The sequence below is a fragment of the Pseudomonas jilinensis genome, assembly GCF_003586265.1.
In the GTDB taxonomy this organism is placed as follows: Bacteria; Pseudomonadota; Gammaproteobacteria; order Pseudomonadales; family Pseudomonadaceae; genus Halopseudomonas; species Halopseudomonas phragmitis.
The window spans coordinates 53,265-94,583 of record NZ_QJSA01000016.1; the positions used below are offsets into that span (position 1 = coordinate 53,265).

Annotated in this window: 37 protein-coding genes, 3 pseudogenes and 1 riboswitch (1 of these 41 cut by a window edge); of the genes and pseudogenes, 27 read left to right on the forward strand and 13 right to left on the reverse strand. The window is 61.0% G+C overall.

Going from position 1 to position 41,319, the window contains the following annotated elements; genetic code table 11:
• A protein-coding gene (locus tag C2846_RS16225; protein WP_119701953.1) for a TonB-dependent receptor domain-containing protein crosses the window boundary here: on the reverse strand, positions 1-1,765 show its 5' portion. Its footprint begins 95 nt before the window's first position; only the first 1,765 of its 1,860 coding nucleotides appear in the window; it begins with the start codon at positions 1,763-1,765; its stop codon lies off the left edge, out of view.
• A 224-nt stretch (positions 1,766-1,989) separates the two neighbouring features.
• Positions 1,990-2,201: riboswitch (cobalamin riboswitch) on the reverse strand.
• Positions 2,202-2,208: 7 nt separating this feature from the next.
• Positions 2,209-4,140, reverse strand: a complete 1,932-nt coding sequence (dxs, locus tag C2846_RS16230) for a 1-deoxy-D-xylulose-5-phosphate synthase (RefSeq protein WP_080048659.1) — start codon at positions 4,138-4,140, stop codon at positions 2,209-2,211.
• Between the two features lie 677 nt (positions 4,141-4,817).
• Between dxs and C2846_RS16235 the strand changes: the two genes are divergently transcribed.
• From C2846_RS16235 to C2846_RS16280, 10 genes are all read left to right on the forward strand, one after another.
• Positions 4,818-5,252 (forward strand): hypothetical protein, encoded by a 435-nt coding sequence (locus C2846_RS16235; protein WP_119701954.1) that lies wholly within the window; start codon positions 4,818-4,820, stop codon positions 5,250-5,252.
• 72 nt (positions 5,253-5,324) lie between these two features.
• Positions 5,325-7,619 carry a heavy metal translocating P-type ATPase gene (locus tag C2846_RS16240; protein WP_119701955.1) on the forward strand — a complete coding sequence of 765 codons (2,295 nt, stop codon included), beginning with the start codon at positions 5,325-5,327 and terminating at the stop codon, positions 7,617-7,619.
• Positions 7,609-7,863, forward strand: coding sequence for a DUF2933 domain-containing protein (locus C2846_RS16245; RefSeq protein WP_080048656.1), 255 nt, complete (start codon positions 7,609-7,611; stop codon positions 7,861-7,863). Before C2846_RS16240 ends, C2846_RS16245 begins: the two co-directional genes overlap by 11 nt.
• A 1-nt stretch (position 7,864) precedes the next feature.
• Positions 7,865-8,524 (forward strand): methyltransferase family protein, encoded by a 660-nt coding sequence (locus C2846_RS16250; protein WP_080048655.1) that lies wholly within the window; start codon positions 7,865-7,867, stop codon positions 8,522-8,524.
• Positions 8,525-8,583: 59 nt separating this feature from the next.
• Positions 8,584-9,243 carry a class I SAM-dependent methyltransferase gene (locus tag C2846_RS16255; protein ID WP_080048654.1) on the forward strand — a complete coding sequence of 220 codons (660 nt, stop codon included), beginning with the start codon at positions 8,584-8,586 and terminating at the stop codon, positions 9,241-9,243.
• A 10-nt stretch (positions 9,244-9,253) separates the two neighbouring features.
• A complete protein-coding gene (gene cls, locus C2846_RS16260) occupies positions 9,254-10,714 on the forward strand; it encodes a cardiolipin synthase (protein WP_119701956.1) in 1,461 nt (486 codons plus the stop codon).
• Between the two features lie 91 nt (positions 10,715-10,805).
• Positions 10,806-11,150, forward strand: a complete 345-nt coding sequence (locus C2846_RS16265; RefSeq protein WP_131038232.1) for a hypothetical protein — start codon at positions 10,806-10,808, stop codon at positions 11,148-11,150.
• Between the two features lie 83 nt (positions 11,151-11,233).
• Positions 11,234-12,478, forward strand: coding sequence for a TolC family protein (locus C2846_RS16270; protein ID WP_080048651.1), 1,245 nt, complete (start codon positions 11,234-11,236; stop codon positions 12,476-12,478).
• Position 12,479: 1 nt separating this feature from the next.
• Positions 12,480-13,916, forward strand: coding sequence for an efflux RND transporter periplasmic adaptor subunit (locus tag C2846_RS16275; protein ID WP_119701957.1), 1,437 nt, complete (start codon positions 12,480-12,482; stop codon positions 13,914-13,916).
• Positions 13,913-17,044 carry an efflux RND transporter permease subunit gene (locus C2846_RS16280; RefSeq protein WP_119701958.1) on the forward strand — a complete coding sequence of 1,044 codons (3,132 nt, stop codon included), beginning with the start codon at positions 13,913-13,915 and terminating at the stop codon, positions 17,042-17,044. Before C2846_RS16275 ends, C2846_RS16280 begins: the two co-directional genes overlap by 4 nt.
• A gap of 8 nt (positions 17,045-17,052) precedes the next feature.
• Here the strand turns inward: C2846_RS16280 and ispA are convergent, their stop codons facing one another.
• From ispA to C2846_RS16295, 3 genes are all read right to left on the reverse strand, one after another.
• Positions 17,053-17,940, reverse strand: a complete 888-nt coding sequence (gene ispA / locus C2846_RS16285; protein WP_119701959.1) for a (2E,6E)-farnesyl diphosphate synthase — start codon at positions 17,938-17,940, stop codon at positions 17,053-17,055.
• Complete coding sequence (locus tag C2846_RS16290) at positions 17,937-18,188, reverse strand: exodeoxyribonuclease VII small subunit (protein WP_095626699.1); 252 nt, start codon at positions 18,186-18,188, stop codon at positions 17,937-17,939. The genes ispA and C2846_RS16290 overlap by 4 nt, the downstream gene beginning before the upstream one ends.
• A 68-nt stretch (positions 18,189-18,256) precedes the next feature.
• Complete coding sequence (locus C2846_RS16295; protein ID WP_080048646.1) at positions 18,257-19,033, reverse strand: sulfite exporter TauE/SafE family protein; 777 nt, start codon at positions 19,031-19,033, stop codon at positions 18,257-18,259.
• A gap of 164 nt (positions 19,034-19,197) precedes the next feature.
• Between C2846_RS16295 and C2846_RS18580 the strand changes: the two genes are divergently transcribed.
• The 10 genes and pseudogenes from C2846_RS18580 to C2846_RS19210 form a co-directional block, all read left to right on the forward strand.
• Positions 19,198-19,551 carry a hypothetical protein gene (locus C2846_RS18580; RefSeq protein ID WP_131038233.1) on the forward strand — a complete coding sequence of 118 codons (354 nt, stop codon included), beginning with the start codon at positions 19,198-19,200 and terminating at the stop codon, positions 19,549-19,551.
• Between the two features lie 388 nt (positions 19,552-19,939).
• Positions 19,940-21,361, forward strand: coding sequence for a TolC family protein (locus tag C2846_RS16305; RefSeq protein WP_240638221.1), 1,422 nt, complete (start codon positions 19,940-19,942; stop codon positions 21,359-21,361).
• A 2-nt stretch (positions 21,362-21,363) separates the two neighbouring features.
• Positions 21,364-22,749: a copper oxidase gene (locus C2846_RS16310; protein WP_080048643.1), complete on the forward strand. Its 1,386-nt coding sequence runs from the start codon at positions 21,364-21,366 to the stop codon at positions 22,747-22,749.
• Between the two features lie 18 nt (positions 22,750-22,767).
• Positions 22,768-23,283, forward strand: coding sequence for a cupredoxin domain-containing protein (locus C2846_RS16315; protein WP_080048642.1), 516 nt, complete (start codon positions 22,768-22,770; stop codon positions 23,281-23,283).
• 20 nt (positions 23,284-23,303) lie between these two features.
• Complete coding sequence (locus C2846_RS16320; protein ID WP_080048641.1) at positions 23,304-23,597, forward strand: copper-binding protein; 294 nt, start codon at positions 23,304-23,306, stop codon at positions 23,595-23,597.
• Between the two features lie 97 nt (positions 23,598-23,694).
• Positions 23,695-24,000 (forward strand): hypothetical protein, encoded by a 306-nt coding sequence (locus C2846_RS16325; protein WP_080048640.1) that lies wholly within the window; start codon positions 23,695-23,697, stop codon positions 23,998-24,000.
• A gap of 178 nt (positions 24,001-24,178) precedes the next feature.
• The gene (locus tag C2846_RS16330) at positions 24,179-26,398 is read left to right on the forward strand and encodes a putative bifunctional diguanylate cyclase/phosphodiesterase (RefSeq protein WP_119701961.1); all 2,220 of its coding nucleotides are present in this window, start codon (positions 24,179-24,181) and stop codon (positions 26,396-26,398) included.
• A 25-nt stretch (positions 26,399-26,423) separates the two neighbouring features.
• Positions 26,424-27,068: pseudogene (locus C2846_RS19200) on the forward strand (PAS domain-containing protein); the annotation flags it as partial.
• 339 nt (positions 27,069-27,407) lie between these two features.
• Positions 27,408-27,627, forward strand: a pseudogene (locus C2846_RS19205) (methyl-accepting chemotaxis protein); the annotation flags it as partial.
• Positions 27,601-27,882: pseudogene (locus C2846_RS19210) on the forward strand (hypothetical protein); the annotation flags it as partial. The pseudogenes C2846_RS19205 and C2846_RS19210, both read left to right, overlap by 27 nt.
• A gap of 180 nt (positions 27,883-28,062) precedes the next feature.
• Here the strand turns inward: C2846_RS19210 and C2846_RS16340 are convergent.
• The 3 genes from C2846_RS16340 to crp form a co-directional block, all read right to left on the reverse strand.
• A complete protein-coding gene (locus C2846_RS16340; RefSeq protein ID WP_080048638.1) occupies positions 28,063-28,785 on the reverse strand; it encodes a 16S rRNA (uracil(1498)-N(3))-methyltransferase in 723 nt (240 codons plus the stop codon).
• 3 nt (positions 28,786-28,788) lie between these two features.
• Positions 28,789-30,141 carry an adenosylmethionine--8-amino-7-oxononanoate transaminase gene (locus C2846_RS16345; RefSeq protein WP_119701968.1) on the reverse strand — a complete coding sequence of 451 codons (1,353 nt, stop codon included), beginning with the start codon at positions 30,139-30,141 and terminating at the stop codon, positions 28,789-28,791.
• Between the two features lie 87 nt (positions 30,142-30,228).
• Positions 30,229-30,873 carry a cAMP-activated global transcriptional regulator CRP gene (crp, locus tag C2846_RS16350; RefSeq protein WP_080048637.1) on the reverse strand — a complete coding sequence of 215 codons (645 nt, stop codon included), beginning with the start codon at positions 30,871-30,873 and terminating at the stop codon, positions 30,229-30,231.
• Positions 30,874-31,060: 187 nt separating this feature from the next.
• On the opposite strand from crp, the gene C2846_RS16355 reads away from it, so the two are divergent.
• The gene (locus tag C2846_RS16355; RefSeq protein WP_080048636.1) at positions 31,061-31,483 is read left to right on the forward strand and encodes an OsmC family protein; all 423 of its coding nucleotides are present in this window, start codon (positions 31,061-31,063) and stop codon (positions 31,481-31,483) included.
• A gap of 15 nt (positions 31,484-31,498) precedes the next feature.
• Here C2846_RS16355 and coq7 read toward each other — a convergent pair whose 3' ends face one another.
• Positions 31,499-32,143 (reverse strand): 2-polyprenyl-3-methyl-6-methoxy-1,4-benzoquinone monooxygenase, encoded by a 645-nt coding sequence (coq7, locus tag C2846_RS16360; protein ID WP_095626693.1) that lies wholly within the window; start codon positions 32,141-32,143, stop codon positions 31,499-31,501.
• Between the two features lie 64 nt (positions 32,144-32,207).
• Positions 32,208-32,546, reverse strand: a complete 339-nt coding sequence (locus tag C2846_RS16365) for a histidine triad nucleotide-binding protein (RefSeq protein WP_080051600.1) — start codon at positions 32,544-32,546, stop codon at positions 32,208-32,210.
• An 87-nt stretch (positions 32,547-32,633) separates the two neighbouring features.
• Between C2846_RS16365 and C2846_RS16370 the strand changes: the two genes are divergently transcribed.
• Positions 32,634-34,115: an AAA family ATPase gene (locus C2846_RS16370; RefSeq protein ID WP_119701962.1), complete on the forward strand. Its 1,482-nt coding sequence runs from the start codon at positions 32,634-32,636 to the stop codon at positions 34,113-34,115.
• On the opposite strand, the gene hemJ is transcribed toward C2846_RS16370, so the two are convergent.
• Positions 34,112-34,534, reverse strand: a complete 423-nt coding sequence (gene hemJ, locus C2846_RS16375; RefSeq protein WP_119701963.1) for a protoporphyrinogen oxidase HemJ — start codon at positions 34,532-34,534, stop codon at positions 34,112-34,114. The two genes, C2846_RS16370 and hemJ, sit on opposite strands and share 4 nt — an antisense overlap.
• A 112-nt stretch (positions 34,535-34,646) precedes the next feature.
• Here hemJ and argC point away from each other — a divergent pair, with 112 nt between their 5' ends.
• The 4 genes from argC (at position 34,647) to erpA (ending at position 37,305) form a co-directional block, all read left to right on the forward strand.
• Entirely contained in the window at positions 34,647-35,681 is a 1,035-nt protein-coding gene (gene argC, locus C2846_RS16380) for an N-acetyl-gamma-glutamyl-phosphate reductase (protein ID WP_080048632.1), read from the forward strand.
• Positions 35,681-36,445, forward strand: coding sequence for a DUF6776 family protein (locus tag C2846_RS16385; RefSeq protein ID WP_080048631.1), 765 nt, complete (start codon positions 35,681-35,683; stop codon positions 36,443-36,445). Before argC ends, C2846_RS16385 begins: the two co-directional genes overlap by 1 nt.
• On the forward strand, positions 36,445-36,885 hold the full coding sequence (locus C2846_RS16390) for a bactofilin family protein (protein ID WP_080048630.1): 441 nt from the start codon (positions 36,445-36,447) through the stop codon (positions 36,883-36,885). Before C2846_RS16385 ends, C2846_RS16390 begins: the two co-directional genes overlap by 1 nt.
• 66 nt (positions 36,886-36,951) lie before the next feature.
• Positions 36,952-37,305 carry an iron-sulfur cluster insertion protein ErpA gene (gene erpA / locus C2846_RS16395; RefSeq protein WP_080048629.1) on the forward strand — a complete coding sequence of 118 codons (354 nt, stop codon included), beginning with the start codon at positions 36,952-36,954 and terminating at the stop codon, positions 37,303-37,305.
• Positions 37,306-37,318: 13 nt separating this feature from the next.
• On the opposite strand, the gene C2846_RS16400 is transcribed toward erpA, so the two are convergent.
• Positions 37,319-38,422, reverse strand: a complete 1,104-nt coding sequence (locus tag C2846_RS16400; protein ID WP_080048628.1) for an anhydro-N-acetylmuramic acid kinase — start codon at positions 38,420-38,422, stop codon at positions 37,319-37,321.
• On the reverse strand, positions 38,422-39,876 hold the full coding sequence (locus tag C2846_RS16405; RefSeq protein WP_080048627.1) for an OapA family protein: 1,455 nt from the start codon (positions 39,874-39,876) through the stop codon (positions 38,422-38,424). Before C2846_RS16405 ends, C2846_RS16400 begins: the two co-directional genes overlap by 1 nt.
• A gap of 233 nt (positions 39,877-40,109) precedes the next feature.
• Here C2846_RS16405 and tyrS point away from each other — a divergent pair, with 233 nt between their 5' ends.
• Entirely contained in the window at positions 40,110-41,309 is a 1,200-nt protein-coding gene (gene tyrS, locus C2846_RS16410; protein ID WP_080048626.1) for a tyrosine--tRNA ligase, read from the forward strand.
• Positions 41,310-41,319: the final 10 nt, after the last annotated feature.

Below are 41,319 nucleotides of genomic sequence, written 5' to 3' on the forward strand. Positions count from 1 at the left end.
GACGTGAGTAGGTGCCCAGGTGGTAGTCGCGGTCCAGCACATTGCTCAGCTTCAGGTCCCAGCGCAGCGCCGGGCTGGCTCGCCAACTGGCGCGCAGGTCCAGGGTGCCGTAACCGGCCAGGGTGTCGCTGTTGGCCGGATCGGTGTAGCGCTGGCTGAACAGCTGCCAGGTGCCGCCAAAGGACAGGTCGCCAAAGCTGCGATCCAGATCCAGGCTCAGGTGTCGGCGGGCGCGCAGTTGCAAGGTTTTGCCAGTGGCCCGGTTGCGTGGATCGATGAAGCTGATGGCGGTGCGGCTCGACCAGCCGAACAGGTCGCGGCTGATGGCGGCCTCGAAGCCGTTGACGCGGGCCTTGTTGATGTTGTCCATCTGGAAGGTGCTGCTATTCCAGTTGATCAGGTCCTTGATGTCGTTGCGATACAGCGAGGCTTCGAGCTGGCTGTCGAGCACTTCGGCGCGCCATTGCAGTTCCCAGCTTTTTGACCGCTCGGGATCAAGGTCCGGGTTGCCGCCCCAGCCCGGAGGCGCATACAGGTCATTGAAGGTGGGGGCGCGGAAGCCTTCGGCGTAGCTTAGAATCCATTGCTGGCGGTCGCCAGCCGGTACGGCCAGCGCGGCGTTCCAGCTGTTGTGATTGCCGAAGTGCTGGTTGTCGTCGTGGCGCACACCCAATTCGGTGGCAAAGTTCTGCTGGGTCCAGCTGTGCTGGATGAAGCCGGCCAGATTCTCCCGGCGCGTCTTGCTGTAGGCGTTGGTCGAGGACAGGCGGTCGCGGTGCCAGTCGCTGCCAACGCTCAGGCGCTGTTCCGGGCTGAGTTGCAGGTGGTTGAGCCAACTGGCTGAATCCCGGGTGGTTTCGATGCGGCCATCGTTCCAGGGACTGCCGGAGCCAACCGTCTTGTTGCGGTCATAGCTTTGGCCGAGCTCCAGGCGGCTTTGCCAGATCTCGGTCAACTGACCTTGCAGGTGGCCGTTATAGCTGCTGACCCGGAACTGGTCTTCGGGGAAGCCGGGGAACAATTCATAGGCATCGTCGAATTCGTTCTTGCCACGCTGGTCGTTGAGGCTGAGCCCGGCTTGCCAGTCAGCATTGAAACTGTGGTCCAGACGCAGCATCAGCGCCTTGTTGCGTTGGCCGTCGCGGTCACGGTCATTGCCCTGCTTGTCGGTGGTGCGGTCGAAGCCACGGCTTTCATCCAGGGTGGCGCCAAGCATGTAGCGGGTCTGCTGGTCACCGCCGCTGAGGGTCAGGTTGCGCTCAACTGTATGGTTGCTGCCAAAGCCCAGGCGCACGCTGGGGTTGAGGCCGGGCTCGCCCTGGCGGGTGAAGATCTGAATAACGCCGCCGATGGCGTCGGCACCATACAGCGAGGAGCGTGGGCCACGAATGACCTCGACCCGCTCGATATTATCGATATTCAGGTAGTCCAGGCGAGCAATGCCGCTGGTCGTGGAGGCAATGCGCTGACCGTCGACCAGAACCAGCGTTTGCGCGGTGTTGCTGCCGCGCAGGAAGTAGGCCGGAATCCCGCCATTGTTGTTCTGCTGCAGGCCCGGTACCCGGCTGAGCAATTCCGGAACGCTGCGGGCCTGCAGGCGCTCGATATCGGTACGGGTAAACACGCTGTTGGCCGCCAGGGCGGCTTCGCGAGGCTGCTCAATCCGCGAAGCAGTGATCACGGTATCCGGCAGGTCGATGGCGGTATTGGCCTGGACGATGCTGGCGGCCAGCAGGGCAGGAGTCAGGGGCAGAAATTTTTTCATTATCGGTCCTCAAAAGGTCAGGCTTTTGAGGAGGGCGGGAAGTCAGGAGGGCGGTCGGCGCAATGCACCGGGGGCGGCCGCACGCTGACCAGTGCCGCCCTCCGCGGCACCTCAGCAGGTGAGCCCCTGAAAACTAGCTGCGTTGGCAATACGGCGTTAAAAATGGCCTTGTCTTGCCTGCCTCGCTGACGTTTTCAGCAGCTCCCCTGGGAACGCCATAAGGGCGTTCCCTGGAATACTGGGCCGGTCTCCGGGCTCAGGATGTGAAGAAACCGCCTTCCCATGCCGTAAAAGCACAGTGGCGTTGTGGTTTCCCTGCAGGTGTTAGCCTGCGATCCTTTACCGTTGCGGGGGCAGCGTCGGGGTTGCACCGACTTCCCGTTTCACCCGGTGGCTTGATCAAGCCAGGCCGGGCACCCAGTACTTCTGGAAGCGGGGGGACTCTATGACTTTGCGCTGACCGGGTCAAGCGCAGCCGATGGCTGGTCGTCGCTGGTCAGGCTGCTCAGGCGTTGGCGGATGCGCTGTTCCAGAGCGGCGGCGTCCAGTCCGCACTCGGCCAGCATTTGCCGAGGTTTGGCATGCTCGACATAACTGTCCGGCAGGCCCAGGTTGAGCACCGGAATGTTGAGGCCTTCAGCGTGCAGCCACTCGTTGACGGCACTGCCGGCGCCACCCATCACGGCGTTCTCTTCAACCGTAACCAGCAGTTCATGGCTGCTGGCGAGTTGGCGGATCAGTTCGCCGTCCAGCGGTTTGACGAAGCGCATGTTGGCGACGCTGGCATCCAGTGATTCGGCGGCCAGCAGCGCGTTGGCGTGCAGGGTGCCAAAGCACAGAATGGCGACCCGGCTGCCCTGGCGGGTGATAACGCCCTTGCCGATTGGCAGGGGTTTGAGCTCGGGATCGATCGCCACGCCGGGGCCAGTGCCGCGCGGGTAACGTACCGCCGCCGGGCCGTTGTGCAGATAACCGGTGGTCAGCATCTGCCGGGTTTCATTCTCGTCGGCCGGGGCCATGACCAGCATGTTGGGCAGGCAGCGCAGATATGACAGGTCGAAGCTGCCGGCGTGGGTGGGGCCGTCTTCGCCAACCAGACCGGCGCGGTCGATGGCGAACAGTACGTCCAGATCCTGCACTGCGACATCATGGATCAACTGATCGTAGGCCCGTTGCAGGAAGGTCGAATAAATCGCTACCACCGGCTTGGCGCCTTCACAGGCCATGCCGGCGGCCAGAGTCACGGCATGCTGTTCGGCAATCGCTACATCGAAGTAACGCTCGGGGAAGCGCTCGCTGAAGGCAATCAGGTCCGAGCCTTCCTTCATGGCAGGCGTGATGCCAATCAGCCGTGAGTCCTCGGCGGCCATGTCGCACAGCCACTGGCCGAACACGTTGGAGAACTTTGGCTTGCTCATGCCGTTACTGGCCGGTTTGGGCTCGAGCTTGGTGATGGCGTGGTAACCGATCGGGTCGGCTTCGGCCGGTGAGAAGCCCTTGCCTTTCTTGGTGATCACATGCAGGAACTGCGGACCCTTGAGGCTGCGCATGTTGCGCAGGGTGGTGATCAGGGTCGGCAGATCATGGCCATCGATCGGGCCAATGTAGTTCCAGCCCAGTTCCTCAAACAGGGTGCCGGGCACCAGCATGCCCTTGGCGTGTTCCTCGGTGCGTCGCGCCAGCTCCCAGGCCTTGGGAATCTTCGACAGGACCTTCTTGCTGCCTTCGCGCATGTGCGCGTAGGTGCTGCTGGACAGGATCTTGGCCAGGTAGTTGGACATGCCTCCGACATTGCGCGAGATCGACATGTCGTTGTCGTTGAGCACGACCAGCATGTCGGGCTCGACGTCGGAGGCATGGTTGAGCGCCTCGAAGGCCATGCCGGCGGTCAGTGCGCCATCGCCGATGACTGCGACCGTGCGGCGCTCGAGCCCTTGAAGGCGGGCGGCAAGGGCCATGCCCAGCCCGGCGCTGATCGAGGTACTGGAGTGACCGACGCCGAAGGTGTCGTAAGGGCTTTCGCAGCGGCGCGGGAAGGCCGCCAGGCCGTCTTTCTGGCGCAGGGTCGCCATCTGCTCGCGCCGACCGGTCAGGATCTTGTGTGGATAGGCCTGATGGCCAACGTCCCAGATCAGCCGGTCTTCCGGGGTCTGGTAGACATAATGCAGAGCAACGGTGAGTTCGACCACGCCAAGCCCCGCGCCGAAATGACCGCCAGTCTGGCCCACTGTCCAGAGCAGGAACGCCCGCAGTTCATCGGCCAGTACCGGCAGCAGTTCTTCGTCCAGCTCACGCAGGCGTGCGGTGTCGTCAATGCTGTCCAGCAAGGGCGTGCTGGGGCGTTCACGGGGTATTTCGTGGAAGGTGCTAGGCATTAAACAGTGCTCTGGGTGCCACTCGGCATGGCGGGAAATCAAGCGCACAGTTTAACCGATTGGCTGGCGATGCCCAACTGCCCGACAGAATCGGCGGGCTGGGCGATGTACAGCTATCTTGATCTGTATCAAGGGTCCGACAGTTCAAGGGTGTAGAGTAAATCTGTACTAAGCCGAGAGACGCCTATGTCCATGCCTTTGGATGTCTTCAGCACTACGCGTTCACCCTGCCCGCCATGGGTTGGGAGGGTGCTGCTGTGGTTGATGTTGCTGCTGGCGTCGCCGATGGCCTTGGCTCATGTCGGGTCCCACGCCGATGTGCCTCGTTTGTCCGAGACCGCCGGGCTCGAGTCCGGAGCTGCGCTGTGGCTGAGCGATGAGAGGCCAGACTGCCACCATCAAGACACGGAACATCTAGCTCCTGCGCTCTTGCCGCGTGCCGAACGTACCGAGCCTGGCGCGGGGCACTACTTCCCAGTGGCTAACCCGGTCTGTCAATGGTCGGTGATGCCCGTACTGCCAACTGCGCGCCAATCCCCTCACGCCGTCAAGCGGCCCCTTTACCTGTTGACCCAGCGCCTGCGGCCTTGAGTGGCGTAGCGGGACCGGCTGGCCCCGTCCGGGGCATTTTCACACATAGGTAATTGAGCAGGCGTGAGCCTGCGGGGAGCGCGATCATGATGAGTTTGCAACGTAAGCATATGGTTGGCCTGAGCTTGGCTGTCGGGCTGGCGGGCGCGTCGTTCATGGCCTTGGCCCAGGGCATGATGAACCAGATGCACGACAAGCACGGCGGGATGATGAAGCAGGGTATGGGGCCCTGCATGATGATGGGCGAGATGCCGATGGAAGGCGGGATGGCTGGTGCGGGCATGCCGGAACAGCATCAGGCCCGGATGCAGGAGATGCGGGAGCTCAAGGGCCAGATGCAGGCCTTGCTGGCGCAGGATAGTCCTGATCCAGAGCAGGTCGGGGCGCTGCATGACCGGATGGCGGCAGCGCATCGCGACATGTTGGTCAATTGTGTGCGCGAGCGTGGCGGCAGCCCGGTAACGGCTGTTGAGCCTGCGGCTGAGGCGTCAGAAGACGACGAGCACGCCGGGCATCACTGACCGTACAGCGTATGGCAGGGCCTGTTGGGCTCTGCCTGTCGGTGTTCCCTACCCGTGTCTGGAGTGCCCGTCATGAGCACCATTGAAAGTGATATCAGCGAGTATGAGTTGACAGTACCTGGCATGGGTAGCGACCACTGTGCCGGGATCGTCAGGCAAACCCTGCAGCGGCTTGAGGGGGTTGCTGAGGTTAGGACCAATATAGCCAGCCACCACGTTAGCGTCAGTGTCCGCTCGGGGACTGACGACTCACAGCGGCTGCGGCAGGCGGTGGAGCGCGCCGGCTATGATGTGGCTGCCGTGCGCCGAGGCTCTGCGGCCGATGAGGCGGATGCGGCTGAGGTTGAGGCGCAATATCTGGCGCAGGCGCGTCGGCGGCTGTGGATTGCCGGGGTTCCCGCCACCCTGATCATGTTGCTGATGGTGCCGCACATGTTCTGGCAGCCAGTACCGGGCTATTTGGCCATGGTGGCCGTGCTGGCCTTTCCGGTGGTGTTTCTGTTCGGTGGCGCGGCTACGCACAAGGCGGCGTGGCGCTCGCTGACCAACCGTACCCTGAACATGGATGTTCTGATTTCGCTGGGTAGCCTGCCGCCCTACTTCATCGGGTTGGTGGGGTTCATCTTTCCCATGACCTCGTTCATGGAAATGGCGGCGACCATCATGACCTTCCACCTGCTCGGGCGTTATCTGGAGGCCAAGGCCAAAGGCCGGGCCTCGCAGGCGATTCGCCGGCTGCTGACCCTGGGCGCCAAGACTGCCCGGGTCGAGCGCGATGGCGCCGAGCTGGAACTGCCGGTTGGAGAGCTGCAGCCTGGCGACATCATGGTGATCCGGCCGGGCGACAAAGTCCCCACCGACGGTGAGGTGGTCGAAGGCGAAAGCCATGTCGATGAATCGATTGCCACTGGCGAGTCGGTTCCGGTCTACAAGGAAGTTGGTAGCCCGGTAATTGGGGCCACCATCAACAAAGAGGGGCGCTTGCGGGTCCGGGCTACCCGGGTCGGGCGCGATACCTTCCTGGCTCAGGTGATTCGTCTGGTAGATCAGGCCCAGGGCTCGCGCGTGCCGATCCAGGAGTTCGCCGACCGCATGACCGGGCGTTTTGTGCCTCTGGTGGTGCTGATCTCGTTGCTCAGCCTGGCCGCCTGGCTACTGTTTCCCGAAACTCTGCGGCCGATCCTGTACTGGGGTGCCCAATTCCTGCCCTGGGTCAACCCGCAAGCCGACGGCCCGGTGCTGGCCGTCCTCGCCGCCGTTGCGGTGCTGGTCATTGCCTGCCCCTGTGCGCTTGGCCTGGCTACGCCGACTGCACTGATGGTCGGTTCCGGGATCGGGGCCGAGCGCGGCATCCTGATTCGCTCCGGTGAAGCGATCCAGACCTTCAAGGACATCAAGGTCATGGTGCTGGACAAGACCGGCACCATTACCCGTGGTGAGCCTCGTCTGACCGAGGTTGTGGCGGCGGCAGGGGTTTCCGAACAGCATCTTTTGCACTTGGCCGCCAGTGTGGAAAACGCCTCTGAACATCCGATTGCCCGGGCCATCGTCGATGGCGCCAGTGAGCGTGGAGTGGCGGCCGCTGAGGTGACCGGGTTTCGCTCCATTGGTGCACGGGGCGTAGCAGGCCGGGTCGGGGACGAACAGATTCTGATCGGCAACCGTCGGCTGCTCGTGGAGCAGGGCATAACCGCGCTTGAGAGCCTGGATGAGTCGCTACAACGGCTGGAGGCGCGAGGTTGCACGGTGGTGATCGTGGCCGGTGATGGCCGGGCCCTGGGGTTGGTGGCAGTGGCCGATACCGTCAAAGGCGAGTCGGCTGAAGCGGTCAGGGGCATGCACAAGCTGGGATTGCATGTGGTGATGATCACTGGCGATAACGAACGTGCCGCCCGGGCGGTAGCCGAGGAGGTAGGAATCGATGAGGTGCAGGCCGGTGTGCTGCCCGAGGGCAAGGTCGATGCCATCCGCCAGTTGCAGGCCCGCTACGGTAACCATGTCGCGATGGTTGGAGATGGCATCAATGATGCGCCGGCGCTCAAACAGGCCAATGTCGGTATTGCCATTGGGGCCGGCGCGGACGTGGCCATCGAGGCCGCCGATGTAACCCTGGTGCGTGGTGAGCTGACCGGCGTGGTTGAAGCCATGCAGTTGTCCCGTTCGACCTTCGACAAGATCGTACAGAACCTGATCTGGGCCAGTGCCTACAACGTCGCAGCCATTCCGATGGCCGCGGTCGGATTGTTGCACCCAATGATCGGGGTGATTGCGATGACCGCCAGCTCGTTGTCGGTCATCGGTAACTCGTTGCTGCTCAAGCGGCGCTTTGCACGCATCGGGCAGGCCGGAGGTGTTCATGAAGCATAAGCCTGTTAGTCGTCAGCAGTCCGAGCTCGGAGCGCTGTCCGGCCTTCCTCGTCCCAGGCGTTACTGGCTGGCGTTTGCCGGATTTGCACTGATCGCCGGGTTTTTTTTATGGCAGGAACATCGCGCCCACCTATTGGGTGCGCTGCCTTGGCTGATTCTGTTGGCCTGTCCGCTGATGCATATTTTCATGCATCGCGGCCACGGCCACTCGGGTCATGATACCCACAAGCCCAGGGAGAAGTGACATGCACTCTGATGCGTCTGGATATGGGTTGTGGGGGCTGGTGATTATCAACTCGGCAATCTTTATCTTTTTTGCCTTCAGTTTCTTCAAGCCGAAAACGCGGCGTGACTGGCGATCCTTTGGCGCGTTCAGTGCGTTCCTAGTCGCGCTGTTTGCAGAGATGTATGGTTTTCCCCTGACTCTGTTCTTCCTGGCGGGTTGGTTGCAAAGCCGCTATCCGGGGATCGACTGGTTCGCCCATGACAGCGGGCATTTGCTGGAAATGCTGTTCGGGTTGCAAAGCGCTCCCCATTTCGGCCCATTTCATCTGCTCAGTCTGCTCTTGATTGGCCTGGGCTTCTACCTGATTGCCCAGGGATGGCGGACTCTTTATGCCGCTCAACAGCAGCAGGCGTTGGCCACCAGTGGGCTGTATGCCCATGTTCGCCACCCCCAGTACCTGGGGTTTATGCTGATCATGTTGGGCTTCCTGCTGCAGTGGCCAACACTGCTTACTTTGGCGATGTTCCCGGTCCTGGCCTGGATGTATGCCCGTTTGGCCGTGGCTGAAGAAGCGGAAATAGCGGCCCAGTTCGGGGATGAATGGCGTGACTACGCGGCGCGTACGCCCCGCTTCCTGCCGCGTTGGCAGCTCGGTCGGCGTGGGGAGGGCAAGCCCTGAAGCGATGACGAGGATTTCGGCTAAGCTCAGGACATGCTCTTGTGTCGCCAGGAGGGTAGATGAAACGCGCTGACTCGACGTTTGTCCCGGCTTTGGGGTTTCATCGCTTGACGCCACTTTATGATGCTGTGGTGGGACTTACAACGCGTGAGAAGCGCGTCAAACAGGCGCTGATCGCACAAGCCGGTCTGGCTCCCGGATTGGAGGTGCTGGACCTGGCCTGTGGCACCGGAACCTTGGCGGTCTGGGTCAAGCGGCAGTATCCGAGGCTCAGCATGAGCGCAGTGGATGCCGACCCGGCGATTCTAACCTTGGCCAGACGCAAGGCCGACAAGGCGGGGATCAGTGTCGACTTTGCTCAGGCCATGTCCCAGGCCTTGCCCTATGCCGATGCCCGGTTTGATCGGGTGCTCTCCAGTCTGTTCTTTCATCACTTGAGCTGGGAGGTAAAACAGCGCACTGCGCGGGAGCTGTTTCGGATCATCAAGCCGGGCGGCCAGTTGCATGTCGCGGACTGGGGCAAGCCCGAAAACCCGCTGATGCGTAGCCTGTTCCTGTTCATCCAGTTGCTTGATGGTTTTGCCAATACCGGGGACAACCTGGCCGGCCGGCTGGTACCACTGTTTGAAGCAGCGGGCTTTGTCGAGGTAACCCAGGCCAGGACCTTCAATACCCTGTTCGGCACCATGGCGCTTTATAGCGCCGTCAAGCCTGGCTGACTGAGTAGCGATGGCTGAGAATCTTGTGACAGCACCAGCCAAACGTCGGCGCTGGCGCCGCTGGCTGATGGTTGCGGCGCTGTTTCAGATTATGGGCTTGGTTTCATCGGTGGATGCGATGATGTCGACCCGCACGGCGCCGGGGGCGGTGGCCTGGATTGTCTCGCTTAATGCGATGCCTTATGTCGCGGTCCCGGCCTACTGGGTGTTTGGCCGGACCAAATTTCAGGGGTACGTCAACGCCCGGCGCGATGAGGATTCTGAGCTGAGCCAGGCCTTGATGGCGAAAATGACCGAGTTGCGAAGTCAGCGGGCGACGCTGGCCTACGACAATAAACATCTGGCGGGTGTTGAGCGGTTGGCCAAACTGCCGTTTCTTGAAGCCAATCAGGTGTCATTGCTGGTTGACGGCGAAGCCACGTTCGCCAGTCTGTTTGCCGGCATCGAGGCGGCCGAGCGCTACCTTCTGGTGCAGTTTTACATCGTGCGCGCCGATGACCTGGGTATGGCCCTGCAGGCCCGCCTGATTGACAAGGCCCGGCAAGGGGTTGAGGTGTTTTTTCTCTATGATGAAATCGGCAGTTATGCGTTGCCGGCCGACTACCTGCAGGCGTTGCGTGAGGCCGGGGTGCAGGTGCATCACTTTCACTCGACCCGAGGACGTGGCAACCGTCTGCAGTTGAACTTTCGCAACCACCGCAAGATTGTCGTCGCCGACGGTGCACGGGCCTGGGTTGGCGGCCTCAATGTCGGAGATGAGTATTTGCAAGGGCATGCCCGGCTCGGCCCTTGGCGGGATACCCATTTGTTGATCGAGGGTCCGGCCGCGCTGGCGTTGCAACTGGTTTTCTGTGAGGACTGGCACTGGGCAACCGAGGATATTCTCGATTTGCCCTGGGAGCCGAGCATACCCAGTCATCATGCGGCGCCGGTGCTGATTCTGCCATCGGGTCCGGCGGACAGTTTTGAAACGGCCAGTCTGATGGTTCAGCAGGCGATTCACTCGGCCCATCAGCGGATCTGGATTTCCAGCCCCTATTTCGTACCCGATGAGAGCGTCCAGTCGATGCTCAAGCTGGCGGCGATCAATGGGGTGGATGTCCGTATTCTTATCCCCCAGCGTCCGGACAATCCCTTGCTGTATTTTGCCGCCTACGCTTTCCTTGGCCCCTTGCTGGAGGCCGGCGTCAAGGTTTATCGCTATGAGGGCGGCTTTTTGCACGGCAAGAGCTTTTTGGTCGATAACGTCGGCGCCGGGGTGGGCACGGTCAATCTGGACAATCGCTCGTTCCGGCTTAACTTCGAGGTCACCGCGCTGGTTATTGATGCGGCTTTTGCCCGCGAGGTCGAGCTGATGTTCGAGCAGGACTTTGCTCGCTCCCGCTTGATGCACCGCGACGATCTGGATTCGCTGTCGTTGTGGTACCGGGTAGCGGCCCGGGCGGCCTATCTGTTTGCGCCAGTGTTGTGAGCGCCTTGGCGTTGATCTTGATCAAACCATTGATTGGTGAAGATGCTAGTCTTTACCGTATGAAACTCAATCCCGAATGGTCGGACTGCTGATGCCTGCCTTGCGTGCTTGCTTGGGTGCTCTGCTGGTGACTTTGCTGCTGTCGTTCAATACGCTGGCGGCGACGTTGCTTGCGGCCCAGGCGTGCCTGGTTGATGAGCCGGTCATGATGCACGGCCTGCATGAAGACTGTGCCGACATGGGCACTGCTGACTGGCTGAGCAGTACCGCCGAGTTGCTGTGTGACAGCGGGCTGGACTGCCAGTTGAGTGCCGCTGCCCTGGTGGGCGGAGGCCAGTTGTCCGGCATCCTGCCCAAGAACACACTTGTTCCCGCTACCCATGCCGGCGCCAGCCCGGCCATGAACTACCCGCTCTGGCGTCCCCCGCGCCACTGACTCCTGTGTGAGCCCCGGACCAACGGCTTGACCGTTGAGGTTCTGCCGTGCCTTGTCACGGCGATCACCAGAGAGTTGCGATCATGTTGAATCCCTCTTTTTGTCGCCGGAGTCTGCTTGTTGGCAGTGCCCTGGCGTTCTGTCTGAGCCTGCCGCTGCAGGCCATGACCCTGGAACAGGCCCTGAGCCTGGCTGAACAGCAGGCCCCCAGTCTGCAGGCCTGGCGCCTGAACGAATTGGCCGTGCGTAGCGAGGCCCAGGCCGCCGGCCAGTTACCGGATCCGAAGCTGGCGTTGGGTCTGCAGAATGTGCCGATCGAAGGCGATCGGCGCGGTCGTCTCAACGCCGACGGCATGACCATGCAGATGATTGGCTTGATGCAGGAGGTGCCCAATAGCGCTCGCCGCCAGGCCCAGCGTGAACTGGCTGGCGCCGCCGTGGAAAGAGTGCAGGCCGAGTATGAAGTGGAGCGCCTGAATGTCCGTCTGGAGGTGGCTGAAGCCTGGCTGCGCTTGCACGCCTTGCAGCGCCAACTGGCGCTATTTGACGAGTTTTATGCTCAGAACGATGTGCTCGCGGCATCCATCGCCGCACGCCTGGCGGGCGGTCTCGGCCCATTGGCCGTACAACCCCTGGCGGCTCTGGAACGGGCTCGGTTGGACCAGCGGCGAGACCTGTTGTTGAGCGAACAGGAGGTGTGGCGTGCGCAGTTGCGGCGCTGGCTGGGGGCGCAGGCGCCGGCACAGACACTGGGCAATTGGCCGCAGTGGCCGCTCGACCTCAATGGTTATCGGGCGCGTCTGGCCCTGCAGCCGGAACTGGCACAGTACCGGCCGCTGGCGCGTGAGCGCGAGGCGGCCGTGCGGCTGGCTGAGGCGGATCGGCGACCGGACTGGGGTTGGGAGTTGGCGTACCAGCGACGTGGCATGGGGCTGGATGACATGTTCAGTGTTCAGGTCAGCGTTGGCTTGCCACTCTTTTCCGGTCGGCGGCAACAGCCTCGTATTGCCGCTCGCGAAGCAGAGTTGGCGGCGTTGGATCGCGAACGTGACAGCGCTAGGTTGCGCCTGGAAAACGAGCTGGAGGTCGAGCTGAGCCAATACCGGCGGCTTGAACTGGCCCAAGTGCGTAGCACGCAGCAGATGCTGCCGTTGGCTGAACAGCGCGCTGAGCTGGCGCTGGCGGACTATCGCGGAGGACGTGCGGAGCTGGACAGTCTGATTGAAGCGCGTCGTGAACTTATTGAAACCCGTTTGCAGCATGTCGAGCTGGAGGCCGCACGAGCCATCAGTCACACCCGCCTGCACCTGACCTGGGGAGAGCGCTGACATGTCTGGTCGTCATCTGATGATTGTTCAACTACTGATTCTGCTGGTGCCGGGCTTGGTGCTGGCATCTGCCGAACGGCATGGCGAGCATGCCACGGCCGCTGTCGAGTCCGAGCGGCGGATTCTCTACTGGTATGACCCGATGTATCCGCAGCAGCACTTCGATGCGCCGGGTCGCTCTCCGTTCATGGACATGGATCTGGTGCCGCGTTATGCCGATGCCGGCGATGATGGCAGCAGCATTCGTATCGACCCCTCACTGACCCGCAATCTTGGGATGCGCCTGACCCAAGTCGAGCGAGGCCGGCTTGAGCCGGTCCTGCAGGCTAGCGCGGTACTGGGTTATGACCAGCGCCAGGTCAGCGTGCTGCAAACCCGGGCTGAGGCCTGGGTTGAGTCGGTCGCGGCGCTGGCGCCGGAAGATGTGCTGGTGGCTGGGGCGCCATTGGCCGAACTGCTGGTGCCGGACTGGGTAGCTGCCCAGGAAGAATATCTGGCCTTACGGCGGCTTGGGGATGCCCAGCTAAGCGAGGCGGCCTGGCAGCGTCTGCGTCTGAGCGGTATGCCCGAAGACCTGATGCGGGCCGTGCGCACGACCGGACGGGTGCAGATGCGCTGGACGCTGCGCAGCCCCGTGGCAGGGGTGCTGACTGAGTGGCCGGTGCGTGCCGGGATGAGCCTGCCAGCCGGCAGTACGGTGGCGCGGATCAACGGGATCGAGCGCATCTGGCTGGAAGCCGCGGTGCCAGAGGCGCAGGCCGCCAGCTTGCGGGCCGGGCAACCGCTTGAGGTGCATCTGCCGGCCTGGCCAGGGGAAGTCTGGCAAGCCAAGGTCGAGCAGCTATTGCCTGAAGCTGATGAGCGTGCCCGGGTGGTGCGGGTGCGTGCGGTGCTGGATAACGCCGATGCCCGTTTACGCCCAGGCATGAGTGCACGGGTGCAGTTGCTGGATGGGGTTGCCAGCGAGCAGTTGCTGGTCGCGGCCAGTGCGGTGATCCGGGGTGGTCAGGAGGATCTGGTCATGCTGGCCGAGGGCGATGGCCGGTTTCGACCACAACGGGTCCGGCTCGGGCGGGAAAGTGGTGAGCGAGTCGAGGTGCTGGATGGACTTGAGGAAGGGCAGCAGGTGGTCATCGCCGCCCAGTTCCTTATCGACTCCGAAGCCAGTTTGCGGGGTATTGTCGCCCGTGGCAGCGCTGAGGCTGAGGTCTTGCACCCGGCGGATGCGGTGGTGCTGTACTTTGACGAGGACGGGCTGATGCTTGAACACGGCCCGTTCGAGACTCTGGGTATGGCTGGCATGAGCATGCAGTTTGCGGTTGATCCGGCCCTGGATCTGAGTGATATCGCCGAGGGCGATGCGGTACGGGTCTGGGTCCGCGAGGACCCGGACGGCCTGCCGATCGTGCGGATCGAGAAGCGTGAGGTGCAGCCATGATTGCCGCCATTATTCGCTGGGCTGTGGATAACCGCCTGCTGGTGCTGCTGGCCACCCTGTTCGGTCTGGCCTGGGGTATCTGGTCCATGCAGCGGATGCCGATCGACGCCCTGCCTGACCTGTCTGACACTCAGGTGATCATTCGTACCAGTTGGCCAGGACAGGCCCCGCAGATCGTCGAGAACCAGATCACCTATCCGCTGGCCACGACCATGATGGCTGTGCCTGGGGCCAGCACGGTACGCGGCTTCTCGTTCTTTGGCGACAGCTTCCTGTACGTACTGTTCGAGGATGGCACTGATCTGTATTGGGCCCGCTCACGGGTACTGGAGTACCTCAACCAGGTTCAGGGGCGGCTGCCGGAAGAGGTTGCGCCGGCGCTTGGCCCAGACGCTACGGGGGTTGGCTGGATCTACCAGTATGCCCTGGTGGATCGCAGTGGCCGGCATGATCTGGCTGAGCTGCGCAGCCTGCAGGACTGGTTCTTGAAATTTGAGCTGCAGGCCCTGGCGGAAGTGGCGGAAGTGGCCACCGTTGGCGGTATGGTCAAACAGTATCAGGTCATTCTTGATCCTGTGCGCATGGCGACCCTGGGGGTAACTCAGCAGCAGGTGCAGGCGGCCATCGGGCGTGCCAACCAGGAAGCCGGCGGCAGTGTGCTGGAGTTAGCCGAAGCGGAATACATGGTGCGCGCCAGCGGCTATCTGCAGACGCTGGAGGACTTCCGGCAGATTCCGTTGCGTCTGGATAATGCCCGGGTTCCAGTCTTGCTGGGCGATGTGGCGCGTATCCAGTTGGGGCCGGAGATGCGCAGAGGGATCGCCGAGCTGGATGGTCAGGGCGAGGTCGTGGGTGGCGTGGTGGTGCTGCGCAGCGGCGGCAATGCCCGGGCAGCCATCGACCGGGTGCGCCAACGCCTTGCTGAACTGGGTGCCAGCCTGCCGGAAGGGGTGGAGATTGTAACCACCTACGACCGGGCCGAGCTGATCGACAGTGCCATTGCCAATCTCAGCCGCAAGCTGATCGAGGAGTTCCTTGTTGTCGCTCTGGTGTGCGCGGCCTTCCTCTGGCATCTGCGTTCATCGCTAGTGGCGATCATTTCCCTGCCGCTGGGGGTGCTGCTGGCCTTTATCATCATGCAGGCCCAGGGTATCAACGCCAACATCATGTCGCTCGGCGGGATTGCCATTGCGGTTGGTGCCATGGTCGATGCCGCCGTGGTGATGATCGAGAATGCGCACAAAAAGCTCGAAGCCTGGCAACAGGCCCACGGCGGACGTGAACCAGACCAGGGCGAGCACCGGCGCCTGATTCTCGAGGCTACCACTGAAGTGGGCCCGGCACTGTTCTTCAGTCTGTTGATCATTACCCTGTCGTTCATCCCGGTATTTACCCTGCAAGCGCAGGAAGGGCGGCTGTTCAGCCCGCTGGCCTGGACCAAAACCTGGGCCATGGCCGCCGCGGCAGGGCTCTCGATTACCCTGATCCCGGTGCTGATGCTGTATGCCGTGCGTGGACGCATTCGTCCCGAACAGCATAACCCGCTCAATCGTGGGCTGATCTGGTTGTATCGACCCTGGTTGCAGGCGGTGTTGCGCTGGCCGAAAACCACCCTGCTGGTTGCTCTACTGGTGTTTCTGACCAGCCTGTGGCCCTTGTCGCGCCTGGGTGGGGAGTTCCTGCCGCCGCTGGATGAGGGTGATCTGCTCTACATGCCGACCGCTCTGCCGGGCTTGTCGGCCCAGCGCGCAGCAGAACTACTGCAGCAGACTGATCGGATGATCATGACTGTGCCCGAGGTCAAACGGGTCTTTGGCAAGGCTGGGCGGGCTGACACTGCTACCGACCCGGCGCCGTTGGAAATGTTCGAGACGACCATCAGGCTCAAACCGCGCTCCGAATGGCGAGCGGGGATGACCACGGAAAAGCTTATTGAGGAGCTTGACCGGGCGGTGCAGGTACCGGGGCTGGCCAATCTCTGGATTCCACCGATCCGCAATCGTATCGATATGCTGGCCACCGGGGTCAAAAGCCCGATCGGCATCAAACTGGCCGGCTCTGATTTGGCTCGCATCGACGCGTTGACCCGCGAAATCGAACAGGTGGCCAGAACGGTGCCCGGCGTCACCTCGGCGATTGCCGAGCGGCTTACCGGTGGGCGCTATCTGGATGTTGAGATTGATCGCTTTGCCGCCGCGCGCTATGGCCTGAATATCGCCGATGTGCAGGATCTGGTGGCCGGCGCGGTGGGTGGGATGAACATCGGTGAGACGGTTGAAGGGTTGGCTCGCTACCCAATCAGTCTGCGTTATGGCCGCGATTGGCGTGACTCGCCACAAGCCCTCCAACAACTCCCGATCCTGACGCCGGATGGTGCGCAGATCACCCTGGGTAGTGTTGCACGGATCGGTATCAGTGAAGGTCCACCGATGCTGCGCAGTGAAAATGCACGTCCCTCGGGCTGGGTCTATATTGATGCACGCGGACGCGACATGGGCTCGCTGGTACGCGACTTGCGCCAGCGGATTGCGACCGAGGTTACGCTGGACCCCGGCATGAGCCTGAGCTACTCGGGCCAGTTCGAATTCATGCAGCGTGCCAATCAGCGCTTGATGCTGGTGGTGCCTGCCACCCTGATGATTATCTTCGTGCTGCTGTATCTGACCTTTTCCCGGGTTGATGAGGCTTTGCTGATCATGGTGACCATGCCGTTCGCGCTGACTGGCGGGCTCTGGTTCATGTACCTGCTGGGTTACAACCTGTCCGTGGCTTCGGCGGTTGGCTTCATTGCTCTGGCCGGAGTAGCTGCCGAGTTTGGAGTGATCATGCTGCTGTATCTGCGCAATGCCTGGCAGCAACGGCTGGTACAGGGCGAGCACGGGGAAACCGCGCTGCTGGTGGCGATCCACGAGGGCGCTTTGCAGCGGGTTCGGCCCAAGGCCATGACGGTTCTGGTCCTGGTCATCGGTTTATTGCCGATTCTGCTGGGCTCCGGGACCGGCAGTGAGATCATGAGTCGTATCGCCGCGCCGATGATCGGCGGCATGGTAACCGCACCGTTACTGTCGATGCTGGTATTGCCGCCAGCCTGGTGGTTGTTGCGGCGTCGGCAGCTGAAGGCGAGCTGACAGCTGATTCAGAAGCGGCGCTGGACGATATAGTCAGCCAACTGGCGCAGGCGCTCTGCGCCAGTGCCAAACCCGCTCAGGCTGTCCAGGGCCTGATCGCGTAGCTGGCTGGCCAGGTCGCGGGCGCCCTGCAGTCCAAGCAATGCTGGGTAGGTGGGTTTGTCGCGGGCCAGATCGGCGCCCTGGCGCTTGCCCAGCACGCTGGTATCGCTTTCGATATCGAGAATGTCGTCCTGAACCTGGAAGGCCAGGCCTATGGACTCGGCATATTGGGCCAGGGCCTTGAGCTGAGGTTCGCTGGCTTGGCCGCTGGCCAGTGCGCCGAGCTGGACGCTGGCGCTGATCAACGCTCCAGTCTTGTGCCGGTGCATGCTTTCCAGGGTGGCCAGATCGAGCTTTTCCCCGACAGCGCCCAGGTCAATGGCCTGACCGCCGACCATGCCCAGTGGGCCGGCGGCGCGTGCCAGTATCTGCACCATGTGCAGCCGGGTGGCTGGGGCATACTCGCCCAAGCTGGCCAGCCAGTCGAACGCCAGGGCTTGCAGGGCGTCACCGGCGAGAATGGCGGTGGCCTCGTCAAAGGCTTTGTGACAAGTCGGCTGGCCACGGCGCAGATCGTCATCGTCCATGGCCGGCAGGTCATCATGAATCAGTGAGTAGGCATGAATCAGCTCAACCGCGCCAGCTACTGCATCGGCCTGGGCCGGCTGACCGTTCAGCGCTTCACAGGCGGCATAGACCAATAGCGGGCGTACCCGTTTGCCGCCGATGGTGACGCTGTAACGCATGGCGCTGAACAGCCGCTCCAGACGCGCCTGGTCATTGTTCAACTGGTCGGTCAGGAAGCTGTTGATGCGTTGCTGGCAGGCGCTCAGATACTGGTTGAAATCGCTCATTCGGGTTGGTCGTCACGCTCTGCGTCAAAAGGTACGGTGTCGGCCTGGCCATTACGTTCGATCAGTTGCTGGACCTTTTGCTCGGCCTGGGTCAGTGCCTGCTGGCAGTCGCGGGTCAGGGCTACGCCTTGCTCAAAGGCGGTCAAGGACTCTTCCAGGCTCAGTTCGCCACTTTCCAGGCGCTCGACCAGCGCTTGCAGGTCGGTCAGCGACTGCTCGAAATCAATGGTGGTCTTTTTCCGGGCCATGTGGCTACCTCGGTCGGGGGCGGAACGGGAATCGGCTGAACATTACCCAAGGGCCTGGGCAGGGTCAATCAATGATACACCTCGTAGAAGTAGAACAGCGTCAGCCCCCAGCCAATCAGAATCACCAGCGCGCGTAGCCAAGCGTCCGGCAGGGCGCGGGCGAACAGCCCGCCGCAGTAACCGCCCAGCAGGGTGCCGCCGAGCATAATCGCCAGCGCTGGCCAGTGCACCGCGCCGGCAATGATGAAGGTCAGGGCCGCCACACTGTAGATCACCGACGACATCAGACTCTTGATCGCGTTGATTTCGACCACCTGGGTGCGCCCGGCAATCGCCAGGCTGGCAATCATCATGATGCCCATGCCGGCACCAAAGAAACCGCCGTACACAGAGACCAGCCACTGACAGATAAAGCCGACCGGCCCCAGCCGGCCTGGCTCGCGCGGGCGCCGGGCCAGACGCTCAACGGCCTGACCGATGACACGACTGAAGGTGAACAGCAGGGTGGCGATCAGCAGTAGCCAGGGAATCAGGGTAAAGAAGGCCTGATCACTGGTCAGCAGCAACAGCAGCCCACCAAGCAAGCCGCCGACGGCGGCAGCGATCAGTAGCGGGCGCAGGTAATCGCGCCAGGGCAGGCGTCGCAGTTCCGGACGCAGGGCCCAGGCCGTGGCCAGACTGGCGGGCCAAAGAGCCACCGCGTTGGTGGCGTTGGCGCTGACCGGAGTGACCCCGGCGGCCAGCAGTGCGGGAAAGGAAAAGAAAGTGCCGCCACCGGCCAGGGCGTTCATCGCGCCACCGGCGAAGCCGCCCAGGGCGATCAGGGCGATGTGCCAGAGTTCCATATCATTACCGGGCTGCTTGAGTCGGCCGTCGAGTATACGACAATCGCTTCGGTTATCCGGGTTTGCTCTGTGGCGCTGGCAGTCAGGCTGAGTGATGTGTAGGATAATTGATCATTATCAATATTTCGGACCGGCCAATGCCGTTACCCCAGACGCGCACAATCATGTTGTGGTTGCTGATGCTGCTCCTGCCAACGCAGGCGCTGGCCAATGCGCTGCTGCCGCTGTGTCTGGCCAGTCAGGCCCATGAACAAAGCCTGGATCGGGCTGATCATGCGGCTGCTCATGCTGCAGGGCATGGCATGCATTCCGGGCATGACGCTGATGATGCGCCACCGGCGCTGCATCTTGACTGCCCGCTATGTGCCGGTAGTTGCCATGCCACCGGGGCTTTGACCTCACCTTCTGAACTGGGTGTGTCCCTGTCTCCGGCAGCGCCCGCTGCGCTGCTGTACTCCTACTTCGCCGGTCATGTCGGCGATACTCCGCGACGACCTCCCCGTAACCACCTGCTTTGATGGTGCCGGCCCGTTGGTGGCCGAGCTGTTGCCCGTAGAACGGGCGTTCAACCATTGAGAGGTGACCATGTTCACTCGTTATTTGTTGACCACAGCCTTAGGCTGCGGCGGGCTTGTGCTTTCAGCCCAGTCGCTCGCCCAGGCTGAGCCCTGGGCCGATATATCGGTCCCGGTGCAGAACTACCATTCCCCCTTGGGTCAGTATCACGGCTGGAAGCCCCAGGCTCCGGGCGACTGGCGCCAAGCTAATGATGAGGTGGGCCGCATTGGCGGTTGGCAGAGCTATGCCGCTGAAGTCTGGGAGGCGAGTCAATCCCAGTCTGAGGATGCTGCCGCCCCTGCGCCCCACCCCAGTCACCAGCATCACGCCCATTGAGGAGTCGAGATCATGTCTATACGCATGTCTGGCTCCGCGCTACGCGTGGGGTCACTGCTGGTTGGGCTGCTGATGCTGGCTGGCTGTGCCAGTCTGGCGCCACAGCAGGCGTTGCAGGCGGTCGAGCAGAACAGTGTCGAGGTGACTGGACAGGCGCAACTGCACTGGGCCAGGAGCGAGCAAGCTGACCCTGCGATTCGTCAGCGGGTCGATGAATTGCTGGCCGAGCCGCTGAGTCTGGAGGCGGCTGTGGAAGTGGCTTTGCTGAATAACCCAGGCTTGCAGGCTCGACTGTTCGATCTGGGCATTGCCGATGCTGAGCGGGTTCAGGCCAGTCGCGTGCCCAATCCCGGGTTTTCAATCGGCCGGGTTAGTCGGGGCAGTGAGGTGGAATGGGAGCGGGGTCTGCATCTGAACCTGGCCCGGTTGATTGCTCTGCCGATGACTCGACGGATTGCCGAAGGCCAGTCCGAACAGGTGCAGCAGGAGGTCAGCCTGGAGGTGATCCGGCTGGCGACCCAGACCCGCATTGCCTGGTATCGGGCGGTAGCAGCCGAGCAGAGTCTGGCCTATAGCAAGCAGGTCATGGAGGCTGCCGAAGCCGCCGCCGAACTGGCCCGGCGCATGGCTGTTGTCGGCAACTACAACACCTTGCAGCAGGCCCGCGAGCAGAGCTTCTATGCCGAGGCAGCGCTGGGCCAGCTGCAGGCCGAGCGGGAACGGATGGCCAGTCGCGAAGCCTTGATCCGCCAGCTCGGCGTATGGGGTGAACAGCTGGCGTTCAGCTTGCCCGAGCGGATGCCGGAGTTGCCAACTGCCCCACTCGATCAACCTCAGATCGAACGCCAGGCCATGTTCAGCCGACTGGATGTGCAGGCGGCCAGGCTGGCAGCCGAGCGTATGGCCGACAACCTCAAGCTGGGCCGCGCGACCCGCTTTATCAATGTGCTGGAACTGGGGCTGGAACATAACAGCTCGAACCAGGACCCGGTCCAGCGTGGGGTCGAGATCAGCGTTGAACTGCCCCTGTTTGACTGGAGTGGTGCGCGCATGGCCCGCAACGAGGCGTTGTACATGCAGACCGTACAGCGTACCGCCGAGGTGGCGGTCAATGCCCGCTCGCAGGTGCGTGAAAGCTACCTGAGCTACCGCAATGCCTGGGATGTCGCAGCGCACTATCGTGACGAAATCGTACCGCTGCGCCAGCGCATCAGCGAAGAACAGCTGCTGCGTTACAACGGCATGTTCATCGGGGTCTTCGATCTGTTGGCCGATGCCCGTGAGCAGATCGCCACGGTCAACCGCTATCTCCAGGCCCAGCGTGATTTCTGGGTGGCCCAGGCCGAGCTGGATCTGGTGCACTTTGGGCCGGTCAGCCCCAGTGCCCCCGGTCTTGCCGCCGCTCCTGTTAGTACGCCTGCCAAAGGACACTGAATATGGTCTCACGACGTGATTTTTTTCTGGGTGCCGGGGCGCTGACCGCCGCCGTCGCCAGCTCGGCCGTCAGCCGGGTCGCCCTGGCCGGTTTGCCGGAACCTGTGATTCAAACCCGCCCGGATACCGCGCCACCGCTTGAACCGGCTAATGGTCGGCCGTACCGCCCAGTGGTCACCCTCAATGGCTGGACGCTGCCTTGGCGGATGAACAATGGGGTCAAAGAGTTCCATCTGGTAGCCGAGCCGGTGGTCCGTGAACTGGCGCCCGGTATGCAGGCGCACCTGTGGGGTTACAACGGCCAGTCGCCAGGGCCAACCATTGAGGTTGTGGAGGGAGACCGGGTGCGGATCTTCGTCACCAACAAGCTGCCGGAGCACACCAGTATCCACTGGCACGGTCAGCGCCTGCCCAATGGTATGGACGGGGTTGCCGGCCTCAACCAGCCAGCGATTCCGGCCGGCAAGACGTTCGTTTACGAATTCGAGGCCAAGCGGCCCGGCACCTTCATGTATCACCCGCATGCCGACGAAATGGTACAGATGGCCATGGGCATGATGGGCTTCTGGATTACTCATCCACGCCAGCCGCACCCGGATATCGACGAGGCTGACCGGGATTACTGCTTTTTGCTCAACGCCTATGAAATCGAGCCGGGCAGCTATACCCCGAAGATCATGGAAATGCTCGACTTCAATTTGTGGACCTTCAACAGCCGGGTATTCCCCGGCATTGACCCGTTGGTGGCACGCAAGGGTGACAGGGTTCGGGTGCGAATCGGCAACCTGACCATGACCAATCACCCGATCCATCTGCATGGTCATGAGTTCGAGGTAGCCGGTACCGACGGTGGCCCGGTGCCAAAGTCGGCGCGTTGGCCGGAAGTGACCACCGATATCGCCGTCGGGCAGATGCGTCAGATCGAGTTCATCGCCGATGAGCCGGGCGACTGGGCGTTCCATTGCCACAAGAGTCACCACGTGATGAACCCCATGGGGCATGACGTGCCGACGATGATCGGCGTTGACCACCGCAAGGTGGTTACCCAGATCAGCCGGCTGATTCCGGATTACATGGTCATGGGTGAGCGCGGTATGGCCGATATGACCGAAATGGAAATGCCGCTACCGGACAACACCTTGCCGATGATGAGCGGCGATGGCCCCTATGGTTCGGTGGAAATGGGCGGCATGTTCACCATGCTCAAGGTGCGTGAGGGGCTGGCCGCCGACGATTATCGCGATCCGGGCTGGTATCGCCAGCCAGCGGGCACCCAGGCCTATGAATGGACCGGGCCGCTCCCGGAGCCTGCACGTTTCAAGGCTGAAACTGCCGCCCCGGCGGTCGATGTGCAAGTGCGTAAACCTTCCGGCCATGCTGGCCATTGAACCGAACAGGAGACTTATATGCACAATTCTCTGCTGAGCACTGGTCTGGCCATGGCGATCAGTCTGGCCAGTCTGAACGTCTTGGCTCACGGCCCGGCCCACCATGGCGAGCGACCGCAGTTGCCGCCCGAACAAACCGCCTGGGGTATCGCTGGAGATGAGTCTGCAGTTGATCGTGAAGTGGTGATACGCATGGATGATCGCATGCGTTTTTATCCCGACCACCTGGAGGTCCGTGAAGGTGAAACCCTGCGCTTGGTCATTCGCAATGAGGGCCAGTTGCTACATGAGTTGGTGCTGGGGAGCGCCGAGGAACTGGCCAAACATGCCGAGATGATGGCCCAGTTCCCGGACATGGAGCATGACGAGCCGTGGATGGCGCATGTCGACCCAGGCCAGAGCCAGACTCTGATCTGGACCTTCAACCGCAGCGGACGCTTTGAATTCGCCTGTCTGCTGCCTGGCCATTACCAGGCCGGCATGCTGGGAGCGCTTCAAGTCAGCGAGCCAAAACTGGCTCGACACAACCATTAACTACAACGAGGAACATTCCCATGAAACTGATCAAAACCATCGTACTTGGCCTGGGTTTGCTGCTGGGCTCCAGCGCATTTGCCACTAGCCACGACTTCAGCGAGGGCGAAGTGCGCCGCATCGATCAGGCCGGTCAGCGCATCACTCTGCGCCACGGCCCGATCGACAACCTCAAGATGCCGCCGATGACCATGGTGTTTCGCGTCACTGTGGCCGAGCAGTTGGAGTCACTGGCCCCAGGTGACAAGGTGCGCTTCAGGGCCGAGCAGCAGGATAGTGGCTATGTAGTGACAGAGTTGGAAAAAGTGGAGTGAATTTCAGGCGGTTGTCTATCTCTGGGAAGACTATAAAGCCATGATAAATGTGTGGTTTAATGTGATATCAAATGAATGCCACATTGGTTCTTTCTTCATGAGCAAACCGCTGAAAGTTGTCGTTAGTGCCGATAACCGGCAACGCCAGGTCATTGCCCGGTTGCTGGATGAGGCGGCGCTCGATTGTGAGCTGCTATGCCAGCCCGAAGACTGTGCCCAGGCGCCGTTGTGCCGGTGGCTGGCGCCTGAGCGGCTGAACGATGTGGGCCGCATCGCCAGTGAGCTGCTTGAGGCTATTCATACCCTTGAGCAGACCCGTCACGCCTTTCGCTCGAAACAGTTGGGTGGTTTGCGCAAGCGCCTTCAGCTATTGCTGGAAAGCTTGCCAGTATCGGCACGCTAGGCTAGCTTAAAGCTCTATGAAATGCTGACGGCTTTGCCGGTCAGGACATAAGGGCCTGAAAGACAAAGCGCCATCCCCGAGGATTTATATTCTCCTCGGGGGTGGCGCTTTTTTTATTGCCTGAAATTCAGCAGTCAACAATAACGACAAGCGGTTATATCCACGAGGTAATACGGACATGGAAGCAGTAGTCGTGCTGACCCAGTTGCTCGACCGCTTGGGGCTCGAGGGTGCCGGACTTCGGCAGCGCTTGGACTACCTTGACTGGAGTGAGCAGGACGGTGAGCGTCTGCGTGCCCTTGCCGGCGCAGCAGAAGTAGTCAGCGCTGGATTCGTCGAGGAACTGTACGAGCGTCTGGGGCGTTATGCTGAGCCGGCAGCGATCTTGCGTGATGCCGAGGTTGTGGGGCGACTCAAGGGGCGGCAGCGGGCCTACTACCGAGGCTTGTTTGAGGGGCGTATCAGCATTGATTACTTGCGCGAACGAGTGCAGATCGGGCAAGTGCATGAGCGGGTCGGGGTCGAGCTGAAGTGGTATCTCGGAGCTTACCGGTTATTCCTTAGCCGGGTGCTTGAAGCCTGGCTGGATGACCCTCGTGAGCCAGTTCGGCAGGAGCTTCTGGCAGCCTTTGACAGTCTGTTGAAGATTGTGTTCTTCGATATGAGCCTGGCCGCCGAGGCCTATATCGCTGCCGAACACCGTGCGCTGGAGTCCAGCGAAGCGCGCTATGCGCATGCACTCAGAGGAGCCAATGACGGCATCTGGGACTGGGATCTTGAGCATGACTTGCTGTACGTATCCGAGCGCTGGGCCAATATGCTCGGCCTTGCCCAGCAACAGGTTGGCCAACGTTCGGCACACTGGTTTGAGCGGGTTCACCCTGATGATCTGCCGGGGTTGCGGCGGGCTATCGATGAACATGTCCAGGGACGTCAGCCCTGGATCCATCATGAATATCGAATTCGTCAGTTCGACGACGATTACCTTTGGGTTCTGACCCGTGGTGTTATGGAGCGCGATGCCGAAGGCAGACGGCGCATTGCCGGGTCGCAGACTGATATCAGCGAACGTCAGCATTTTCAGCGACAGCTGGAATATGCCGCGCGACACGACCCTTTGACCGGGCTGATAAATCGCCAGCAATTGAACCTGCAGTTGCTGGCTGCTGCACGTCGTTTGAGCCGCCCAGGGGCCCGTCATGCGGCTTTGCTGTTCATTGATCTGGACCGCTTCAAGCTGATCAACGATAGTCTCGGCCATGCCGCTGGTGATCGGGTGTTGGTACATGTGGCAGAGCGTCTGCGCGGCTGCCTGCGCGGTGGTGATCATCTGGCCCGGTTTGGTGGTGACGAGTTTGTCATGTTGCTCGATGACCTGGCCTGCATTGAGGATGCCGAGGAGGTTGCCGCACGGGTGCTGGTTGCTCTGCGCCAGCCGCTGTGCCTTGGGGAGCGGAGTCTGGTGGTCAGCGCCAGTATCGGTGTGGCGCCAATACTCCCCGAGCAAGGGCTGGAAGATGCCCTTCAGGCGGCGGACTTGGCTCTATACAGTGCCAAGGAAGCCGGCAAGGCTCGTTTCAAACGCTTTGACCAGAGCATGCAAGATCGTGTGCGTCAGCGCCTGAAGGTTGAAAGCAATGTACTGCAGGCGTTGCAGCGCAATGAGTTCACGCTGCATTTTCAGCCGGTGTTTGACCTGCGGCCTGACCGGAGCGAGCAGCCAGTAGCGGTCGAAGTATTGCTACGCTGGCAGCATGGAGAGGAAGTGGTCGCTCCGGCTGCATTCATTCCAGTGCTGGAAGAGTCGGGTGAAATTATTCCGGTAGGTTATTGGGTGCTTGAGCAGGCCTGCCTCCAGGTCCGTCAGTGGCAGGCGAGTGCGCCCAACCTGTATTGTTCGGTCAACCTGTCTGGTCTGCAGTTACAGGAGCCAGACTTTGTCGAGCGTTTGCGGCAGATCCTGCAAAAGACCGCAATGCCCGCCCGGAAACTGGTGCTGGAAATTACCGAGAGCCTGCTGATCGATCAGGCGGGCAGCACACTGGCCAGTTTGCGCGAGCTGGCTGCCATGGGCGTCAAGATTGCCCTGGATGATTTTGGTACGGGCTACTGTTCCCTGGGTTATCTCAACCGCTTTCCGCTGCACGTGATCAAGCTCGATCGCAGCTTTCTTAACGAAGTCCACAGCAATCCAAAGCAGCAGAGTCTGTGCCGGGCCATTATCGGTCTGAGTCGCAGTCTGGGGCTCAAGGTAGTGGCCGAGGGTATTGAGCGACAGGATCAGATTGAGCTGCTGCTGGGCGAGGGGTGCTGTCTTGGGCAAGGATTTCTGCTCGGACGGCCCATGTCCGGAAAGGCACTGGAGCAGTTGCTGCAGGGATGCCTAGGGGCTGAATAACAATAAACTGCACTCGAGAGACAGCATGAAAATCAACTTGCCGATTACTGATCGTGAAGTGCTGTTGCAGGAAGGGGACAACCTTCTGACCACCACGGATCTGAAAGGCGCTATTACGTATGCCAACCCAACCTTTGTCCATATCAGCGGATATGCCGCCGAGGAATTGATAGGCAAGAACCACAATATCATTCGCCATCCGCATATGCCGCCCGAGGCGTTCCGGCAGATGTGGGAAACCTTGAAGCGCGGAAGCAGTTGGATGGGGCTGGTGAAGAACCGCAGTAAGTCGGGTGATTGCTACTGGGTCAGCGCCTACGTTACCCCGGTCCACGAGAATGGTCAGGTGGTGGAGTATCAGTCGGTACGTACGCGGCCGACACGCCAACAGGTTGCGGCGGCGGAGGATTGCTACGCCGCCCTGCAGGCCGGCAAAGCGCCCAGGGCCATGCGTCTGCCGGTGCTGGGTCTGTTCGGTCGGCTGGCGTTGGGCGGTGCCGGACTGCTGGGCGGAGCCGGACTGGCGGCGCTGGCGCTGGGGCTGGCCTCTGCCGGTCTGCTGGCTATGCTGGGCCTGGTCTACCTGCTGCTGCTGGCGGGTCTGTGGCAACAGCTTGGACCGTTGCGGGCGCTGGTCCAGCGTGCCCGTCAGGTGGGCGACAATCCGCTCAGTCAGTGGCTTTACAGTGGTCGCCGGGATGAGTTCGGGCAGCTGGAGTTTGCCTTCACTATGCAGGAGGCTGAGGCTGCAGCGCTGGTCGGGCGTATCAGTGATGCGGCCCGGCGATTGGCCGAACAGAGCGGCGAGATGGTCGAGGCGGTGCGTCAGTGCAATCAGGTCAATCGCTGTCAGCAGGATGAAACCGATCAGGTGGCTGCCGCCGTTGAGCAAATGGCCACCAGCGTTCAGGAGGTGGCGCACAGCGCCCAGCAGGCTGCCAATGATGCCGAGGGGGTAGAGCGGGCCACCAGTGACGGGCATCGGGTGGTCGAGCAGACCGGCCAGCAAATGCAGCAGCTGACGGTGGCGATCGGAGAGGCCAGTGAACGCCTGCAACGGCTGGCCGCGCAGAGTGAGCGGATCAGCGAAGTGGTCGGGGTGATCAATGCGATTGCCGAACAGACCAATCTGCTGGCGCTCAATGCTGCCATCGAGGCGGCGCGGGCCGGTGAGCTGGGACGCGGCTTTGCCGTGGTTGCCGATGAGGTACGGGCATTGGCCGGGCGCACCCAGCAGTCGACCGCCAGCATTCGCGAGTCAGTNACGGGCATTGGCCGGGCGCACCCAGCAGTCGACCGCCAGCATTCGCGAGTCAGTCGAAACGCTTCAGCAGGGCAGTCGCGAAGCGGTCAGCGCCATGCAGGCCAGTTTGGTTCAGGTCGACCAATGTGTTGAGGGGGTGACCGAGGCAACCCGGGCGCTGGATGGCATCGAGCGGCGCATTGCTGGTATTAGTCAGGCCAGCGTACAGATTGCCGCGGCGGTTGAGCAGCAGAGTCAGGTCAGCGAGCAGATCAGTTGCAGTCTGCAGCGGATTCGCCAGAGTAGCGAGCAGAGTGCTGAGGCGATGCAGCGTAACGATGCCCATGCCGGGCAGTTGGCGGAGCTGGTTTTGCGCCTGGAGTTGTTGGCCAGCGAGTTCTGGCTTGCTCACCGAGGTTCGTCAGAAGTCGCCCCACAGATGCTGACAAACGCTCAGGGCAACCACCGGAGCGGTCTCTGTGCGCAAAACCCTTGGACCAAAGCTGGCCGCAATGAAGCCACGGGTTTCGGCCTGGGCAATTTCGCTGCTGCTGAGCCCGCCTTCAGGGCCGATCAGTAGCGCCAGGCTTGCCGGTTTATCCAGGCTGGTCAGGCTCTGTTCGGTACGATGATGCAGAACCAGCTTGAGCTCGGCGGCAAGCCCGTCGAGCCAGGCCTCCAGCGGCTGCGGGGCGTGTACCACCGGAACCCGGCTGCGTCCGCACTGCTCACAGGCGCTGATTGCCACCTGTTGCCAGTGGCTCTGGCGCTTGTCGGCGCGCTCACCCTGCAGCTTGACCTCGCAGCGCTCGCTGAGTAGCGGAGTGATTTCGTTGACGCCCAGTTCGACCGCTTTCTGGATCGCCCAGTCCATACGCTCGCCGCGCGACATTACCTGACCCAGGTGGGTATGCAGCGGCGATTCAGGCTGGCCGTCCAGCGGTTTGTCCAGGCGCAGGCAAACCTGGCGCTTGCTGGCTTCCAGCACCGTGCCCGGCCACTCCTGGCCGCTGCCATCGAACAGCTGCACTGGCGCTCCCGCCCCGAGACGCAGCACCCGGCTGATATAGTGAGCCAGATCGCCGTCGAGCGTCAGTTCGCCGCTGGCCAGTGGCTGGTTGCAGTAAAAGCGCGAGACCCGCACGGCTCAGTCCCTGGTCGCCAGTTGAATACCTTCCCAGGCAACACTGGCCAGATGGTCAATCTGTTCCGGAGTGATCACGTAGGGCGGCATGAAATACACTACGCTACCGAGCGGGCGCAGCAGCGCTTGGTGCTTCAGCGCATGCTGGTAGACCCGGATGCCGCGGCGCTCCTGCCAGGGGTAGGCTTCGCGACTGGCTTTGTCCTTGACCATCTCGATCGCCAGGACCATGCCGGTCTGGCGCACTTCGGCGACGTGCGGGTGCTCGGCGAAGTGCGCGGTGGCCTTGGCCATGTGTGCCGAGAGCGCGCGGTTGGCCTCGATCACGTTGTTCTGCTCGAACAGTTCCAGGGTAGCCAGTGCGGCAGCACAAGCCAGCGGGTTGCCGGTGTAACTGTGCGAGTGCAGGAATGCGCGCAGGGTTTCGTAGTCGTCGTAGAAGGCCTGGTAGATGCGGTCGTTGGTCAGGCATACGGCCATCGGCAGGTAGCCGCCGGTCAGCGCCTTGGACAGGCACAGAAAGTCCGGAGCAATGCCGGCCTGCTCGCAGGCGAACAGTGAGCCGGTGCGACCGAAGCCGACGGCAATCTCGTCGTGGATCAGGTGTACGCCATAACGATCGCAGGCTTCACGCAGCAGTTTCAGGTAGACCGGGTGATACATGCGCATGCCGCCGGCGCATTGGATCAGCGGCTCGACGATCACTGCTGCGACTTCTTCATGGTGCTCGGCCAGGGTCTGCTCCATATGCGCGAACATGGCGCGGCTGTGGTCTTCCCAGCTTTGCCCTGACTCGCGGAAATAGCAGTCCGGCGATGGGACGGTAATCACATCCATCAGCAGTGGCTGGTAGGTTTCCTTGTACAGCCCGACATCGCCGACCGCCAATGCCGCCAGGGTCTCGCCGTGGTAGCTGTTGCTCAGGGTGATGAAGCGCTTTTTCTGCGGTTTGCCGCTGTTGAGCCAATAATGGAAGCTCATTTTCAGCGCCACTTCGATGCATGAGGAGCCGTTGTCGGCGTAGAAGCAGCGAGTCAGCGGCGCGGGGGTCATGGCCACCAGCTTTTCCGATAACTCGATTACCGGGGTATGGCTGAAGCCAGCCAGGATCACGTGTTCGAGCTGATCGAGCTGATCCTTGACCTTCTGATTGATATAAGGGTTGGCGTGGCCGAAGATGTTGACCCACCAGGAGCTGACCGCGTCGATGTAGCGGTTGCCCTCGAAGTCATGCAGCCACACACCGTCGCCGCGCTGGATCGGGATGATCGGCATGTGTTCATGGTCTTTCATCTGGGTGCAGGGATGCCACAGCACCGACAGGTCACGCTGCATCCACTGGTTGTTCAGGCCCATGTTCACCTCGCAGGCAGGAAAATGTCCGGCGATTGTACCTGAGGCCATGGGCCGCCGTCAGGCGGCCTCATCAATGATAGCCCGATCTCAGCGGGTACCGTAGACCACCATGGTCTTGCCCTTGACCTCAATCAGGCCCTGATCCTCCAGGCCCTTGAGTACCCGTCCGACCATTTCCCGTGAACAGCCGACAATGCGGCCGATTTCCTGGCGGGTGATCTTGATCTGCATCCCGTCGGGATGGGTCATGGCGTCAGGCTGTTTGCACAGGTCCAGCAGGGTGCGGGCAACTCGTCCGGTGACGTCGAGAAAGGCCAGGTCGCCGACCTTGCGGGTCGTGTTACGCAGCCGCTCAGCCATCTGCCGGCCTACCGAGTACAGTAGTTCCGGGTCGTGCTGGGTAATTTCCCGGAATTTGCTGTAACCGATTTCTGCGACTTCGCACTCGGTCTTGGTGCGCACCCAGGCACTGCGGTCCTGCTGGCTTTGCTCAAGATCGAACAGCCCCATTTCCCCAAAGAAGTCACCCTGGTTGAGGTAAGCAATGATCATTTCGCGGCCCTGATCATCTTCAATCAGGATGGTGACTGAGCCCTTAACGATATAGAACAGGCTGTCAGAACTGTCTCCGGCATGGATGATGGTGCTGCGGGCGGCGAAGCGACGGCGGTGGCAGTGGGTCAGGAATGCATCGAGATTTTTTATTTTAGGAGTCAAGGTGATAGGAACCATTAGCTATATCCTGGCCGATTCTTGTGTCGGGTATGTTGTGATGGCAGAGTGGTATTAAAAGCCTCGTGCTGAGACCAATCGCGATTATGTCCAGTTTTGCCGGTGATGGCCAGTATGCCATGGTGGGGTCGACGACTGTGGTATTCTGCGCAACCTCGAACAATGGGTGTCTGGCGGGAGAAACACGATGAAAGCGCATATCAAATGGGTTGACGGAGCCATGTTCCTTGGTGAATCCGGCAGTGGTCATACCGTGGTCATGGACGGGCCGGAAGAAGCCGGTGGCCGCAACATGGGCGTTCGTCCGATGGAGACCGTGCTGATCGGTCTGGGCGGTTGCGCCAGTTACGATGTGGTCAGCATCCTGAAAAAGGCCCGCCAGGACATTCGCGATGTGCATGCCCTGCTCGACGCCGAGCGTGCCGATAGTGAACCCAAGGTGTTCACTCGTATTCACGTGCATTTCGTGGTCCGTGGCAAGGGGCTCAAGGAAGCTCATGTCAAACGCGCGGTCGAGCTGTCGGCGGAAAAGTACTGCTCGGCTTCGATCATGCTCGGGCGTGGAGGCGTCGAGATCAGCCACGACTACGAAATTGTCGAGATCGACTGAGCGCACCTACCGGGCTCAGGTCCGGTAGGTGGCCTTGGTCATGACTTTGGACAGCAGTACCATGGCTGCCTTGACCGGAGGCGGGAACACTACCCCTCCGGCATCCAAGGCCTGATTGCCGTGCTCAATTTCGTCTTCGCGCATTTGTTCGAGGATCGCCCGCGACTTGATGTCTTCTTCCGGCAACTGGGCCAGGTGATCGTCCAGATGACGCTCAACCAGTTGCTCGGTGGCGGCGACAAAGCCGAGGCTGACCCGGTCACTGATCAATCCGGCGGCCGCGCCAATACCGAATGACAGTCCGTAGAACAGTGGGTTGAAGACGCTGGGCTGACTGTTGAGTTCGCGCAGGCGCTGCTCGCACCAGGCCAGGTGGTCGATTTCCTCGGCCGCAGCATGCTCCATCTTTTCCCGAACATCCGGCAATTTGGCCGTCAACGCCTGGCCCTGATAGAGCGCCTGAGCACAGACCTCGCCGGTGTGATTGATGCGCATCAGGCCGGCGATATGGCGGCGCTCTTCATCATCCATGGGTACATTGGCCAGTTGGGCGGCGGGCGATGGCCGCTGAGCCTGGGCAGCACCGGGAACCAGGGTGCGCAGGGACTGATCGGCCTGGGTCAGCAGGCGGTCGAGCAAACTGTAATGGCGGCTGTTCATGGAGTACTCCTGAAAATGCCCGGCCAGTATACCTGCAGCCGGGCCATTCGGGGGTTGATTGAGATCAACCTGGCGGCCAGGTCATCTGGCGCTGACCGAGGACGTGCAGGTGGATATGGTAGACGGTCTGCCCGCCCTGTTCATTGCAGTTGAATACGGTACGAAAGCCCGCTTCACAACCCAGTTCCCGGGCTAGGCGCTGAGCGGTGAAGACCATATGACCCACCAGGGCGTTGTCGGCCTCAGTCAGTTCGGCGAGCGTGGCGATATGCTTTTTCGGAATCACCAGAAAATGTACCGGGGCCTGCGGATTGATGTCGTGAAAGGCCACTACCTGATCATCTTCATGGATTTTTTTCGCCGGGATCTTGCCCTCGACGATCTTGCAGAACAGACAATCCACTGTGTGCTCCTCATCATTGGCTATATAGTGCATCCAGTGTAACCGTCCGCGGCCGGAATGGCATCCGCCGCTCACAGGGAGGCTGTGTTGAAGAACGATATACATGATCTCGGGCTGGTGCTGGATTCGAAGGTCAAGCTGGTGGTGATCGAGTCCTGGGAAGAACGCCGGGTGCTGGAAACCATCGGTTCACTGGCGATCAAGCGGGCGCTGAGTTGGTACACCTGGAATCAGGTCGATGGATTGTCGCGCCTGGGGTTTGGGGCGGATGTCGATCCGGGGCAGAAGACCTGTGACCCGGAGGTTGCGTTGGAGCAGATTCTGCGTGATGCCGCTCCCGGCCTTTACGTATTCTGCGACCTGCATCCGTTTCTGGATTCTTCGCGCCTGGTACGCCAGCTCAAGGCGCTGGCCATGGAGACTGGCGAGCAAGCACCGACCATCATTCTGGTCAGTCATGCATTGAACCTGCCGGCCGAGCTTAGCCGTCTGGCGGCCCGCTTCAGCCTCCGTATGCCGTCCGATGACCAGTTGGCTGCCATCGTGCGGGAAGAGGCGGCGCTCTGGAGTCAGCAGAACCAGGGGCGTAGGGTGCGGACCGATAACCGGACCCTGGAACAGGTCGTGCGTAACCTGCGCGGTACCACCCAGGCTGAGGCGCGGCGGCTGGCGCGTAACCTGATCGTCGACGATGGGGCGATTACCCAGGAAGATCTGCCGGCTCTGAATCAGGCCAAGTTCGAGCTGCTCGACATGCAGGGCGTACTCAGTTTCGAGCAGGATACCGCGCGGTTCGCCGACGTTGGCGGTCTGGGGCGCTTCAAGCAGTGGCTGGCGGACAGGCAGGTAGCCTTCACCCAGTCTGGGGCGCTCAAGGATGTGCCCAAGGGGGTAATGCTGGTTGGTGTGCAGGGTTCCGGTAAGAGCCTTGCGGCCAAGGCGGTAGCCGGGCTCTGGGGGTTGCCGCTGCTGCGTCTGGACTTTGCGGCGCTGTACAACAAGTACATTGGTGAAACCGAGAAGAACCTGCGCGAAGCATTGCAGATGGCCGATGCCATGGAGCCGTGTGTGCTGTGGATCGACGAAATCGAAAAGGGCATTGCTCCGGATTCGGCGGATCAGGGCGTTTCACGGCGCCTGCTTGGCAGTCTGCTGACCTGGATGGCTGAGCGTCAGACCCGGGTATTTCTGGTGGCGACTTCCAACGATGTCAGTCAGTTGCCACCGGAGCTGATTCGCAAGGGCCGGCTGGATGAAATGTTCTTCGTCGACTTGCCCGACTTGGCGGTGCGTGGCGATATTTTCCGCATTCATCTAGCTCGGCGAGAATTGCTGCCCGAGCAGTTCGACCTGCCGGCCCTGGCGGCGGCCAGCGAGGGCTTTTCCGGGGCGGAAATCGAGCAGGCAGTGGTCACAGCCGTCTATGCCGGGGCCGCACGTCAGCAGCCGGTCGGCAATGAGCATGTGCTGGAAGCGCTCGGCCAGACCTCACCGCTATCGGTAGTCATGGCCGAGCGCTTACACGCGCTGCGCGAATGGGCGCGTGAGCGGGCAGTGATGGCCGGTTAGAACGGTTTGACTACCACCAGAATGACGGCTGCAACCAGGACTAGTACCGGCGCTTCATTGAACCAGCGATAGAACACATGGGAGCGGCGATTGGCGTCATTGGCAAAGCGTCGGACCATGGTGCCGCAGGCGTGGTGGTAGCCGATCAGGGCGACCACCAGTGCCAGCTTGGCGTGCATCCAGCCCTGCTGCAGCCAGGCTGGCACCAGGTACAGCATCCAGATACCCAGCCCTACCGCGACCAGCATCGAGGGGATCATGATGCCGCGGTACAGTTTGCGCTCCATGACCTTGAACCGTTCCTGACTGGCGCGGTCTTCACTCATGGCGTGATAAACGAAAAGGCGCGGGAGATAGAACAGCCCGGCGAACCAGGTGACGACGGCGATGATGTGAAAGGCTTTGATCCATAGATACACGGACAGGCTCCATAAGTATTCCCGAGGGCGCGCGCTGGTAATTTTCGCTAGCGCTCTTATCATAAACCATTCACCTTCAACTCAAGTTTCGGAAATAGGCGGGTAAGCAGTCATGATCAAGGTCGGCATTGTCGGAGGTACCGGTTACACCGGAGTGGAGTTGCTGAGACTGTTGGCGCAGCATCCGCAGGCTCGGGTCGAGGTCATTACCTCGCGCTCCGAGGACGGGGTCAAGGTGGCCGACCTGTATCCGAACCTGCGTGGTCACTATGACGGGCTGGCGTTCAGCGTGCCGGATGTGAACCGCCTCGGTGCCTGCGATGTGGTGTTTTTCGCTACGCCGCACGGTGTTGCCCATGCGCTGGCGGGTGAACTGCTGGCGACCGGGACGCGGATCATCGACCTGTCGGCGGATTTTCGTCTGCGCGATGCCGAGGAGTGGAGCCGCTGGTACGGCCAGCCGCACGGGGCGCCGCAACTGCTGGAGCAGGCAGTTTATGGTTTGCCGGAGGTCAATCGCGAGGCAATTCGCAGTGCCCGGCTGATAGCAGTACCGGGCTGTTACCCAACTGCCACGCAGCTTGGCCTGATTCCGCTATTGGAGGCAGGGTTGGCGGATCCAGCTCAACTGATTGCTGACTGCAAGTCCGGCGTCAGTGGCGCAGGACGCGGCGCCAGCGTCGGCTCGCTGCTGTGCGAAGCCTCCGAGAGCATGAAGGCCTACGCTGTGGCTGGGCATCGCCACTTGCCGGAAATTCGTCAGGGCCTGAATCTGGCAGCGGGTCAGCCGGTGGGGCTGACCTTTGTCCCGCATTTGACTCCGATGATTCGTGGTATCCATGCCACTCTCTATGCCAGCGTCAAGGATCGCTCGGTCGATCTGCAGGCGCTGTTCGAGCAGCGCTATGCCGCTGAGCCGTTCGTGGATGTGATGCCGGCAGGCAGCCACCCCGAAACTCGAAGCGTCAAGGGTGCCAACACCTGTCGAATTGCTGTGCATCGCCCGCAAGGGGGCGATCTGGTGGTCGTACTGTCGGTGATTGATAACCTGGTCAAGGGCGCATCTGGCCAGGCTGTGCAGAACATGAACATCGCCATGGGGCTGGAAGAAACCCTGGGATTGTCGCATCCGGCGCTGATGCCCTGATGGTCAACTTCAAGAAACGGGCGCCGCTGCGTGAACAGGACGTGGTGTTCATGCCGCGTAATGGCAAGTACGCCCGACTGTGGCGCGGGATTCTGCTGGCGCTGCTGTTTCTCGCGGTACCGATTAGCGGTTTGCTTGGCTGGCGTCTGGCGCTCGAAACCCAGCGCGAACTGCTCAAGGACCATGCCGAACTGCTGCAGCGTCAGTCCGAGTTGCTGCAGGAGCTGGATGGCAACCGGCAGCGTTACCAGCAACTCGAAGTCGATTTGTTGGTGGCCCGCGAATCGGTCAGCGAGGGGCGTGAAGTGATTCATGACCTTGAGCAACAACTGTTTCGTCTGCAGCAGGATTTGGCTCAGTATCAGGGGGCGCTGGCTCCCAGTGCACTGACTCCTGGGTTGCGGATTCAAGCATTTGAGCTGCACGCCACAGAATCGCCACAGGTTTTCCGGTACAAAGTCATGGTCAGCAGGGTGGGCAGCGAAAGCGATACCGTGCAGGCACGGTTGTTGGTGCGCCTGCAAGGAAAGCAGGGCGGCAGGAGTGTTACCTTGCCGTTATCGGCCCTGAGTGAGCTTGAGAATGATGAAGGGCTAGAGTTGGATTTTCGGTACTTTCAGGTAGTACCTGGCAATAGCCGTGCGGCGGAACTGACGCTGCCAGAAGGCTTTGAGCCTGAGCGCGTGCTGTTGAGTGCGCAGCAGGATGGCAAGACCCTGGTTGAGCAGACTTTTGATTGGACAGTGACAGGAGTACGACCCTGATGTGGGGAGCTGACAAGCACAAGAAAGCCGATCTCAGCCAATTCAATGGCAAGACCACGATTATCGCTCAGGACGCTGAGATTCGAGGTGATCTGCGGTTTACCGGCGCGCTGCAGGTGGATGGTCGGGTGATTGGCAATATCCATGCGGAGCAGGGCCTGGTACGAATCAGTGAGCACGGCTATGTCGAGGGCGTCATTCACGCTCCCAATGTGCTGGTCAACGGCGAAGTGGTTGGCGATGTGCATGCCCCAGAGCATCTGGAACTGGACGCCAAGGCGCGTATCAGTGGTGATGTGTACTACCGGTTTATGGAAATGGTGATGGGGGCGCAGGTTTGCGGCCAGTTGCATTTTCAGTCCGATTTTGTGGTGGCTTCGGCGCCCTTGCCTGCTCCAGCGTTTGCCTCGGAGGAGTCCGAGCCTGTGGACAATAGTTGACCAAAAGACTCGGGGAAAACGATAATACACCCTTGATGTGCGCGGCATCCGGCCGCCGGAGGTTGTATGTCCACTGCTGAAGTCTTTATCCCCACCCCCCTGGCCTTCACCGACAGCGCCGTGAGCAAGGTGCGCTCGCTGATCGAGGAGGAGGGCAACGAGCGTTTGAGTCTGCGGGTCTTTGTTACCGGTGGCGGCTGTTCCGGCTTTCAGTATGGCTTCACGTTCGATGATGAGCTGGCCGAGGATGACACCGTGGTCGAGCGCGACGGTGTGCGGCTGGTGGTTGATCCGATGAGTTTCCAGTATCTGGCGGGCTCGGAGGTCGACTACCAAGAGGGGCTTGAGGGCTCGCGGTTCGTCATCAACAATCCCAACGCTACCACGACCTGTGGGTGCGGTTCTTCCTTCTCGATTTGAACTGTCCGGTCGTTCAGGCCGGATAGATTGCCCCTAAAACGCGTGCCCCCTTGGCGCCAGTGACGTCCGGCAGGTTGCCCGGCAGTCCTTGCTGGCATCGCCAGGCGAGCCAGGCAAACGCGATTGCTTCCATCCAGTCCGGATGGACGCCCAGGCTGGCGGTAGTGCTCACTGTGATGGAGGGCAGCAGGTTCTGCAGGCGTTCCAGCAGGCGGGTGTTGTTGGCACCACCGCCACAAATGAATACGCCTTCACTATCGGCGGCATGGGTGCGCACGGCGTGGGCAATGGATTGTGCTGTCAGTTCCAATAGTGTGGCTTGAACGTCCTGGGGCTCTGGTGCGAGGTCAAGCTGTTTGAGTCGGGCGTTTAGCCAGGTGCGATGAAAGTATTCGCGGCCGGTACTCTTGGGGCCCTGGCGATGAAAGTAAGGGTCATCAAGCATGCTGCGCAGCAGTTCCGCCTGGATTTGTCCGCTGCGCGCCCAATCACCATTGCTGTCGAAGCTTTTGCCCAGGTGCAGGTTGATCCAGTCGTCCAGTAATACGTTGCCGGGGCCGCTGTCAAAGCCTACGGCCGGTTCGCCTGGGCGCATGACCGTCAGGTTGGCGAAGCCGCCAATATTGACCAGCGTTCGGCAAGCCTCGTTGTCACGCAGCAGCCAGTCATGAAAAGCCGGAACCAGGGGAGCACCTTCACCGCCAGCGGCCAGGTCGCGGCTGCGAAAATCGCTGATCACGCGGATACCGCTCAGTTCGGCCAAGAGAGCGGGGGCGCCAACCTGCCAACTAAAACCAAGTTCGGGGTGGTGTCGCAGGGTTTGACCGTGGCTGCCAATGGCTTCAATCTGGTCGGCTGCCAATTGGTTGCGCCGCAGTAAGCGCAGGACGCCATCGGCTGCCAGTCGAGCCCAGGCTTGGCCCGCCAGACCCGCACGGCGTAATTCATCGTCGCCGGGTTGGCACAGGCTAAGCAGTTCTTCACGGAGTTGGACGGGGAAAGGCAGGCACAGGGCGTCGACTAGTTCAGCTTGACGCCCTGCGTTGAAGCGGGTCAAAGCGATGTCGATACCATCCAGGCTGGTGCCTGACATGATACCGACATACAGATTGGTCATTACCGGTCCAGCAGCGCGACTTGGGTTTCGCGGCTCTGGTCCATGCTGGCCATGAGTTGGTTGCTGATACTCATGAAGGCTGCGCGCTCGCTTTGCGGGATAGGATCGGCAACCGGCAGGTCGACTCGCAGTGGGTCAACATGGCGACCGTTGACCAAAAACTCATAGTGCAGATGCGGGCCGGTAGCCAGGCCGGTCATGCCAACGTAACCGATCACTTGACCCTGAGAGACGTTGCTGCCATTGCGCAGGCCATTGGCGTAACGGCTCATGTGGGCGTACAGGGTTTTGTACTTCTGTCCGTGTTGCACGATGATCGTGTTGCCGTAGCCGCCCTTGCGGCCGATATGAACAATGCGACCGTCACCGGTGGCCTTGATTGGCGTGCCGGTCGGGGCTGCATAGTCGACGCCATTATGGGCGCGGATCTTGTTGAGTACCGGGTGTCGGCGGTTGGGATTGAAGCGCGAGCTGATCCGGGCAAACTCTACTGGCGTGCGGATGAACGCCTTGCGCATGCTGGTACCGTCTGCGCGGTAATAGCTGGTATGACCCTGGCGATCGGTATAACGCACGGCGGTGAAGGTTTTGCCGCGGTTGGTGAAGCGTGCGGCAAGAATGTTGTTGGTGCCGACACGCTTGTCGCCGACATGCAGTTCCTCGAACAGTACCTCGAAGTTGTCGCCGGTGCGAATGTCCCGGGCAAAGTCCACGTCATAGCCAAAGATGTTAGCCATCTGCATGGTCAGGTTATGCGACATGCCGGCCTGCTGCGCTGCCAAAAACAGCGAGCTGTTGATCTCGCCGTGAGCGAAGCGCGTGCGCACTTCTGGCTCGATCACATCCTTGCTGAAGGCGTAGCCCTGCTCGGCGCGATCGACTCGGATGGTTTCCAGGTCGCTGATCTTGCTGCGCAGGCTGAGCAGCTCGCCCTGGTCGTCCAGTTTGAACTCAAGGACCTGGCCGACATTGAGGCGGGTGAAGCGCTTGGCGTCCTTGCTGCTGTTCAATACGGAATGCATGATACCGGCCGACAGGCCGACCTGGCTGAACAGTACTGACAGTGTATTGCCGCTGGCTACGGTGATGCTTAGCCAGTCGCTTTTGGCTGGCTGGCTGGCGGTATCGCTACTGTAGTCTTGACTCATGTCCCCGCCAGAAGTCGCCTCAACGGTAACCAGTGGCTCGTTGCGCTTGCGCACTTCAAGCGGTGCGGCGGGGAGTGTGACGGTTTCGTTGATCAGCGCGTCCAACTGTTCAGAGAAGCGCGAACCGCTGACATTGGCGTCAAGCGTTGGCGGCACCTCCAGCTCCAGAGGGATTAATGTCTTTTTGGCTTCAACATCGGTGGTGGGAATGACGAGCAGGAAAATGCTCAGCGCTGCTGCGATACCGCTGGCCGCCACGAGGTGACTCTTCGGGTAGCGCGGTGTTTTTGACTTGTGGTTACCCATAAGCGCTCTTATGCTCGAATCTGAAAAAAGTGAACTAACTTGCTAAATTATAACCGAAAGTGCCTCATGGCAAGCTTTCGGTGTTGCCGCCCGTCAGTTTTACAGCGTTGTGCTCGTCAGCTTTATGGCACGACGGCGCTCTGCCCCCAGTGGCGGCCAAACTTGTAATTGGTCCGCAATGTTGTATGTTTGGTTCCCTTTCGTGAGACCCCGATAACAGGATTCCTTGAGTTATGAAGCCGGTTGATGAGCAGTTGGCGCTGATTGCGCGCGGAGTGGATGAAATTCTTGTCGAGAGTGAGTTGCGAACCAAGCTCGAGCGCGGGACGCCGCTGCGCATCAAGGCTGGCTTCGATCCGACCGCTCCCGATCTGCACCTGGGGCATACCGTGCTTATTAATAAGCTGCGTCAGTTTCAGGATCTGGGGCATGAGGTGCTGTTTCTGATCGGTGACTTCACCGGCATGATCGGTGATCCCTCGGGCAAGAACATTACTCGCCAGCCGCTGACTCGCGAGCAGGTGTTGGCCAATGCCGAGACCTATAAAGAGCAGGTGTTCAAGATTCTCGATCCGGCCAGGACACAGGTGATGTTCAATTCCACCTGGATGGACAAGCTGACCTCTGCTGACATGATTCAGTTGGCTGGTAAATACACTGTGGCTCGGATGCTTGAGCGCGATGATTTCGACAAGCGCTATAAGGGTGGGCAGTCAATTGCCATTCATGAGTTCCTCTACCCGCTGGTTCAGGGCTACGACTCCGTGGCTATGCGTGCCGACGTCGAGCTGGGTGGTACCGATCAGAAATTCAACCTGTTGATGGGGCGAGAGTTGCAGCGTCAGTATGGTCAGGAATCTCAGGTCATTATCACCATGCCGCTGCTGGTAGGGTTGGATGGCGAGAAGAAAATGTCCAAATCGCTGGGTAACTACGTTGGTATCGATGATCGTCCTGGCGAGATGTACAACAAGATCGTTTCCATGCCAGATAGTTTGATGTGGCGCTATTTCGAACTGCTCAGCTTCCGTAGCCTGGATGAGATCGAGGCGTTCAAGGCTGATGTTGAGGCGGGAGCCAATCCGCGTGACATCAAGATCAAGTTGGCCGAAGAGTTGGTGGCGCGCTTCCATGGCGAAGAAGCTGCAGCAACAGCGCACAAATCGGCAGGCAATCGCTTGCAGGATGGTGAGCTGCCTGAGGATCTGCCGGAGATCGAACTGGAGTCGGCTGAGGATCTGCCGGTGTCGGCGGTGCTTAACCGTGCGGGCATGACCAAGAATGCCGCGGCGGCGCGCGATCTGTTGAGCGCGGGCTCGGTCAAGGTCGATGGCCAGGTAGTGGACAAGGATTTTGTATTCGCTCTGGGGTGCGAGCATGTCTGCCAGGCGGGCAAGAAAAAATTTGCCCGTATTCGTTTGAAAAAGTCTTGACGGTGTTTTG

What these genes read in the sequence shown, in the direction of transcription:
- dxs (WP_080048659.1), bottom strand. Translation starts at nt 4,140, where the DNA reads ATGCCTAGCACCTTCCACGAAATACCCCGTGAACGCCCCAGCACGCCC.
- C2846_RS16235 (WP_119701954.1), top strand. Translation starts at nt 4,818, where the DNA reads ATGATGAGTTTGCAACGTAAGCATATGGTTGGCCTGAGCTTGGCTGTC.
- C2846_RS16240 (WP_119701955.1), top strand. Translation starts at nt 5,325, where the DNA reads ATGAGCACCATTGAAAGTGATATCAGCGAGTATGAGTTGACAGTACCT.
- C2846_RS16245 (WP_080048656.1), top strand. Translation starts at nt 7,609, where the DNA reads ATGAAGCATAAGCCTGTTAGTCGTCAGCAGTCCGAGCTCGGAGCGCTG.
- C2846_RS16250 (WP_080048655.1), top strand. Translation starts at nt 7,865, where the DNA reads ATGCACTCTGATGCGTCTGGATATGGGTTGTGGGGGCTGGTGATTATC.
- C2846_RS16255 (WP_080048654.1), top strand. Translation starts at nt 8,584, where the DNA reads ATGAAACGCGCTGACTCGACGTTTGTCCCGGCTTTGGGGTTTCATCGC.
- cls (WP_119701956.1), top strand. Translation starts at nt 9,254, where the DNA reads ATGGCTGAGAATCTTGTGACAGCACCAGCCAAACGTCGGCGCTGGCGC.
- C2846_RS16265 (WP_131038232.1), top strand. Translation starts at nt 10,806, where the DNA reads ATGCCTGCCTTGCGTGCTTGCTTGGGTGCTCTGCTGGTGACTTTGCTG.
- C2846_RS16270 (WP_080048651.1), top strand. Translation starts at nt 11,234, where the DNA reads ATGTTGAATCCCTCTTTTTGTCGCCGGAGTCTGCTTGTTGGCAGTGCC.
- C2846_RS16275 (WP_119701957.1), top strand. Translation starts at nt 12,480, where the DNA reads ATGTCTGGTCGTCATCTGATGATTGTTCAACTACTGATTCTGCTGGTG.
- C2846_RS16280 (WP_119701958.1), top strand. Translation starts at nt 13,913, where the DNA reads ATGATTGCCGCCATTATTCGCTGGGCTGTGGATAACCGCCTGCTGGTG.
- ispA (WP_119701959.1), bottom strand. Translation starts at nt 17,940, where the DNA reads ATGAGCGATTTCAACCAGTATCTGAGCGCCTGCCAGCAACGCATCAAC.
- C2846_RS16290 (WP_095626699.1), bottom strand. Translation starts at nt 18,188, where the DNA reads ATGGCCCGGAAAAAGACCACCATTGATTTCGAGCAGTCGCTGACCGAC.
- C2846_RS16295 (WP_080048646.1), bottom strand. Translation starts at nt 19,033, where the DNA reads ATGGAACTCTGGCACATCGCCCTGATCGCCCTGGGCGGCTTCGCCGGT.
- C2846_RS18580 (WP_131038233.1), top strand. Translation starts at nt 19,198, where the DNA reads ATGTTGTGGTTGCTGATGCTGCTCCTGCCAACGCAGGCGCTGGCCAAT.
- C2846_RS16305 (WP_240638221.1), top strand. Translation starts at nt 19,940, where the DNA reads ATGTCTATACGCATGTCTGGCTCCGCGCTACGCGTGGGGTCACTGCTG.
- C2846_RS16310 (WP_080048643.1), top strand. Translation starts at nt 21,364, where the DNA reads ATGGTCTCACGACGTGATTTTTTTCTGGGTGCCGGGGCGCTGACCGCC.
- C2846_RS16315 (WP_080048642.1), top strand. Translation starts at nt 22,768, where the DNA reads ATGCACAATTCTCTGCTGAGCACTGGTCTGGCCATGGCGATCAGTCTG.
- C2846_RS16320 (WP_080048641.1), top strand. Translation starts at nt 23,304, where the DNA reads ATGAAACTGATCAAAACCATCGTACTTGGCCTGGGTTTGCTGCTGGGC.
- C2846_RS16325 (WP_080048640.1), top strand. Translation starts at nt 23,695, where the DNA reads ATGAGCAAACCGCTGAAAGTTGTCGTTAGTGCCGATAACCGGCAACGC.
- C2846_RS16330 (WP_119701961.1), top strand. Translation starts at nt 24,179, where the DNA reads ATGGAAGCAGTAGTCGTGCTGACCCAGTTGCTCGACCGCTTGGGGCTC.
- C2846_RS16345 (WP_119701968.1), bottom strand. Translation starts at nt 30,141, where the DNA reads ATGGGCCTGAACAACCAGTGGATGCAGCGTGACCTGTCGGTGCTGTGG.
- crp (WP_080048637.1), bottom strand. Translation starts at nt 30,873, where the DNA reads ATGGTTCCTATCACCTTGACTCCTAAAATAAAAAATCTCGATGCATTC.
- C2846_RS16355 (WP_080048636.1), top strand. Translation starts at nt 31,061, where the DNA reads ATGAAAGCGCATATCAAATGGGTTGACGGAGCCATGTTCCTTGGTGAA.
- coq7 (WP_095626693.1), bottom strand. Translation starts at nt 32,143, where the DNA reads ATGAACAGCCGCCATTACAGTTTGCTCGACCGCCTGCTGACCCAGGCC.
- argC (WP_080048632.1), top strand. Translation starts at nt 34,647, where the DNA reads ATGATCAAGGTCGGCATTGTCGGAGGTACCGGTTACACCGGAGTGGAG.
- C2846_RS16385 (WP_080048631.1), top strand. Translation starts at nt 35,681, where the DNA reads ATGGTCAACTTCAAGAAACGGGCGCCGCTGCGTGAACAGGACGTGGTG.
- C2846_RS16390 (WP_080048630.1), top strand. Translation starts at nt 36,445, where the DNA reads ATGTGGGGAGCTGACAAGCACAAGAAAGCCGATCTCAGCCAATTCAAT.
- erpA (WP_080048629.1), top strand. Translation starts at nt 36,952, where the DNA reads ATGTCCACTGCTGAAGTCTTTATCCCCACCCCCCTGGCCTTCACCGAC.
- C2846_RS16400 (WP_080048628.1), bottom strand. Translation starts at nt 38,422, where the DNA reads ATGACCAATCTGTATGTCGGTATCATGTCAGGCACCAGCCTGGATGGT.
- C2846_RS16405 (WP_080048627.1), bottom strand. Translation starts at nt 39,876, where the DNA reads ATGGGTAACCACAAGTCAAAAACACCGCGCTACCCGAAGAGTCACCTC.
- tyrS (WP_080048626.1), top strand. Translation starts at nt 40,110, where the DNA reads ATGAAGCCGGTTGATGAGCAGTTGGCGCTGATTGCGCGCGGAGTGGAT.